Source organism: Candidatus Kurthia intestinigallinarum, from assembly GCF_003991225.1.
GTDB lineage: Bacteria > Bacillota > Bacilli > Bacillales_A > Planococcaceae > Kurthia > Kurthia populi.
Window position 1 is genome coordinate 113,932 of record NZ_JTFC01000041.1, and the last position, 41,573, is coordinate 155,504.

Here is a 41,573-nt window from a genome sequence, read left to right on the forward strand (position 1 = left end):
GCAATTAATTGAGGAGTTTTGTACGAATACAACAACCTTTGCCCTTCTTTGGAAAATGTCAGACCGTACGCATTTTGAGCAATTACAGGGAAATGACTATTATTATGAGGTACATGATTTATATGCGCCCATGTCTGAAATTATCAAAATATTACAACAAATGAAATGGCAAGAACGTGGCTATGTACAAAATCTCGTAGAGTCACCAAGCGCGTATGAGGAGTTAATTCAATTAATTTTAAGCATGCTAGAATTTCGGGTAAACAATGCAGAGGCTGAAAAAGTACAACACCGTCTCCTCAAAGCGCATGTGCTCGAGCTCCAAGTAGAAGATGCCACCGTTAATGAATTACTAACACATGCCACAACGTCGATTAAATACGTTCTTTAAATTCTAACAATATAAAAAGCGCGTCTAACCATTTTATTCGTTAGACGTGCTTTTTTATACGGATTTATTAGCGATAGCTATTAATAAAATCAATTAAAGCTTCTTTTGGTTGATAGCCACCCGTTTTTGCAACTACTTCGCCGTCCTTCAATAACACTAATGTAGGTACAGACATTACTTCATATTCACCTGCAGTAGCAGAGTTTTCTTCGACTTCTAATTTTACAATCGGCACATCAATTTCTTGTGCTAGTTCTTCTAACACAGGTGCTAACATTTTACACGGTCCACACCAAGTTGCCCAAAAATCAACAAGTACAAGCCCTGATTTTGTCTCTTCATAAAATGTTTGATCCGACGCATTCACAATTGCCATCGTTATAGCCTCCTTTAATATTGTCTTTATTTTAGCACGATATGTGTTTAATTACTGAAAGATAGGTTAATTATTTTATAAGGGGGAATCGAGTATGATGAAATTATTATGGATACCCATTGTGCTATATTTAGTCGCATTAGGGGTTTTTATTACAAGAGCAACGAGCCGAGGCACAGATGAAGGTGTTGCAGCTCAAATTTTAGCGGGACAAGGACTTGCTTTACCAGTATTCTTCTTTGCATTTTTATTTATTTGGTTCTTTAATCGTCGCAAAAAACGTCAAGACCATAAAAATAATGTTTAAGGAGGTGTCAGCTTATGAGTGACCGAATGAACAAGGAAGATAAGAAAAAAGATACGGATTTTAAGCGTATGGATAGCCCAGATCAAGTGAATTCAGATACAGAAAGTCTTTTTGATAAGGATGAGGAAATGATGTTCGTTGACCCGATTCCTGTAGAAGAACTAAATGAAAAAGTGAAAGATGAAAAACTGGAAAATCGTGAGGATACGAAAAGCACGTCCTCAAGCTCAAAAAAATATAAGCATGATAAGTAAATTGTGCAAAAAAGCGTTCCCACTAAGGTGGGGCGCTTTTTTTTAGAAAAAATTGCCCTATTGATGATAATTTTATCCGTATAATGACTTATCTTTTGTATTTTTACGAGAAAAATCATTGACATTGATAATCATTTTCAATTATGATTCTTTTCGAGATAAAATGAAAATGATTATCAAAGGGAGTACATAGAAATGATGAAAAAAACACTTGCAACGGCGGCAACAGTTGCCCTAACAGCATCAACAAGTTTACCAACAACATTATCAGCACAGGCAGAAACAACAGTAGAAACGACACAATTACTTGTTCAACATAAAGAAAATGCAGAAATTTCAACAAAACAAGCGAAAGCATTGAACGCAGAAATTGTTTCTGAACATGATCAAACAACGGTTATCGACGTTGCCGTATCAGATGTAGATGAAGTAGTTGAAACATTAGAAGCAGATAAAGATATTGAGTTTGTAGAAGAAAACAAAATTTATACAATTGCTGATGATACAGCAATGAATGATGAATTTTATACAAATCAATGGAATTTAAAAGCGATTGATACAGAAAATGCTTGGAAACAAGCTGAAGACGCTTCAAAAGAAGGTGTAACAGTCGCAGTTTTAGATACTGGTGTGAAAGCAACACATACAGATTTAGCAGGTCGTGTACTTGAAGGTGCAACATTTGTTGACAGTGCAGCAGACAATAAAACAGGTAACGATGACCAAGGTCACGGAACATTTGTATCAGGTATTATTGCTGCCAATGCGAATAATGAAAAAGGGATTGCGGGTGTCGCTGGGAAAGAGGATGTCACAATTTTACCTGTAAAAGTGATGGCAAAAAATGGTGAAGGAACAGCAAATGATATCGCTGAGGGGATTCGTTATGCGATTGACCAAAAAGTAGACGTTATTAATATGAGTCTTTCAGGTGAATACAGTGAAGCAATCGATACAGCCGTACAGGAAGCTGCACAAGCAGGCATCGTTGTTGTAGCTGCTTCAGGTAATGGCGGTGGGAATGCAGATACAAATTACCCTGCAGCACTTGATAATGTACTTTCGGTTGGTTCTGTATCCAAATCAGACCAAGTTTATGCTGGCTCGAACACAGGTGAAACAGTCGATTTAGTTGCACCAGGTGTTGGGGTAGTGAGTACATCACTTGCTGGTGACCTAGGGGACGAAACGGGTTATTATACGACAGGCACTGGGACATCTTATGCGGCACCACACGTCGCAGCAGTTGCCGCTTTATACAAAGCACAGCATAAAGATGCCTCTGCAAATGAAGTGTCAGAAGTATTAACAAAAACAGCGACAGACCTAAATACAGAAGGCCATGATAGAGAAACAGGTTACGGTAAAGTAAATGCCGCAAAAGCATTAGAAAATAATGTCTCAATCGATGCCTTCACTGTAAACGCGCCGAAGAAAAACGCGGATGTTATTGGCGTGACACCTATCAGTGTGTCAACAGCAAATGATGCGGTACAAACAATGAGCGTATTTGTCGGTGATAAAGAAGTAGCAACAGGTACAGTAAAAGATCATCAATTCACAAGCTCATTTGATACAACGGCATTTGCAGACGGCGATTACACGGTAACAGTGAAAGCCTATGATAAAGATGGCGTAGAATTAGATGCATCAGAGCGTACAATTCATATTAAAAACGCGCCAGTTTCAGGCTATATGTTTAGTGTTCAATCACCAAACGGTAATGTAGCAAAAGGTGCGACAGTGAAGCTATACGAAAAAGACGATGAAGGTCATTATTCAGAGCTTTGGACAGGCGGTACGGATAATGCAGGCGCTGTACGTGTACCAAGCTATGTCGGCACAGATTTAAAAGATGTGCGTGTTGTTGTACAAGGTAAATTTGACGACGCAGAAGGCAAAAACTCATGGTTCATGTATTCTCGTGAATTAAATACAACAGGTGCAATTACATTAACAAGCGATGATACACAAAAAGTAGCACTTGAAACAACAGGTAAAGACGGCAAAGGCATCGACGGCGCGCAATACTTCATTACAATGAAAGATGATGAAGGAAATACAGTCGGTGAAATGACAGACATTAATAAACTAGGTGCTAGCGAAAGCCCAACCGTTTATTTAGATAAAGGCGCGTACAACATTTTTGCTTATGCAAAACAAGATGGCGATACGTATTTCTTATCTAAAACAGATGAAAAAATCACAGCACCCGGAAGTCTGACATTTGATACAGCACAAGCAGGCCAAATCACTGTGAATAACGATAATGGGAAATTAGAAAATGCGGTGTTATATGTTTATAACGATGCAATGAACGAAGCATTTGGTGAAGGAATCGCAACAGGCCGTAATTTCTATGTAACACCTGGTGACTACCAATACTTAATCGACGCTGAAGTGGCAGATGATACGAATGATGGTAAAGGAAACTGGATTTATTCATTCGCTGAAACAACAAAAGCAACCGTTAAAACAGGAGAAACAACAAAACTACAAGCTGGCGGTCAAGTCGATATGACATTAGAAGCAGACCAAGAAGCAGTCGCACGTTATGCTAAACAACGTAATGTAGCGTATATTGAGCGTGATAATGCCAATGATGCCTATAAAGCGGATCAAGCCTTCTATACAAAACAAATGTTTAGCGATGCATACGGGAACCAATTAGTAGGGATGAAACGTGGCTCATTAACAGAGGAAGATGCGCTTTACAAAAAAGATGTGGAAACAGGAAAAACCGAAATCAAAGCAGATGACGAAGAATGGAAAATCGAATCAAAAGATTTCGGTAATATTTATGCAAACTATAACATCAAGCGTAATAGTGACGGCAAAGTCTTATTAGATAGTGATACGAAAAATGCTACAAACCCTGCCAATCGTATGTATTATATGTATTCATTTATCGTTTTAACATCTGTAGAGTATACACAAGGTACGTATGATATTACGGTATCAGCGAAACCGAGCCCATTAACACGTCAGGCTGCAGATGCAACAAAAGGTCTTGAAAAAACCTTAACGATGAATTTAGTGGATTCTGGCGCAACATTAGCGCTAAAAGATGCAGAGGGTGCCAATGTCGCCACGTATACAACATTATTACGCGCTGAAAAAGATGAAAATGGCAATATTGAATGGAATCAATACTATAACCGTAACTCAGATAGCACGAAAGTATTAAATATTCCAGACAATTTAAAAACAAGTAGCTTAGAAGGCGGAAATATCGCCATCATCCGCTATAATGTACCAAATTCAGGCGGGAAATTCGGCTTTATCTATCGTCAATTTGACGAATTGTCAGATTTACAGCAAGATATTACAATTCCAGAAAATATGACAGAAGTGACGGTTGATCCAAAAGATGGCGACCAAGCGATGAATAATATTTCGACGAAGCTATTAATGATTAAGAAGAAGGTAACTGTAGACGGTCAAGAAGCGTATCCAACAGCGAATACACTACAAGTGTACAAACATAGCTCTGTCTTTTTAGAAGCAGAAAAAGATAATGGTTATGTTATCGAAGGGAATTATGTGACATTACCAGATGCAGAAGGGAAGCAAGATAACTACTATTTCTTAAATGATAAAGTGACTGTAGATGATACAGAAGGTGCGAATAACACCGTAACATTCAACAAACAAGATTTAGCACAAGTGAAAATTAAAGCAGATACAGAAGGATTTAAAGATTTCCGCGGGGCAATTTTATATCCTTATAATAAATATAGCGATTCATTCACGGCGACATTACGTACAGGTCATAACTTCTATGTACCAGCCGATTTAAAAATGAATATGCAAGTACGTCTTGGCTTTGGTGATACGGAAAACAACAATAAAATTTGGAATTACTACTTCTCAAAAGGAACGCAAAGCTTTACAACAGGCGATGTATCTACTTGGAAAGTTGGCGGTCAGTTAACAACAGAGGTTGAGTTACCAAAAACAACATATAAAGCAGGCGAAGAAGTAAGTGCTTCAGCGCATATTAATGATGCGTATGGCAACCAATTATCCTCTGTATTAGTTAATCAAACAAATGACTACACAATTGCAGATGAAGAAGAGCAAGGTTCATATGTTCTTCGTAATGGCCAAGTGTCGTATGAAGTAGCGCATGGTAGTGAAACACACGCCGCTGTATCTGGTAGCGTGAAACCAGTTGCTTCTATTATAGATGCAGAGGGGAATGTTGTATCAAAAGCTTCAGATGAAATGTTCTACAACCATATTCATGGTCTAAATGCACCAACACAAGCAGGCGATTATACATTACAGCTTGCGATTGCAGGTAGCCCATTAGGTGCTGTGAAATCAGCAACTAAATTCAAGGTAGCAGCATCCACTGTCATTGTGCCACCAGTAGCACCGACGCCAAATGCACAAGTTTCGGGTAAAACAGGTGTAATCACAGGTAAAACAACACCAGGTGCAACAGTAGTTGTGAAAGTCGGGAATAAAGTAATTGGTGAAGCGACGGCAAATGAAGCGGGTAACTTTACAATTAAGGTACCGAAACAAGCTGCGGATACAAAGCTAACACTTATTGCATCTAAAGACGGTAAAGAAACAGTAACAACAATTACAGTAATAGACAAAACAGCACCAAAAGTAACGTCTGTCAAAGCATCAAATAAAACCAATAAGATTGTTGTCAAAACAGAAAAAGGTGCCACAATTAAGCTAACAGTTGGCGGCAAAACATATACGAAAAAAGCCAATAAAGATGGTGAATACACGTTCACAATTAAAAACTTAAAAGGCAATGCAAAATGGCGTATGACTGTAACGGACACGGCGGGTAATGAAACGAAAAAAACAGGTAAAGTAGTCGATGCCGTAGCACCAGCAAAACCAAAAGTAACTACAAAGGTAAAATCATCGACAAAAACAATTAAAGGCACAGCAGAAGCAGGTTCACGCGTTTACTTATACAAACATAGTAAAGTCATCGCAACTGCGAAGACAGATAAAAAAGGAAACTACGTACTGCGTCTACCAAAACAAAAAGCAGCAACAACACTTTATGTAAAAGCGAAAGATTCATCAAGCAATTATTCAAAAGGTACAAAAATTATTGTAGCAAAATCAAAATAACTGATAAAAAAGCCGGAGTCACTGGATAAGTGATCCCGGCTTTTTTTAGTATTGTTTTTCAATCCAGTCAATCGCTTCCGTAATTACCGCATCTTTGTCTACCTCATTAAAAATTTCATGCATTAAATGGGCATAAATTTTAAGTGATTTATTTGTAGAATGAATATCACCAAAAAACATGCGTGAATCTTCTTCACTGACAAGGCCATCATCTGTACCATGTAGTAAAAACACAGGGTCTACAAATTGTGCGTGTGCTTCTTTTAACCAGTCCACCCCTTCGCCAAATACGTGATTAATAAGGTCAACGGAAATTTTTTTCTCAACAAGCGGGTCCTCCGTATAGGCTTTTGCAACAGCTGGGTCACTGCAGACGCCATCACCTAATTCATTCGCAAAATATGTGCCCATACCATCTAGTGGTAGCTCACCCACAAGCTTCGTATTATAACGAGTTAGCGCTCCAGAAAGCACAAAGCCATTTACCGTACCAGGATATTTTGTGCCATAGGCGGCTGAGGCAAAGCCACCCATACTATGACCAATAAGGAATAGCGGGAGTTGCGGGTTTTCTGATTTTGCTTTGTTGACGATCGTGCGCACATCCTCGATAATATCGTGGAAATCTTTATAAAAAACGCGCTGCCCTTCACTACGGCCATGACCTCGGTGGTCGAAGCGATAGACGACAAAATTCTTATCAAGTAATTTTTTGGTTACATAATCATAGCGACCCGCATGTTCACAAAGTCCATGAACAATTACAATGGTTGCTTGCGGGGTACTTGCTGGCTCATCCTTTCTAAAATAAAGATTGATGCCATCAAAAGTTGTAATTGTCGTTTCATGAAACATATCATCACTCCTATCTAGTTATCAGTACCCGAGCTAGCATAGGCTAAAGCATAAATGGTTTAATTTTTACATGAATTGGAAAGAGAACAGCAAGGAGCTGATAAACATGAAGGTAATTGGATTTGAGACGTATGGAGATGCATCGGTACTAGAGGAGCGCGATATCGAGGTACCTGTGCCAAAAGAAAAGCAAGTATTGGTTGAAACGCTTTATACAGCGGTGAATGTATATGATGTTGAGGTGCGTCGCGGCGATTTTGCGGATACGCCATTACCACAATTTTATGTGCTAGGAAATGAGGTTGTAGGGCGAATTGTTGCAGTAGGGCAAGCTGTCACAGCATTTTCAATAGGTGATGTCGTAATTGCGAAAACGGCACGCAATGGCTACGGTGAATATGTGGCAGCTGGCCAGAGCCATACGTTTTTAAAGCCTGAACATTTAACGACAGCACAGGCTGCGAGCTTTTCGCATACGGCTGTCACAGCTTACTGGGCACTGCATGGCTTTGCAAAAGCACAGCAGGGTGAAACGGTCGCTATTTTAGGCGCTTCGGGAAGCGTGGGTAGCTTCGCTATTCAATTAGCAAAGGAAATGGGTTTACATGTTATTGCGGTCGCGAGTGCGCGCAATGAGGCGTATGTGCGCGGGCTCGGTGCAGATGATTTTGTCGATTATCACCAGGATGAAGCTGCCTTTGACGGGATAGCGGATATTATTATTGATGCGTCCTTACTTGGTAAAGGAGGACAATCGGGTATTCGCTATGCAAAGGATGGTGCACGCTTTGTTGGTCTCACAGGCTTACCAGATACAATGCGCTCAGTTCAACTTATAGATGGACAGCGTACAAAAGATATGACCGACAAGGAAGCGATGGATGCACTTATCGATCTGCCGCTTCAAGTACGTGAGCCTGTAGTTTTACCATTTACAGCAACCGGTGCGCGTGAAGCACATGACATGTTGGTGGCAGGTAACCATGACGGCAAGGTGTTACTTCAGGTGCGCGAATCCTAAAAATTGTATGAATTATGACTTAATTTGCAACAAACACACACATCGCCTTGCACAAGCGACGTGACATCGTTAAACTTACGTCAGAAAAAAATGCAAGAAAGCTGTGTGAGAGATGGAGTTCGTTGTTTTTGGATTATTTGCATGTAGCTTATTGCTTTGTGTCGCATTCAATCAATCGATTTTGCTGGCACTTGCGTTTGGCTATATGCTCTTTTTTATGTATGGCTTAAAAAAAGGACATGCTGTACATGAGATGCTGCGCTTTTCATGGCAAGGCATTCGTCAAATTAAAGGCATGTTATTTATTTTTATCCTTATCGGCATGATGACCGGTATTTGGCGTGCAGCCGGTACCATTCCAATGATTATTGATGTTGCAACGGGATTCCTTGTGCCGGCTATTTTTATTATTGTCGTCTTTTTACTCAATTGCCTTGTATCCGTTTTAACGGGTACTGCCTTCGGTACTGTGGCAACGATTGGTGTTATTTGTATGACAATCGGCAATGTAATGGGGGAAAACCCCTTATTTGTTGCGGGTGCGATTTTATCAGGTATTTACTTTGGCGACCGTTGTTCACCGATGTCGACAAGTGCGCTGCTTGTCTGCGAATTGACGCATATGAAATTATTTGAGCATATTCGCCAAATGATTAAAACAGCAGCCATTCCATTTGCGCTAACGAGTGTGATTTATATCGTATTAGGCTTCATTCATACGCCAGAGGCAAAAACTACGCATGTTACAGCTATTTTCGATGATAGCTTTGTGTTAAATGGCTATACGTTAATACCAGCTGCCCTTATTTTTGTGTTGCTGCTATTGAAAATAAAAATTAAACAAACAATGCTCATTAGTATTCTGTCAGGAATTATTATTTGTTTTGTTGTTCAGAAAATGTCGTTCACTGATATTGCAGCAACACTTTGGAGTGGCTATATCGCAGATAATCTACAATTAGGTGCGATGCTTGATGGTGGAGGCATTCTATCGATGGTGAATGTTATCGCTATCATTTGCCTATCATCGTCCTACTTTGGAATTTTCAATGGCACAAATATGCTAGAGAGCATTCAGCATAGTGTAGAGGCATTGGCACATAAAACGACCAATTTCTTTACGGGAACGATTGTAGCGATTGTAGCGGTCATGATTTCATGTAATCAGACGCTCGCCGTTATGTTAACCTATCAATTAAATAAAGACATTTATCATGATGATAAAAAAACAGCGAGTATGCTAGCGGATACGGCAATTGTCATCCCACCACTTGTACCGTGGTCTATTGCCTGTGCAGTGCCATTAGCGGCTGTTGATGCACCAGTAACAAGTATTTTATTTGCATGTTATTTATACTTATTACCGCTTGCTGGAATCATTCGTTCATTTTATATGAAAAAGCATGCAATACCCGCATTGAAGCCACTGTAAATCGTTTGTCATTTTCATTATCTTTAGTACAATAGAAAACGATGAGGTGACAACATGAAGAACAAGAAATTTTTAAATTCACTTGGCCTAATTATGCTTATTATTTTTGGTGGTAATTTTGTTGTGAATTATATCCGCCACGATCAATTTGGTACGGTAGAATTAATCGGTGGTATTATCGGCATCGTTTTATTATTAATTGGAGGCATTGTTATTAAAAATGATGCACCGAATAAGGAACGATAGCACAAAAAAGAGGCTGGGATATACGTATAAAAACGACCGTTCATATGAGCATAAGAAAAACCGGAATCGCGCTGTAGCGTGGTTCCGGTTTTTCGTTGCGAACACTAAAAAAGGAAGATGACGTGTTTTGTCCCAGCCTCTTTTTGTATTTTAACGCCAAACATAATATTCCCCGTGCCCATCAATTTCTCTTAAAATTTTCTCCGAGATGATTTCACCTTGATAGATAGAATCTACATGCAAATGTGTATCAAATAGATTATTGTAGACGTGATATAGAGGCTGTTCCATACTATTAGTCTGCAATAAGTGAAGCAGTTCTTCTTTTAGGGCGGGCGGAAATTGATTCGCTACATGCGTATGGAAAATGATAATTTGAGTGTTTTCCTGCAGTGCCTTTTTTAGAAGGAGAGGCAATAGTGGTCTGAAGTCTCCTTCTATTAATTGACTCTTAACATGCCTATTTAATTGAATCGCTGTTTTTAGATTTTCTTTGCGCTGCGTTAATTCAGGCCATATTAGACATTCAAGCCATAAAGCTTGTTCCTCATCCTGTGTATCGACAATGGAAAGAGGAGGTAGTGTGCTTAATGGATTACCTAAATTTTTTGCATAGATTTTTAGAGGACTATTAAATTGTCCAAACTGAATGGGTGGTTGCTGTTCAATATGATAATGAAAGTGTTCGAGATTCAATAAGAGTCCGGCACTTGTTCCAATTTCAATGATTGCTAAAGGCTTTAGAGATTTTGCAGCGATTCCACAAAAAGAACCGATCGTGATTGCATTGTCATCATCGCTAGCATCGACATTTATTTTATCGATATTACATCGTTTCACATTGGAAGCACGAAATTATAAGCTTGAAATTTTGATGCTTAATCAGCATGATGGAGCTGAGCTGTTACAATCTAAAAAAGCGGATATTGTCATAGATTTAAACCCTACAAAGCAAAAAGAGTATCATGCAGAAAAACTTATTAGTGCACCATTAAAATTAATTTATTCACCCAAGCTATTAATGGCTGGAGATACAAAAGATGCGCGCTTACATCATTTATTTACAAATAATGAGCTTGCCATCGGTTATTTAAATGAGCATGTCCCAGTGTTGCAATGGCTAGAAAATGAGTATCCAATCCATTCCTTTACAGGGGGGAAAGATAGTGTTTTTGCTATTCAATTAATGCAAGACCAATTAGTCCTTGGCTTATTAACAGAATTTTTAGTAGAAAAAGAATTAATGAAGAATGAATTAAATGCATTAACTATAGGAGATATTGCAAATTTTTACGAGGTAAATATATTTGCTTCCTACAACCGTAATCAGCAAAATATTCAATCTTTTTTACATAGTTTGCGAAGTTCTTTAACATAAATCGATGGTTATTTTATATTTACCGTTGACAAACAAAAAATAGAAGCGTAAAATCATAAAACGTAATCATTACTATTTAAAAAAGAGGTGTCTAGTATGCGTGTAAACATTACATTAGCTTGTACAGAAACAGGAGATCGCAATTATATAACGACAAAGAACAAACGAACGAATCCAGAACGTCTAGAATTACGAAAATATTCTCCGAGATTAGGGCGCGTCACATTACATCGTGAAACAAAGTAGCGATAAAAAATTTTACAAAAAAATAAATCGTAATAATTACGATTAAGGAGTGGCGACAACATGACAAAAATTCCGGTGACGGTACTGAGTGGGTATTTAGGTGCGGGGAAAACAACGATGTTAAACTATATTTTACAAAATGAACAAGGCTTACGTGTCGCAGTTATCGTGAATGATATGAGCGAAATTAACATTGATGCAGCATTAGTCGCACAAGGAAGTGGGATTTCGCGTACCGATGAAACATTCGTAGAATTATCAAATGGCTGTATTTGCTGCACACTGCGTGAAGATTTATTACTGGAAGTACAGCGTCTCGTAGATAAAGGAAATATCGATTATATTGTTATCGAATCGACGGGTATTAGCGAGCCAATTCCAGTTGCACAAACATTTTCATACAATGATGAACAATTAAATATCGATTTAACGAAAAGTTGTGTGCTTGATACGATGGTAACCGTTGTCGATGCCAATCGTTTTTGGACAGACTTTCAATCGGGAGAGAGCTTACTTGCACGTCAACAAGCGGCTGGGAATAAGGATGACCGTGATGTGGCCGATTTATTAATCGATCAAATTGAATTTTGTGATGTGCTCGTCATTAATAAATGTGATTTAGTTACGCCACAGCAATTAGCGCAATTAGAGCGTATATTAAAATCTTTACAACCAGAAGCCAAAGTCATTCGTACTACATATGGCGAAATTGATCCGAGTGCTATTTTACATACTGGTCGATTTGACTTTGAAAAAGCCTCAGCAGCGGCGGGATGGTTACAAGAGCTAAATAATACCCATCATACACCGGAAACAGAGGAATACGGCATTGGTTCGTTTGTGTATACACGTACTTTACCATTCCATCCGGCGCGCTTTAAAAAATGGGCAGATCATTTACCACTATCGATTGTCCGTTCAAAGGGCTTTATTTGGAGCGCTGGGCATCCTAATATGGCGCTATTATTTTCACAGGCAGGCTCGTCTGCAACATTGTCACCATTAACGTATTGGGTAGCATCTCTACCGAAAGCTGAGCAGCAACAATTAATGGCGCAGGAGCCTGAAGTGTTAGCAGAATGGGACCCGGAGTTTGGAGATAGAAAGACGCAATTAGTATTCATTGGTATGGATTTAGAGCAAGAAGCCATTACGAAACAACTAGATGCATGCTTGCTAACGGCGAAGGAAATGGATGCGGATTGGTCCACATTTGAAAATCCATTTGATTGGCATGTTGCACATGAATAAAACACGCATTGTGCTACTGAGCGGTTTTTTAGGAAGCGGAAAGACAACGTTATTAAAGCATCTATTAGCACAAGAAGATCAACAGCATGTTGCGGTCGTCATGAATGAGGTAGGTGAAGTATCGATTGATGGTAAGCTATTGCCTCCGGATACACATCTTTCAGAGATTACGGATGGCTGTATTTGCTGCACAGGACGGGATGAATTAGAGCGCGCAATTTTAACCCTATATCAACAGCAAAAACCTGATGTAATTTATATCGAAAGTTCTGGAATCGCACATCCACTTGAAGTTATTGATGCTTGTTTATCCCCCGTTATTGCCGAATATATGACAATTCAAAAAGTCATTACAATAGTAGATAGTGAACGCTGGAGTAAAAAACATCTTTATCGTAAACCGCTTCAAAAATTAATGGATGAACAAATTAAATATGCAGACCAAGTATTAATTAACAAAGCGGATTTAATTACGCAACAACAATTTGAAACAATCGTACAAGATATTAAAATGATTCAGCCAAATGCACAGTGGCGCATGACAACACATGGTCGTATGCCTCTTGATACACACTATTTTACACATGCAAATGGACGTGCAACGGAGGCGCATATGAAGCATCATTTACATGTGCATCACTTTGTTTATACATTTAAAAAAGTTATCTCAAAGCGGGCCCTTGATGCATTTGTAAGAGCGTTACCCGCTACTGTATTTCGTATAAAGGGCTTTGTGTCAGTAGATGAGTATCCGGAAAAAACAACCTTATTTCAGTATTCATTTGGTGTTCCCCTATATTTTCCACAGGAAGTCAAGTTCCCAACAACACTCGTTTTTATCGGAGAAGATTTAGAAATTGAGCAATTAAAACAACAATTGGAGGCTACATAATGGCAAAAAAATCAAAAATCATACGCAATGAAAAACGTCGAGCTATAGTTGAAAAATATACAGCACTGCGTCAACAATTAAAAGAAGAGCATAATTACGAGGCATTGCAAAAATTACCGCGTGATGCATCGCCAGTAAGACTTACAAGACGTTGTGAATTAACGGGGCGCCCACGTGGTAATATGCGCAAATTTAACCTATCACGCATTCAATTCAGAGAGCTTGCTTACAAAGGTCAAATTCCAGGGGTTAAAAAAGCAAGCTGGTAATAGAACGTAAAACACTTCTAAAGAATTTTCTTAGAAGTGTTTTTTAATTAGTAGCTCCCTTATAGCAACTACACGATATGATACACTGCTAATGAATAAATGTTAACAGGGGGATATATGCAAATTTTTAGCTATTTAAATCGATTACACTACGATATTGAGAAGGTGCGTATGTCCATAACCTTAGCAATTGGCATTCTTTTAATTGGTGTGTTATTTGATGCCTTTATCGTGCGCATGATGATTGTCCCCACATTGATGCTTTTAATGGGCAAAGCGGCTTGGTATATGGCGAAATGGTTAGATAAAATATTACCAAATGTTGATATTGAAGGCGAAACAATCATGAGCGAAATTGAAAAAGAAAAAGAGCAGAAATATTAATTTCTGCCCTAAAAAAACGTACATCGTAAAAAATGTACGTTTTTTTTATGCGATTTTTAAAAAATTACGTACGTAACATATATTTTCGCTCAGGGCGCCCGACCGTTCCATAGAGAAGGGCAGTTTCGAGCACTTTTTCAGCAACTAAATGCTCTAAATACCGGCGCGCAGTTGAGCGACTAATACCCATTTTTTCGCTCAGTTCATTGGCAGTCACCTTATCCAGCTGTTTCGCGATAAAAAGCTCCTTTATCGTATCAAGGGTATGTGTGTCGATACCCTTTGTTGAAGTAGTTGCTTGTTCTTCAACAACTGTATGTAAAAAGAGCAAATCTAATTGTTTTTGTTTGAAATATTCGTTTGTAGCAAACATTTTTTGCTCTTTTTGTAATTGTTGAATCGGCGCTTGTAACCGCTCCTCATTAAAAGGTTTGACAATATAATCATAAACTCCGAGCGCTTTTAGTGCATGAATATGCGTCGCTTCAGCCGCTGCTGTGACCATTACAATGGCGACTTTTGGATGTCTTTGACGAATATGCATCACAAGTTCGTAGCCCTCAACATCTGGGATATAGAGGTCAAGAAATAGCATATGTGGAACCTGTTTTGAAGCGAGTGCTTCTTTTACTTCCTGTCCATTACGAAAGCTGCCAGTTACTTTACAGCGTTCTAATTGCTCAATATACTCTTGGTGGATATTCGCAATACGAAAATCATCTTCTACAATCCAAATATTCATTATGAATTCCTCCTCAATACTAATAAGAAGCAGGCACCTGATAAATCACCAGCATCTAAGAAAATATCGCCATCTACTGCCTGCATTGCTTGTTTTGACAATGCTAAGCCATGACCGCGATCATAGCCCTCATTTGTTGAAAAGCCACGTTCAAAAATTTTCGTGGCGAGCTTATCATCGACGCCATCACCACTATCTTGCACTTCCATTAATAATTCATGCTCATATTGTTGGATGCTCACACGTACTTCTTTTAATGAATTCTTTGATTTTAGTACCGCTTCAATCGCATTCTGTATTAAATTTCCAAGAGCCATTGTGACGGCATTAAGCTGTTCATCGGTACAAGGCATGAGCGTATCATCCAGCTCAATCTGTAAGATAATATTTTTTTCCTGCGCTTCAATCATTTTACCGACAAGTAAAGCATTTAAAATCGTGTAGGGCTGTTGATTAGTAAATGAATATTGTTGATGTTTGTTTATTTGGTCTTGTTCTATGAATTCAACGGCTTCTTTGACTTGATGACGCTTTAAAAGACCAAGCAATAAATGCATTTTATTTGAGAATTCATGTGTTTGTGCACGCTGCATTTTGGCTTGCTGTTTGACGTGTTGTAGTTCATTAATAACTTGCTCATATTCATCTTTTTTCCGCAACGTATAAAGCGCACCTTCACGGTCTTTTTTTACATACAATGGCTTCTTTGATAAAATAACGGTTTCCTCTCCAAGTGCCATTTCTACTGCTTGAAATTCAGATTTTTCGGTTAAGCGTAGAGGAATGATATCACTAATGTCCCGTTCCATTAGAATCTTTTCTTTATTAAAAAAATGATAAGCACTTGGGTTTGCAGAAGTGATAGTATGATTTTTGGTTGTGGTAATGATGCCGTCGCTCGTCGTTTCTAAAATGGTTTGATTGAGCTGATAAAGCCTTGCAATCTGCTTAGGCTCCATATCGAAAAGCTGTTTCTTCATATAAATAGATAATAATATGGCACAGAGTACCCCAATCAAGCCGACTAAAATCGAAATACGTAGCCAATGAAAGAATACGCTATCAATATTTTCTTGGACGGTTGAGGTCATAAAGCCAACAGAAACAATACCAATAATTTTACCATCCTTTTTGACAGGGACCTTTCCGCGAATTGATTTTCCTAAGGAGCCTACGCGTTCTGTAATAATTGATTCACCTTTTTCAAGCACAGGAGTGTTATCACCGCCAACCATATGAAAGCCAATTTTATCTGGCTCCGTATGAGAATAACGAATGCCGTCCATATTCCCTACAACGACATAAGCAGCACCGATATTTTTCCGAATGCTTTCCGCTATCGGTTGGATGGCTTTACTCGGATCTTTATCATCAAATGCGTCAATAATATCATCCGTATCTGCTACGAGATGAGCTGCTTGGAGTGCTTGCTTCGCAATTTGTTTATTTGTCGTTTCTTCGATATGATGTTCAAGTAAGACAAGGAAAATGCCACAAATAAGGAAAATGATTGTACTGAAGTAAAGAATCATTTTTGTTTGAAATTTCATATAAATCACCACGCAATCGCCTTCGTTCCTTCTATTATAAGCGGTTTTGGTCATTTAGCGAAGGGTATAGAATTACAGAAAAAAGATTTTTATGCATTATAGGAGGAATTAGATGAAAATTTTTAGAAGTAGTGAATCATATGATAAAGTAGGGCAACGTATTGAGTTTCGTTCACAGTGGCCAGGGATTGCTGAGGGGGATAAAGAGCAAGAAGATTATGCTTTTGGCCCATTACAATCTTTTGATCATGCCATTATTCGAAAAGGAACATTAATTAAAATGCATGAGCATAAAAATGATGAGATTGTTAGCTATCTTGTAAAGGGTGAATTTGTCCATGAAGATTCGCATGGCTCATATGAAACAATTCGTGAAAATCGTTATATGCTAATGAGTGCGGGAGAAAGCTTCTTCCATCAAGAAGGTACGCCACATATGGACGCGGAAATGCTACAAATTTTTGTGCGTCCGCGTGAAGTTGATTTGCCACCAGAAGTTCATTTTGCAAAATATGAGCCACAACAAGGCTTTCGTTTAATTGCAGCTCCTAGCGATGCCCCATTATTGATTCGCCAAAATGTCCATATTTATGATCTTCATGGTAAGGCTGGTGAAAGCTATGCGATTCCAGCATATGAAGATTATGCAACGTGTATTTATGTGTTTGATGGAGCAATTCGAGTAAATGCAGAAATATTAACGAAACGTGATGGTGCTACCGGAAATGATTTAACAGAATTGACGTTTACAGAAGATGGGCTAGTGCTGGCATTTTTAGTTGATTTAGAGGCACCAATGACGAAAGAAGGGCCGTTTAGTGGACGTAATCGACCAACTGATAAAATTGTAAGTCGCATGTGGTCAGATGTGAAAAAGGATGTTGACTGATTATTCAAAATACGATAGAGTGAAGGTAACTACATAAAGCATTAGGTGCTCTAGTAATAGAGAGAATAGGGAATAAAGTGCAAAACTTTAGCGGTCCCGCCACTGTAACAGCGAATGGTCGTAAAGGATGCCACTGATTTTTTCGGGAAGGCTTACGACTATCTTGACCTGAAGCCAGGAGACCTGCCTAACGCTGTATACGTACGTATAGACGATGGAAAAGTCTGTAGTTTATTTGTAATGCAAATAAACTACAGGCTTTTTGTTTTGTGTAGACAACGAGGAGGAAGAACAGATGTCATTATTACAACAAACAATTGAACAAATTACCGCAACAACAAAGGCGAATTACGATAAAGCGGAGAACTATATCGATTCGCTTGCAAAACCACCAAAAAGTTTAGGAAAGCTAGAGCGTATTGCGGCAAAACTAGCGGCAATCCACGATGGAGAATTCCCAAAAATTCATAAAAAAGAGGTTATTGTCTGTGCAGGAGATCATGGAGTATGCGATGAGGGTGTTACAACCAATCCGCAATCTGTAACGGTTTTTCAAACATTAGGCTTTCCTAAAGGGACAACAGGGGTATGTGCTCTTGCAAAATCGGTAGGGGCAGAAGTTGTGGCCGTAGATGTTGGTGTGCTAGAAGATTTACCAGCAGATTCAGGTGTGATCTTGAAAAAAGTTAAATATGGTACAGATAATATGGCGAAGGGCCCTGCGATGAGTCGAGATGAAGCCATTCGTTCGATAGAAGTTGGAATTGAAGTAGCAACACAGCAAATTAAGAATGGGGTAAACTTGTTAGCAACTGGGGAAATGGGTATTGGTAACACGACACCAAGTGCAGCAATTTTATCCGTGTTAGAGGATTGTGACCCGCTTGAAGTAACAGGTTTTGGTGCAGGTGTTGGAGAAGGTGGTATCGCTTATAAAGCGGAAGTTATTCGCAAAGCAATTGCACTAAATCAACCTAATCGTGACGATATTATTGATGTGTTGGCCAAAGTAGGTGGTCTTGAAATTGGTGCAATGGCAGGAGTTACATTAGCTGCAGCGGCAAATCGAGTACCACTTGTCGTGGATGGCTATATTTCAACCGTAGCTGCATTAATCGCAGCAGAACTAAATCCACATGTACAAGACTATGTGTTAGCATCACATGCCTCTGAAGAACCGGGGGCTAAAATTGCAGCAGCGCGTCTCGATATTGAACCAATGTTACATATGAATATGCGCTTAGGTGAAGGATCCGGTGCTGTTTTAGCATTCCCAATTATTGAAGCGGCATTATCGATGGCGACAACTATGGTTACATTAGAGCAAGCTGCATCAATTATTCAACCAAAGGTCTAGAGTTTGAGTGAAAAGTCTCGTTTTATACGAGGCTTTTTTTATTACCTTAATTCCTAATGTACGAACAAGTTATGGGTTTCTTTTTTCATTCTATTATTTTTAGAATTTTCTGACTTATTACACAATTGAGCTAATTTAACTAAGTTTTTGAACTCAAATTTTATTTTTTACGTTTCGTTATAAAAATAAGAGGAAAATATGACTATACGAGAAAAGCTTTTTTGTATTAAATGAAATTAAATAAACCTTTTTTCGTGGTAGAAAGCTTATTTTTATTTTTTTGATGAATTTAATAACAGAAAGGAGAAAGGCTGATGAGGAAACCGCTAGTAGAAAGATTTTTAATTGCACTTGCAGCAACATTTGTATTTGTGTCTCCAACGATGAATTCAATTGCTGTAGCAGAAGGCACGACAACAGATGGTGGACAGTCTACGGTTACAGATCAAGGTTCTAGCGAGCAACCAAAAGTTTCAGAAGACAAGGGTCAAACAAAAGAGCAACCTACAACACAAACACCCGATTCAAAGGGAACAACCAGTTCATCAGGTGATGCTACACAGCAACCTGCAACACAAACACCACCTGCATCGAATGATTCGTCAACGAAAGATAATAGTCAAAAGGGTAATCCTGAGCAACCAAGAGCCCCAACAACAGGAAAAGAGGATAATCAAGGAAATAACGGAAAAGACAATCAAGGAACGAAGCCTCAGACAACAAAGTCAAATTTAGCAATTACAAAATATGACAAAGATACAGGTGCAAAATTAGCCGGAGCTGTCTTTACTGTAAAGGCTCAAGATGGTAGCTCAGATGTGACAGTAACAACGAATAATTCTGGTTTTGTAAATGTAAATAGTTTAATTGTTGGCAAAACGTATATCGTTACAGAAATTAAAGCACCAATAGGTTATAAGGCTTTGAATACATCAAAGGTTCACACAGTGCATCAAAGTCATAATACACTTGCTTTCTATAATGAAAAAGAAAAGCCGGTTGAGCAATTTACGACATTAACAATTATTAAAAAAGCATCAGATACACAAAAACCATTAGCAGGGGCTACTTTTAGTGTGAAAGCACAAGATGGTAGTGGGAAGGCTAAAGTCGTGACAACAAATGCGAATGGAACAGTCACTGCAACAGATTTAATTATCGGTAAAAAATATATAGTGACAGAAACAAACCCACCACAGGGCTATACAGTTAGTGAGGGTGCAAAAGTAATTACAGCTGGTACAGAAAAATACGTACAGTTCTTTAATAGTCCTAAGACGCCAATACCAACGAAAAAAGGTTCAGTAACAATTTATAAAAAAGATAGTGACACAGGCAAGCTATTAGAAGGGGCAACATTTGCATTAAAGCAAAATGGCCATAAAATCCTAAGTAAAACAACGGGTGCAAATGGGATCGTAACATTTAGCGGGCTTGATACAACAGGCTCTTATACGGTAGAAGAAACAAACCCACCAGTAGGTTATCAGCCGGCAACTGGTGAGCAGAAGGTGACATTTGGCGCGCAAATGAAGACAGGTGGAGGCAGTCATGAAGTTACGACATCACTTGTTTTTTATAACAAAAAAATAGTGACGCCACCAACGAAAAAAGGTTCAGTAACAATTTATAAAAAAGATAGTGACACAGGCAAGCTATTAGAAGGGGCAACATTTGCATTAAAGCAAAATGGCCATAAAATTCTAAGCAAAACAACGAGTGCAAATGGGATCGTAACATTTAGCGGGCTTGATACAACAGGCTCTTATACGGTAGAAGAAACAAACCCACCAGTAGGTTATCAGCCGGCAACTGGTGAGCAAAAGGTGACATTTGACGCGCAAATGAAGACAGGTGGAGGCAGTCATGAAGTTACGACATCACTTGTTTTTTATAACAAAAAAATAGTGACGCCACCAGAGGGGAAGCATCGTATTACGATTTACAAAAAAGATGCAGCTGATAAGAAGACACCACTAGCAGGGGCAGAATTCACGCTGAAGCTAGGTGATCAAGTTATGGGAACAAAAATAACGGGTGCAAATGGTGTTGTTCAATTCGCTGGTCTTGCAGCGGGAACGTATACAATTGTAGAGACAAAAGCGCCAGCAGGCTATAAAGCATTAACGACTAGCCAATCTGTAACAATTGGCGGCGCATATGCATCAACGTATAGCGGAGACAAAGGCTCGAATAAAGATGTTGTATTCTATAACGAAAAAGAAAAACCTGCAAAAACAGGCGAATTAACAATTGTGAAGAAAGACAAAGATTCAAATGCTTTATTAGCAGGGGCAGAATTTAAAGCGACAAATAAAGCAACGGGTGAAGTAGTTGGCTCAGGAATTACAAATGAGCAAGGCGTTCTTGTCATTAAAAATTTACCAGTTGATGCAACTTATACTGTAGAAGAGGTTGCGGCACCAGCTGGATATGAAAAAATTACAGGCACCCAAACAGTAACGATTGATTCAGATAAGAATAAGGTAAAAGGAAAAGATAAATGCGCCGTATCACTTGTCTTCTTTAATAAAAAGAAAACGACAGATGAAAAAGGTAGCGTAACGCTGAAGAAGATTGATAACGATACAGGTAAAGCGTTAGAAGGTGCAACATTTGCTTTATTCAATGAAGCAGGAGAAAAAGTCGCAGAAAAAACAACAGGTGCAGATGGTTATATTGAAGTGACCGACCTGAAGCCAGGAACATATTACTTCCAAGAAACAAAAGCACCAACAGGCTACAAAAAAATAGATACGAAGTTTACCGTAACCGTAAAGGATACGAAAAAAGGTGAGCATCATAATGGAAATAGTGTAACCGTTAAAAATGAGCTAGAGAAAAATGGTCTAGGTGTTGTTAAACTACAAAAGACTGAAAAAGGAACGGACAAGCTATTAACAGGTGTTCAATTTAAATTATATGATGCAGACTATAAGCTAGTATCGGATACGGTGTATACAACACAAAATGGGTTCATTACAGTAACGGGTCTGACACTTGGAGAAACATATTACTTCCAGGAAACAAAAGCATTAGATGGCTATGAACCAAATACAAGTTTCCAAAAAGTTGTAGCAGGTGCTGAAGTGACTCCTGGTGTGGTGACGATGGAAAATGAAAAAACAACACCGAAAGTGGGCGCAGTTGGTTTGACGAAAACAGATGCGGTCACAGGAAATACACTAGCGGGTGTTAAATTTAATATCGTCAATAAGGATACGGGAGACATCATTCCAGTCGTGACAAATGAATGGGGTCAAATAAATCGTGGTGACCTTCCAATGGGTAACTATTATATTGAAGAAACGGGACCACTACCTGGCTATGAAAAGAACACAGAAAAAATTGAATTTAGTCTTCCGAATGAAAAAGGTTCAACAGACGAAGAAAAATATTACCCAAGATTTACGATGACGAATATGCCAATCTCAACACCAACCTTATATGATGCAACGCTATTAAAAATTGATAGTGCAGATCATAAGCTTGTATTAGAAGGAGCGGTGTTTGGGGTGTACAAAGCAGGTAGCGACGAGCCAGTTACAAAAGTAACAACGGGGGCGGACGGTACGGCTACGGCTACAGGACTTGAAGCGGGTAGCTATTACTTTAAAGAGCTTGTCCCACCAGCAGGGTATGACAAAAATGAGCAAAGCTATCCATTTACAGTAGGGGAAGATAAAGCAAAAGGTGGCGACCATCATTCGAAAAAAATTGTCGTGAAAAATAACAAATCGACAGTAGAAGAGGACAATGGTTCGGCATCCATTCGAAAAGTAGATGAAAAAGGCAAGGTACTACAAGGTGCGACGTTCCAATTGTATAAAGGTGATGAAAAAGTAGGCGAACCAATTGTCACAGACAATAATGGTGTCGCAGGCGTAGCGAAATTAGCTTATGGTGATTATTATTTTGTTGAAACGAAAGCACCAGAGGGCTATAAGCTAGATTCAACACCAATTAAGTTTACGATTTCAAAAGAGCATAAAGAGTTTACAAAAACAGTTAAAAATGAAAGAGAGAAACCGGAGCCGCATAAAGGAAAAGCTTCAATTAAGAAAGTGGATGAAGATGGCAAGCCACTTGCAGGCGCCGTATTCCATTTATTCACAAGCGATAAAACCTTTGTGAAGGAAGTAACATCTGGATCAGACGGCTATGCGATTGTTGATAATCTTGAAGTAGGTAACTACTACTTTGTTGAAACAAAGGCACCAGCTGGCTACGAAGCTGATTTAACAAAAATGTACTCAGTTGAAGTCACAAAGCATGGTGGCCATTCTAAAGTTTATGCGGTAAATAAATTGTTGCCAGTTGAAACAGGCAGCGCGACATTAGTTAAGGTAGGCGAAAATAAGCAACCATTAGCAGGCGCGGTCTTCCAACTTTATAAAGATGGCGAGCCATACGGCGACCCGATGACAACAACAACAGACGGCGTTATTAAAGTAAGTGACTTAGCATTCGGTCACTACTACTTTAAAGAAGTAACGGCACCGGCAGGCTATGTGCTAAATGACAAACCGATTCATTTCACATTAAGTAAAAAAGATATGACATTTGAGCGTGAAGTACTCAACGAAAAAGAAGTAACACCACCAGTACTTGGCTCTGCAACTTTAATGAAAGTAGATAGCGATACGAAGGAACCACTTGCGAATGCCACATTTGAATTGTATAAAGACGGTGCATTATACGGCACATACACCTCTGATGCTACAGGTTTAGTGAAAGCAAGTGAGTTACCACTCGGAAGCTACTACTTCAAAGAAACTGTACAACCAACAGGTTACAATTTAAATAGTGAAATTGTGAATTTCACATTAACAAAAGATCAACTATCATTCCACCGAGAATTTGCAAACACAAAAACGGTTGTCGTACCACCAATCTTAAAAGGTAATGTTGTGTTGATGAAGACAGATGTCGATACGAAAGAGGGATTACAAGGAGCAATCTTTGAGTTACGCAATGCACAAAATGTAGTGGTACAGTCGGGTCTGACAACCGACGCGACAGGACAAATTATCGTGAAAGATCTTGATGCAGGCACTTACAGCTTCATTGAGACAGTCGCACCAGCAGGCTATAAACTGAATACAGATCCTGTAACCTTCACTGTGAAAACAGGGGATACGGTTTATGTATCAAAAACAAACAAACTAGATACGGGTAGTGTCGTACTGACGAAAATAGATAAAAAATCAGGCCATGTATTAATGGGTGCGACATTCAAAGTAGTAGATGCGACAGGTAAAACGGTAAAAGAAGGCTTAACAACAAATGCAACAGGTCAAATTATGGTCGATCAATTAGCGCCAGGTGCTTATAGCTTTATCGAAACAAAAGCACCAGCAGGCTATAAACTAGATGCGACACCAGTTGCATTTACAATAACAGCAGACCAAACAGCTGCAGTTCAGGTAACGAAAACAAATGACTTAGAACGAGGTAGTGTTGTTCTAACAAAAGTAGATGAAGATTCAAATGTTGTATTAGCAGGTGCAACATTCAAGCTACAAGATAGCGGTGGGAATGTTGTAAAAACAAACCTTGTTACAAACGCAGCAGGTCAAATTGTTGTCAATGATTTAGAGCCGGGCGATTATTACTTTATCGAAACAAAAGCACCAGCAGGCTACAAGCTGGATGCAACACCAACAAAAGTAACAGTTGCTAAAGGATCAAACCAACTAAATTACGTGACGAAAACGAATAAAATGTTAGCAGGTACGGTTATGTTGACAAAAGTTGACGGTAAAACAGGTAAAACGCTTGTAGGTGTTGTATTTAATCTAAAACGTAGTGACGGCACGATGCTACAGCAAAATCTAGTAACAGATAGCAACGGTCGTATTACGGTTAGTAATTTAAAACCTGGTACGTATGCATTTGTTGAAACAAAAACATTAAAAGGTTATAAATTGAATAAAACACCAATGACCTTCACGATTACAGAAGATGTCACATACCCAGTGTTGATTTCATTTATTAACTGGAAAGCATACGAAGCACCAACTGAGGAACCAGAAGAACCATCAAACCCAGGTACACCAGGAAAACCAACGAAACCAACAACACCAGTGACACCAACAACACCAAGCACATCGACGGGAACGAATACGCCAAATAACGCGTCAGCACCAACTGTGAAGGCGACAACAACGTATACAAATCCGCCACAAGCATCAGCTACTCCAACAACGACTGCAGGAACGAAGAGTCTATTACCACAAACAGGTGTAGGCTATGCAACAACTGCAGCAGCCGGAATGGCCATTGTATTGTTCGCATGGTGGTTAATCCGTCGCTCACGTAGAGCACATTAAGAGCTAATCTAAAAAGAGGCTAGGATAGAAGCCTACCTCAACACGCACAATAAAAAGAAGGAATCGCACAGTCAAAGTGCGATTCCTTCTTTTCTTTTTGTGTGAGGGCTATCTTGGTTTCTTTAAAACGCTACCGAGACTTTTTAAAATGACGAGTAAAAAGGTTACGGCCCGCCATGTATCAGGGTCCTTCATCAGCTTTAAGACGCGTAAAAGGGGATGACTTTTCTTGAAAGCAGGAGCTTCTTGTTGCTGTTGTTTTATATCTGATAAGAAGGCCTTCGTTCGTTCACCGTCAATGGAGGCGCCAATTCCTGCTAATGCCTGTACAAGTAAAATTAAATTTTGTGCAGGTTGCTTTTGTACTTGGTCTACGACAACATGGGTTACTTCAGTGCGTGCTTTTAGTAAACTATCAACAGCATCGAGGCCACCCATTTTTTCGAGTTGTTGAACAATGGATAAGACTTTTTTGAGTGCTTCTTCATTATGTGCGAGCTCATGTAGTAGATTGGCTATTTGTGCATCTTCAATTTGTTGTAGCGTAGGTTGTTTTAATTCGATTTTTTGAATTGGTTTTGCCATTAATGATCACCTCCAAGGTCTGTTAGGGACTCATAATCACTACGTCGCCATTTTCGTTCGACTTCAACACCCATTTGTGGATGACGTTTGCGATTGCGTTGATTATTTTTAGGTAGTGGATTTTCATGTTTATCATGCAAAACTTCCATACGTACTTTTGTTTGTTTAAAGGCAGGTGTGTTCGTAAATTTATCAAACCCAGCGCCTGTTAACATATTAACCGCATGCTCGTTATTGCGTGTATGCATTGGTAAGAAAATTTCATTTTGCTGTACGCGTGTTGTCACTAGCGCGGGTACTTTTACGCTACCAAATGGTGAAACGAGTCTTACCATCGTGCCGCTTTCGATATGGCGTTCTTTTGCTAATTCTGGTGATACTTCAACAAATGTCACTGGAAGACGTGTATTAAGACCATTTGATTTTCGCGTCATATTCCCTTCATGAAATTGTTCGAGTAAGCGACCATTATTTAAATGTAAATCATACTGTGCGTCATATTTCACAGGTTCAATCCATTCGTGAATAGCCAGGCGTGCTTTTTTATCCGGGAAATTAAAGCCGTCTGTATAAAGAAGTGGTGTACTTGCACCATCATTACTACCCCAGAAGAAGCTACCCCAATTTGCGAGTACATCATAATTGGCCTGTGCAAATAATGGCGTAAGCGAAGCCATTTCCGCAAAAATTTGGCTTGGATGAGTATAGTACCAATCCCCACCAAGCGCATTGGCAAGCTGTTGTGTAATCCACCAGTCATATTTTGCATTGCCCATTTCAGGAAGTGCTTGATATAAACGTTGCACACGGCGTTCTGTATTTGTGAAGGTTCCTTCTTTTTCAAGGGAAGGGACCCCTGGTAAAATGACATCTGCATAGCTAGCTGTTTTAGAAAAGGTAATGTCTTGCACAATTAAAAATGGTAATTTACTTAGTAACTCATGTGCTTGATTTAAATTGGCATCAACAAGTGCCATTTCTTCCCCGACAACATATAAGGCTTGAATCGTTCCTTTTTCAATCCCTTCCACCATTTCAATATGATTGAGGCCTGGCTGTGGTGAAATCTCAACACCATAGGCCGCTTCAAATTTTTTACGTGCCTCGTCATCCGCTACTTTTTGATAACCAGGGAGCTGATTTGGTAATGTGCCCATATCAGATGCGCCCTGTACATTATTGTGTCCGCGTAGTGGGTAGGCACCAGCACCATGGCGACGATAATTTCCTGTCACAAGTAATAAGTTAGAAATCGCTGCGCTCGACATACTGCCGCCGACATTTTGTGTAATACCCATCCCCCATAAAATACATGTGCCATCCGCTTCATGAATCATGCGTGCAGTTTCGATTAATTGAGCTTTAGAAATGCCCGTTACTTCTTCTACATACTCGAGTGTATAAGGTGTCAGGCTTTCGTAATAGGCCTCAAAATCATTTACATTTTCTGTAATAAAGGCTTCATCATGCCATCCTTGGTCGATGATATATTTTGTGACGCCCATCAGCCACGCTTGGTCTGTGCCTTGTTTTGGATGTAAATAGACATCTGCACGCTCGGCCATTTCATTTTTTCGTAAATCAGCTACAATGAGTTTTTGACCAAAGAATTTATGTGCTCGTTTTACGCGAGAAGCAAGAACGGGGTGCGCTTCGGCTGAATTCGCACCAATAATGATGACAAGTCCTGCGGATGCAATATCATCAATTGTTCCCGCATCGCCGCCCATACCTACTGTTCGGAATAACCCCTCCGTTGCAGGTGTTTGACAATATCGTGAGCAGTTGTCAACATTATTTGTTTCGAGAATTTGACGTGTGAACTTTTGAATCACATAATTTTCTTCATTTGTAATCTTCGAAGATGAAATAACCCCGATTGCATCGCTACCAAATTGCTCTTTTGTACGACGTAGCCCTTCTGCCGTAAAAGCAATTGCTTCTTCCCAGCTCGCTTCAACAAAGTGGTCGCCTTTTCGAATAAGTGGGGTTTTTAAGCGTCCTTGATCATTAACGAAGTCATAGCCGAATTTGCCTTTGACACAAGTCGAAATTTGATTCACTGGTCCGTGCTTTGGCTCGATTTTTAAAATTTTACGGTCCTTCGTCCATACTTCAAATGAGCAACCAACCCCGCAAAATGTACACACTGTTTTAGTACGCTTAATTTGATTTTTACGCATATTGGATTCAATATCAGAAAGTGCAAAAATTAAGCTATAAGGTGGCTCGATATCTTTTATGACATCAATCATTTTATTTAGTAACGGACGTTCAATGCTTGTTAAGTAACCTGCTTCATCAAGCATTGACTTCTCTTGTAACGCATTGCAAGGGCACACAGTGACACATTGTCCACAGCCAACACATGAGGAATCATTAATTTTCACACCTTCATCCCAAATAACAAGTGGCCGGCTACGCTCCCAATTAATCGACAACGTTTCGTTTACTTGCACGGTTTGACAGGCTTCTACACATTGTCCACAAGCAATGCATTGATTGGGGTCATAACGGTAAAATGGGTGAGAATTATCGACAACCCGTCCATCAATTTTTGGCTCGAACGGATATTTTTGTTCCTCAATGCCCATCATTTCAACCGTATTGTGTAGTTTACAATTGCCATTATTATTTTCACAAACTGTACAATACAGCTCATGATTACGGAGTAGACGATTCATCGCTTCTACACGTGCTTCTTCAGCTTTTTCTGATGTGCGCTCAATCACCATATTTGCCTCCACAGGTGTAGAGCAAGTTCGTACAAGCTGTCCATTTACCTCTGCAATACATGTATCACAAGTTTGCGGTGTACTAAGTGGAGGTGTGTAACAAACTTGTGGGTGTTCAAGTGCTAAATCATTCAATGTATCGACAATTGTTTTATCAATCGGTACAGTATAGTGCTCGCTATCTACTACAATTTGAATCTTCTCTAGCATAAAATCCCCCCCTCAAAAAGTCGTATGGTTTTTAATTCCCTTTAGAATAACGACGTAAACGATGGTTTTGAGCACATAAAAAAGAACTTCTTGCTTTTTTCTGCGAGAAGTTCTTTTTGGTGAATATTAGTTTGTAACACCAACTGCATTCCAAGCTTCTGTCACTGCAGCTGCTTCGGTTGCACCGTATAAATCAGTAGCTGATTGGACAAGTGCTTTTTTCGCATCTACAAATTGAGAGTTTGTTGTTAAGTACTGTGTAAGCGCGCGGTAGTAAATTTTTTCGGCTTTTGCTTTACCAATTTTTTGAATGGTATTGTAGGCTGCTTTGTTTGGAATCCCACTATTGATATGAACGCCACCCCAGTCGCCAGCTTTTGTATTCGGTAAGTTTTGATAGTTATTCATATGCGCTGGTTGATCATATTTCGCTGGGTCTGATAAGCTACGAAGCGCATCTCCTGCAATTTTAGGTGTGTAGATATCCTCGCCCATTAACCAGTCATCTGGATCTACAAAATAACCAAATACATCAGAGAACGATTCATTTAAAGCGCCCGGCTGATTTTCATAAACAAGATTTGACGATGTTTCGGTTACCGCATGTGTTAATTCATGTGCGATAACATCTTTTGCACCAGAAAGTTCAGAGAATGTGACACCATCACCATCACCGTAAATCATATACTGACCCGTCCACGCAGCATTATTATAATTTTTATCAAAATGAACTACAGATTCTACTGCAGCACCCTTGCCATTATAACTATCACGATTATGTGTATTTAAGTAATAATCATATACTACATCTGCATAATAGTGCGCGTCCACTGCTGCACGTTGTGTTGTCGTGTTAAATAATGTTGACGTGCTTGTTACCACATTTCCACGAGTTTGTGTTGTTTTTGCATCATATGTGATAATTTTTCCGGTGTGTGTTGTATCTGTTAAACTATAGCCACCACTAATTGCTGAAATATTAATTGTTTTAGTGTCACCTTTTGTTCCGATTCCAGTACCTGTCGCTTCGTGTAAAATATTTTTCTTAGCGAGCACTTTGCCTGTTTGTGCATCGACTTGAATTTGCCAACGTGAAGGTGTTGGTTGTAAATAAATAAGTTCAACATTATAAACTAATTTATTTTTGTCTGCATTAATACCTAACTCTACTTTATTGACAATGTCATGTCCTTCTAAATTTTTAACAGATTTTTTTGTTTGGCCAATTGCTTTAAAAGCCTTGTTAACTGCTTTGGATTGAGAAATTTTTTTGCTGTTATTAAATGAGACTTTAGGTGCGTTAATGTCGCCGTTAACAAGTATTACTTTTTCATTGTCATCCACATGTACTTTGACCACTTGATTGTCTGCATATACCGAGTCCACTTTCGGTTTTAGCGTATAATGCTTGTAGTTTAATTCATCTTTTTCTACATCGACTACTTGATATTGCTCATAATTTTCACTTGCTTTGTTGTTACCTGGTAACTGCTGCAGTAACGCTTTAGCATCGGCTTTACTCGTAACTTCCATTTTTGAAAAAGCCTTGTGCTCAGATGCATCAATCGTTTTTGTTGTTTGTGCTTGTGCAATTGTCCCCGTTCCTAGAAGCATAAGAAGGGAAGCAGCAACACCGGTTTTTACGAACTGTTTGTACGTCATTTAAACAACTCCTCGAAAATTATTAGAATATTAAGAAAATGATATTCTTGAAAATAAATACTAAATATTTATTAAGGGTTTGTCTAGTGTATTTTTACATTTTACTAAAAATAATCCAATTTACTTGGTTGGAATTAATAAGCTAATATACATAATTTTGTTCTGAATACCTATTCATTTCGAGTCAATAGTATGGAAAAATGTATAAAAAAAGAAAGGATACTAAAAATGAAATTAGAGAAGTAAAGGGGGCGTATTTTCATGGGAATATGTTGATTATTATGGAATGGAGTATATAAAAAAGGCGAGGGAATAAATCCCTCGCCTTTTTATATACAGTTGTTATCGCTAACCAAAGAGAATCATAACATATTTTTGATTTTTAATACGTAAAATGGTTGTTTTACCTCAAAAAAATATCTAAAACAGCGAATTTATGACATTACGCAATAGGGATTGTACCGTCCTCATCATCGTGCATATCTCCAACGATTTCACTTAAAATGTCCTCCATTGTCACAAGGCCAACTGTTTTATTTTGTTCGTCCGATACGAGTGCCATATGTGTACGTGTCTTTTGCATTTTAACAAAAACATCTTTAATCGACGTCGTATTTTTAAAACGAGGAATTTTATGAATAAAGTTATCGATTGGACTTGTGCGTCCCGCAGCAATGTCCGTCATCATTTCTTTTGTATTGATAAAGCCGATAAAAGTACTTTGTTTGCTATCACGGTCCGTTATCGGGTAGCGTGTATAGTCATATTCCTCAATTACTTTCACCATTTCTTCAAGTGATTGATGCTTTTCAAGCGTGACAATATTTGCACGTGGAATCATAATCTCTTGTAGTTGTCGCCCATCAAATGCGAAAATATTTTCTAAATAGGCAAGCTCTGTTTGATTGATTTCGCCACCTTCATAACTTTGTGTGACGATTAATTTTAATTCTTCCTCTGAATAAACCGTATCATGACCTGCAGGCTTCACACCAAATGATTTTAATAGTAAGCGAGATGAACCATTTAATACTTTGATAAATGGGCTCGAAACTTTACCAAACCAATACAATGGTGGAGCAAGTAACAAGGTCATGCGCTCTGCATATTGAATTGCGAGTGTTTTCGGTGCTAGTTCACCGAATACAACGTGCAGGAATGTAACAACACTTAATGCGATAACATATGACAGTGTTGTTGCAAGCGCAGCAGGAACTTCAAAGTGTACAAATAGCGGGTGAAGCATTTTTTCAACGGCTGGTTCACCAAGCGCCCCTAAAATTAACGCTGTTAACGTAATACCGAGTTGACACGCAGATAAATAATAATCTAAATCCTGCGCTACTTTTTTTGCAGTAATGGCTTTTTTATTGCCTTCTGAAATTAACTGATCGAGTCGTGAAATTCGCACTTTTAAAATCGCAAACTCTGCGCCTACGAAAAATGCGGTTAAGATGATAAATACGACAATCAGTATTAAGCTAATGATAATTGAACTGTCCAATTAGTCGGCTAGTCAAACTAGCCTTTTCACCTCCGAGATGATTAAGATTGTTCGTCTGTTTGTTCTAATTTATATTGGTGGAATGTGACTTCACGAATTTGATAATTGTCCATTTCAGAAACTGTCCAAATATGGTTTCCTTGCTTGAACTGATCTCCAACGTGCAGGACATCAACGTTTTTATGCTGAAGCCAACCGCCAATTGTATCAATATCTTCGCTATCGTCAAACTCTAGGCCAAAACGTTCTTCTAGTTCGACCAGTAGTACACGACCATTAATTAAATAATCTTGTGCACCTAATGGACGGATATCATCGACTTCATCATCATCAAACTCATCGCGAATTTCGCCGACAAGTTCTTCTAAAATATCCTCCATTGTTAAAATACCAGCTGTACCACCATATTCGTCAATGACAATGGTCATATGCACTTTTTGCTTTTGCATTTTTAATAAGGCATCTTGTAGCGGGGTAGTTTCAACAATAAAAGGAACATCACGTACATATTGTTCAAGCGCTTCTTCACGATTTGTGACGATATGATTTAGCATTTTCTTGGCATTTACAACCCCAATAATCAAGTCTTTATCGCCATCTTTCGTGATTGGATAGCGCGTATAATTATGTTCATCTAAAATTTGGATAATCTCAGCGTAGCCCATTTCTTTATCGATTGTGATTAAATCTGTACGCGGTACCATAATATCGCTTGCGACGCGTTCATCAAATGAAAATACGTTCTCCAAGTATTGAAGTTCTGTCTGATCAATTTGGCCGCCCTGGAAGCTTTGTGCCATAATAATTTTAAGCTCTTCTTCTGAATAAGCTTGCTCATGACCAGCAGGTTGAACCCCAAACATACGTAAAATCAAGCGAGATGCGCCATTTAATGCTTTAATAAATGGTTTCATAATTTTACCGAACCAATAAAGTGGTCCAGAAAGTTTTAATGAAAGTTTTTCAGCAAATTGAATTGCTAATGTTTTTGGTGCCATTTCACCAATTACGACGTGCAAGTAACTGACAATCGCTAATGCTAAAATATACGAAATTACATAAATTAAAACGTCTGGCACATGGACCCATTTTAAAAAAGGTTTCATCAATTCCTGCACGTAAGGCTTTGTAAAAGCACCTAGTCCGATTGATGTGACCGTAATCCCTAGTTGACAGGCGGATAAGTAATAGTCGAGGTCTGTTACAACTTTTTTTGCCACGATGGCCTGTTTATTACCATCTGCAATGAGTTGATCTAGTCTCGATGTTCGAATTTTTACAACAGCAAACTCCGACGCTACGAAGAATGCTGTAGCAGCAAGTAAAACGATTAATAAAATAATATTGGCTATTCCGGTTATGTCCAATCAGTTCCCTCAGCAATGAGGGATTCACCTCCAAATAATTTGAATTTTTAAAAAATAGTGAACAGCTCACATGTCGCTTTTATGGAAAGCGTGGCAGTGAATACAGTCACAATAATTGGGCTATAAGAAAATTATACGGAAAAGGTTATTTTGTCGCAATTATTTCATGTGAAATAGCAAAAAAATGTTTAAGAAAGTCTGAGGATATCGCCATATTTACAAAGAAAATATATGCTTTTAAAGCAAAATAGTTGCAAAATGACACTTTTTTTTCGTGACAGTAAAGGAGTTTCTTTATAAGATGCCGAACAACATAAGAAAAGGAGGTATGCATGATGACAAATCCATTTCAGTGGGAGCATCCAAAAGCTATGGATTACAATGACACAATTCGCCGTCGAATTATCGGCTACGATTTGATTTTTGAGCTAATGAAGGACTTAATTGATGCATCAATAGAGCAGCCAGAGCATATTACGATTGTTGGTGCAGGAGGAGGGCAGGAGTTAAGTACGTTATTGCCCTTATTACCAGCCGCGCATTTCAAAGCAATTGACCCGTCGAGTACAATGCTCGCGCTAGCTGAACAGCGACTGGTTGCCGAGGAATTGAGTGGGGATGTTGCGTATATTGAAGAGGAGTTAATAGCGGTGAAGCTTGAGCCTGCTGATTTGGTGACATGTCATCTTGTCCTTCATTTTTTACCGACAGTGGCATTAAAAAAAGCATTACTTCATGAGATTGCCATGCATGTTAAAGTAGGTGGGACAGTTTATTTATCAAGTATCAATGGCGATTTAGAGGATGCAGCATTCCAACAAACGCTAACAGCTTGGGGGAAGGCGATGATTCGTAATGGGGTGAAAGAACACCAATGGCAGGCCTTTCGCGCATCGTTTGGTGATACACTAATGCCTATTTCAACAACGGAGTTACTTAAATTATGCGATGAGGTGGGCTTGCAGATTCGTCATGCATATTTTCGTGCCTATCATATTGAAGCATTTTGTTTAGAGAGGGTGAAGTAAGTGGGACGTTTAAGCAAATGGCGAGATGATTATATTGTCTGGCATGCCAATAGAGCACAATTACCGCCATATTTTGAAGGGGAGCATTGTACGCAAAAAATTCGCTTTAGTGGACGCGTTCAAAATGTAGGCTTTCGTCTGGAACTTGCGACGCTTGCGAAGCGGTTACCACTCACTGGTACGGTGTATAATTTAGAAAATGGTGATGTAGAAGCGATTTTACAAGGGCCATCAACAGCGATTCATTATGTGATTGCACATATGCATCAGCTGAAACGTGCAAAAGTAAAAAAAATTACTTCTTACGAATTGTCACCGATTGCTGCTACTAAATTTGATATCACTCCCTCATAAAAGAGAGGGAGTTTTTTTCTGTTTAAAACAGGGAAAAATGATAAAAATATGATGAATGGAGGGTGCATGATGGAAATTCTAGTACAACGAAAATCATTAGGGCGTTCGCGGAAACTAGAGCAGATGACATATGAATTACCTGAAAAACCGCATACCTTACGCGAGCTTTTAACGATGCTCGTTCAAATAGAAGTATCAGCCTATAATGAAGGAACACCACTACTTACCTTTATTACAGAGGACCAGCAACAAGACCTTAAAGCGACGGGATATGTTAAGTTTTTACCAGTTGCTGAACGCCCAGATGTAGACAACGCTCAAGCAATTGATACCATGCTACAAGCTTTTGAGGATGGCCTATTTAAAGTTTTACAAGGTAGTGATGTGTATAGTTCATTGGAGGAAGAAATTCAGTGGAGCACAGAGCCCTGGACATTTATAAAATTAACTTTTTTAGCGGGAAGGTAGGAGCTGTATGGACAAGTGGCTAGTGATGGAGGAACAACTAAGAGATAGTGGGAATGTACAGTATTATGAGCTAGAAACTAGTTTTCGTAAGCTTGAAATTGAATCATTTGATGAATTACTCACTGGACGATTTTCGAAAATGCTAGAAGGTATGTTAGATAAAGCACGTTTTACAATCTGGCAGCAAATCATGCAGCTATTACAAAAGTTACCGTATCAAAAAGGGCATATGCGTAGATCTTTCCGCGCGCCGAATAATCCGATGCTACATAATCATGCCATTATCGAAGTGATTCGGCTATTACTAGCAGGCTATGCCGTCAATATGAAAGGTGTCTATGAATCAACAGCGCGTATGACGTATGATAATGGGGCGAAATGTTATGTTAATGCGGATAATGAAATTTTAGCGCCAGCTGGAATATATAAGTATGCCCTTGCGTTACTTTTAGATGAAGAAGATGAGGAGACGATTGCCTTTGTCGAGGATGTTTTATGGAAAAACGGGGCACATCTTTTATTTGACTATGCGTTGATTCAGGCGATTATGATGTCTGAGAATGAGGAAATGTACAAGCTTCTGGCGAATGTATTCAAGGCTGCTCAAAATCAAGAAGGTGTACGTCAAGCAATCGTTGAAAATATTGATTCAGGCACATTTAAAGCACAATGCTTTTTCACAAAATTACTAGTAGAGAATGATTTTGTACGTTTTTCATCGGTTATCCGTGCAGTAGATGTGTGGTTTGGCTTTGGCTATGAGGCAAAAGATAAGAAAAAGGTACAACATATTTTAGAGCTGGTATTAAAAGGGCTTAAAGAAGGGGAAGAAGCATTGCTTGAAAGTGATAATGCGCAGGAAGTGTATGTCGGACTATGGCTGATGGCTAGTCAGGATGTAGAGCTCGTTTTAAAACGTCTACCTTCATTATTAAAGCAGGCACCTCATATCCAGCATGTCACACTTTATGCGCTAAGTCAGTTAGGGATGCACCATGAGCTTGGTGAGCGTTTATATGATTATTCACTTGAAGCGGACACACTGCAAGCGTTTGCTCTTGCTTACCCGATGGTGGTAGGGGAATTACCGTATTTTAGTCGCTACTACAATTTTGACGCTACCAACCGATTAACAAGCTATCATGAAAATCATCCATGGCTCATGCGCCGCTCAAAAGAGCTTTTAGCAAAACTAGAATCAGTAGAACAACAAATTAATGGAGAAGATTGGGTGAGTGACCATGCACCGTTTCCATTTTTAACTGTCCAATTAAATAAAGGAAAGCTCCGTCGTTTAAAGACTGCACTCTTTATTACGTTGAAAGATGATGTGGCGCTTGAAGAAGTTGCGGCGCAGGTTCCTAAATGGGCCGTAGATGACCGTGCTTATTTTTATCATATTGTTACAGTCTACAAGCCAAACCTTTCGTTTATTTTACAAGCTTTAAAAGACCGTAGCAGTGCAACGCGTGAAGATGCGCTTGATATGCTCGATGCATATGCCTTTCCACTTGTGGAATTTGCAGATGCAGCGGAAACGCTTTTAAAACAAAAGTCTGGCACGATGCGTCAGGCAGTGATTAAGCTACTCAAAAAACAGCCACTTGAAGACATTAAGCGCTATGCAAGTCATTTATTAACGAATAAAAATGAAATGATTCGTTTAGGCGCACTGGAGTTACTTGTTGAAGTAAAGGAGGATATACAAGTAGGGCCATTTATTGCACAGCTACCAGAGCCAACCGAAAAGGAGCAACATTTCCTGTCACTACTTGAAGAGGAGGCTGTAGAAGAAGCTGAGCTACCACCAATTGTCTTTAGCCTTGAATTTGATAAGTCCGTTCCATTTACATTAAAGCAGTTTGCTCACTATGATCTTAAAAAATTACGCGAAAAATTTGGTCACCTACAACAAGTGATTGAGCAGTATGCAAATGAGACGTATGAGGTAGAAATGTATACAGGAACTACTGAAACGAGGCTCATTGGCAATAATTTAACGCGTGAACACGGGCAGGATTATGATTTTTATTCTATCGATGGCTTACCGCTTGCAGAAGTTTGGACGACAGCGCTAAAGGATAGTCAATTGACATCAACAGATTTATATATTTATTACACATTCCAAGCGATTGCACGTAACTTCCACTTTGCCCGAAATACGGAAGATATCGCCTTTAATGAACAATTTTTAGCTGGCTTAGACCCTGAGAGTGCTTTTCGTGAGCTACGACAAGGACTTTATATGCAGCAAATTAGTACGCTACTAGAATTTAGTGTGCAGCGTGGTGAGGGACCACTTCAAAAAGAGCTACGGGCACATTTTGATGCACCGATTCCGTTTTCGACATTTGCCAATGGCTTAGTGCTAGATTATATTACACAGGCAAAAGGTAGCGATTTTGTTAATACCTATTATGAGGGAAGTTTGTCAAAGAGCCGAAAAGTGACCTTTATTCGAAGTCTTATTGTTGCGGTTGATCGACAACTTTATTATGGAAGAGAGCTTGCACAGTTACTTTATACAAATCAGCAGTTAGACGAAGCACCAGAAATGGCATTTGAACATCTCTCGCAGCATAATTTCCTTTTCGCGCATGAGTTGGATATGGTTCTTCCCGCACATTTACGCTATTTTATCGAGCACAAGTATTACCGTCTGTTGGACCTCGAGTATTCTAAAAAGGAAATTGCTGTGAGTAAAAAAGCGGATGAGGTGCGCGCTTGTGTACATGAGATAAGCGCGGATGTAATCGCTGGGGAAATTGCACGCGGTGATTTGGAAGCGCCTTTAACAGGGTTAGTGTCATCTCTTGGCAGGATTTATGGTATCGATTACTTTGTAGCTATTCTAACGGCATTAGGTGATGAAAAGTTAAGTCGTAACTATGTTTATTCAGCAAGTGTTCGAAAGGATAGCTTGTCGATGTTACTAGAGAAGACACAACCAGATACAGAAGAGGCAAAGGAATATGTTTTTAAAGCACTGGAAAAAGCGCAGTTTACAGATGAACGATTAATTGAGGCAATGCTTTATAATACGACATGGCTTCCACTCCTTAGTGAATTTGTCGGCTGGAAAGGGCTCGCGAATGTTGCCTGGTATTTTGTGGCGCATACATCAGAGTATTCGGATGAATTTGAAAAGGCTCACATGAAAGAATATAGTGCCATTGAGGCGGATGAATTTGAAGATGGCGCATTTGATCGGCATTGGTTTTTAACAGCTTATGATGAAATTGGACCTGAGCGCTTTGCGATTGTTTATGAGGCCGCAAAATATAGTGCATCTGGTGGGAATCATCGTCGAGCACAAATGTATGCGAAAGCGACACTTGGTGAATTAGGTGGTGAAGAACTACGTAGTGAAATTGAAGCGAAGCGTAATAAAGATAAACTACGTGCCTATAGTCTGTTACCGGTTGATAAAGAACAGGCGACAGAACGTTATATGTATTTCCAAAAATTTGCGAAGGAAAGTAAAAAATTTGGTGCACAGCGTCGTGCAAGCGAGACGAAAGCTGCACAAATGGCTATTGCTAATTTAGCACAGCAAGTTGGTAGGGGGAATGTGAAGCAATTCATGTGGGAGATGGAGCTGTCTCAGTGGTTAACAAAAATTCAACCGTACTTCGAGCCAGTGGAAGTAGAAGATGTGACGCTACAGCTTGTACGAGAGGGCGAAAAAGTGGTGCTACAAATTAGTAAACAAGATAAATTACTCAAAAATGTACCAGCGAGACTTAAAAAGCATCCGATTGTAATGGAAATTCAGGAAGCAAAAAAGGAAGCAACGGAGCAATATCGACGTGCGCGTAGCGAGCTAGAAGAAGCAATGTGTGAGGAAGCGGTCTTTGATAGTGACATCGTGAAGAAATTACTTCAGCATTCTTTATTACGGGAATTATTGACGCAACTTGTTTGGAAACAGGGGGAGCAGTTCTTCTATTTGACGGATGATTTTTATTCTGTCGAGCATAAGCAACTCCCAATTAGCGGACAAATCATGATTGCGCATCCAGCCCATTTTTACGCGGCTAAAAACTGGAGACAGTGGCAACATTTCGTTTATAACGAAGAATGGCAACAACCATTTAAACAGCTATTCCGTGAGTTTTATGTAGCGACTGCAGATGAGCTTGAGCAGATGAAAACAACACGTTTTGAAGGCCATCAAATCCAGCCGAAAAAAGCTGTTGCGCTTCTCCGTGAACGTAAATGGGAAATAGGGTACTATGAGCCGGTTCGTCAAATTTCTTATGCGTATAATGTAGTAACTTATTTGGATTTCACATATGATGACTATACGCCAGCAGATGTTGAAGCCCCGACAATTGGCACGGTTTATTTTGCAGAGCGTATGACAGGTAATGGTAAGAAAATCGAGTCGCTTTCGCCGGTTTATTTCAGTGAAATGATGCGTGATTTGGATTTAGTAGCGAGTGTAGCACATGTGGGTGAAGTGGACCCTGAGGCAAGTCATTCAACGGTTGAAATGCGTGCAGTAATTGCAGAGGAGGTTGCTTTATTATTTGGCTTTGACCATATTACAGTAAAATCGCCACATGTATTGATTGATGGCCAACTAGGTAGCTATAGTCTCCATCTTGGAAGTGGTCATGTACATCAGCAGGGTGGCACGATGATTCCAATTGCGACCATTCCATCGCAGCATCGCGGACGTGTCTTTTTACCGTTTGTTGATGAGGACCCGAAAACAGCAGAGATTATGGCGAAGCTTTTACTTTTTGCACAAGATGATCAAATCAATGACCCAAAAATTAGACAGTATATCACACAGTGAATATGTAAAAAATAGGGTATAATGTAAATAATACTATTTTTTCGCTAAGTAGAGGTGACAGACGTGTTGCATCATATTGAAATAAATGTCTCAAATTTAAAAGAAGCCTTATCTTTTTGGCAATGGTTTTTAGCAGATTTAGGCTATGAGCTGTATCAAACATGGGAAGATGGCCAAAGTTGGAAATACGGGGAAACCTACCTCGTAATTGCGCAAACGCAGCCACAATTTCTAGATGCACCTTATCACCGAGGTCAAGTGGGGCTTAATCATTTAGCATTTCATGCAAAATCTCGAGCGCATGTAGATGATATGACAATAAAATTGCGTGCAAGAGGCGCGACAATTTTATATGAAGATCGTCATCCATATGCTGGAGGACCAGCTTATTATGCAGTGTTTTTTGAGGGACCTGATCGTATGAAATTGGAGCTCGTCGCACCAGAAGGGGAGTTGTTAGAGTATGATTAATACATTAATAGAGCATCAACGCCTATCAATAACATTTGCAGAAACATTACAGCGTTTATCAGATGATGATTGGCGCAGGAAGATTGCACTTAATAAATGGAGCATTGCAGAGATTATGGGTCATTTTCGTTTTTGGGATGCATTTTTATTAACGAAGCGTCTACCATTCTTTTTCACGACACAGCAGTTTGAGCCGTCGCCAAATGTAGATTTAATCAATGAACAATCAGCGGCATATGCGCGTGTAACGGAAAAAGATAAAGTACTGGCAGAATTTATTATTCATCGTCAACAAATTGTCGAGCAGTTACTTCAATTTTCACCACAGCAGTGGGAAAAGATGCTTAAAATCGGTGATACAGAATTAACGGTTTTACACTATTTTATCATTTCTTCGCAGAATCCCCCTCCCTCAAGGAACGTAGTGAGGAGGGAGGGGATGAATGCGAACCCAATGATTCTGCCAGTACTAATTTGTTGAAAAGAACATCTGTTCCTATTATACTGTTCAAAAAAAGGAGGTGTCTGTCATGCCACATCAAGCGTATAAATTCCGTATCTACCCAACTAAAGACCAACAAGCGTTCATCCATCAAACCCATGGGCATTGTCGTTTTGTTTACAACCATTTTCTTGCGTTATGGAATACTTCTTATAAAGAAGAAGGAAAAGGGTTGAATCGTTCCATTATGTCCAAAATGCTCACGAAAATGAAGAAACAAGATGATACCGCTTGGCTACGCAACGTAGATAGTGTGGCATTACAAGCCTCTTATGAAAATTTAATAGACGCTTTTCAACGTTTCTTTCAAAAGCAAAATAACTATCCTCGCTTCAAAAGTAAAAAGAATCCAGTTCAAAGTTATACTACGAAGAATACGAATAACAATATTGCGATTATCGGTAATCAAATGAAGCTACCAAAACTAGGACTCGTAAAATTTGCGAAGTCACGTAATATTGAAGGTCGCATTATGCGCGCAACCATTAAATACAATGCGAGTGGTACGTTTTACGTGTCTGTCCAATGCGAAGTACCAGACTTTAAGCCATTGCCTCAAACAAATGAAGCTGTAGGAATTGATTTAGGTATCACCGATTTTG

32 protein-coding genes, 1 pseudogene and 1 riboswitch (1 of these 34 running past the window's edge) are annotated in these 41,573 nt (G+C 39.1%); of the genes and pseudogenes, 23 read left to right on the forward strand and 10 right to left on the reverse strand.

Translation table 11 applies throughout. The features are described from left to right. Positions 1–391 carry the 3' portion of a hypothetical protein gene (locus tag QI30_RS16285; protein WP_126991640.1) on the forward strand. The gene continues 80 nt to the left of window position 1, outside the view, so the window shows 391 of its 471 coding nt (coding positions 81–471); its start codon lies off the left edge, out of view; its stop codon occupies positions 389–391. Between the two features lie 67 nt (positions 392–458). Here QI30_RS16285 and trxA read toward each other — a convergent pair whose 3' ends face one another. Continuing rightward, positions 459–767, reverse strand: coding sequence for a thioredoxin (gene trxA / locus QI30_RS16290; protein WP_126991641.1), 309 nt, complete (start codon positions 765–767; stop codon positions 459–461). A gap of 94 nt (positions 768–861) precedes the next feature. Between trxA and QI30_RS16295 the strand changes: the two genes are divergently transcribed. The 3 genes from QI30_RS16295 to QI30_RS16305 all read left to right on the forward strand — a co-directional run bounded on the left by QI30_RS16295 (position 862) and on the right by QI30_RS16305 (position 6,437). Continuing rightward, positions 862–1,074 carry a DUF4017 family protein gene (locus QI30_RS16295; RefSeq protein WP_126991642.1) on the forward strand — a complete coding sequence of 71 codons (213 nt, stop codon included), beginning with the start codon at positions 862–864 and terminating at the stop codon, positions 1,072–1,074. Positions 1,075–1,088: 14 nt separating this feature from the next. After that, positions 1,089–1,328: a hypothetical protein gene (locus tag QI30_RS16300; RefSeq protein ID WP_233600620.1), complete on the forward strand. Its 240-nt coding sequence runs from the start codon at positions 1,089–1,091 to the stop codon at positions 1,326–1,328. Positions 1,329–1,523: 195 nt separating this feature from the next. Further along, on the forward strand, positions 1,524–6,437 hold the full coding sequence (locus QI30_RS16305; protein WP_233600621.1) for a S8 family serine peptidase: 4,914 nt from the start codon (positions 1,524–1,526) through the stop codon (positions 6,435–6,437). A 45-nt stretch (positions 6,438–6,482) separates the two neighbouring features. Here the strand turns inward: QI30_RS16305 and QI30_RS16310 are convergent, their stop codons facing one another. Then, positions 6,483–7,292 carry an alpha/beta hydrolase gene (locus QI30_RS16310; protein ID WP_126991643.1) on the reverse strand — a complete coding sequence of 270 codons (810 nt, stop codon included), beginning with the start codon at positions 7,290–7,292 and terminating at the stop codon, positions 6,483–6,485. A 106-nt stretch (positions 7,293–7,398) separates the two neighbouring features. Here QI30_RS16310 and QI30_RS16315 point away from each other — a divergent pair, with 106 nt between their 5' ends. The 3 genes from QI30_RS16315 (at position 7,399) to QI30_RS16325 (ending at position 9,991) form a co-directional block, all read left to right on the forward strand. Next, positions 7,399–8,313, forward strand: coding sequence for an NADP-dependent oxidoreductase (locus tag QI30_RS16315; RefSeq protein WP_158621051.1), 915 nt, complete (start codon positions 7,399–7,401; stop codon positions 8,311–8,313). A gap of 112 nt (positions 8,314–8,425) precedes the next feature. Then, positions 8,426–9,745 (forward strand): Na+/H+ antiporter NhaC family protein, encoded by a 1,320-nt coding sequence (locus tag QI30_RS16320; protein WP_126991645.1) that lies wholly within the window; start codon positions 8,426–8,428, stop codon positions 9,743–9,745. Between the two features lie 54 nt (positions 9,746–9,799). Then, complete coding sequence (locus QI30_RS16325) at positions 9,800–9,991, forward strand: hypothetical protein (protein ID WP_029498889.1); 192 nt, start codon at positions 9,800–9,802, stop codon at positions 9,989–9,991. A 150-nt stretch (positions 9,992–10,141) separates the two neighbouring features. On the opposite strand, the gene QI30_RS16330 is transcribed toward QI30_RS16325, so the two are convergent. Continuing rightward, on the reverse strand, positions 10,142–10,831 hold the full coding sequence (locus QI30_RS16330; protein ID WP_126991646.1) for a DUF2332 family protein: 690 nt from the start codon (positions 10,829–10,831) through the stop codon (positions 10,142–10,144). Between QI30_RS16330 and QI30_RS16335 the strand changes: the two genes are divergently transcribed. From QI30_RS16335 to QI30_RS16360, 6 genes and pseudogenes are all read left to right on the forward strand, one after another. Further along, entirely contained in the window at positions 10,716–11,369 is a 654-nt protein-coding gene (locus QI30_RS16335; protein ID WP_126991647.1) for a LysR substrate-binding domain-containing protein, read from the forward strand. The genes QI30_RS16330 and QI30_RS16335 overlap by 116 nt on opposite strands. A 96-nt stretch (positions 11,370–11,465) precedes the next feature. Beyond that, positions 11,466–11,615: a 50S ribosomal protein L33 gene (rpmG, locus tag QI30_RS16340; RefSeq protein WP_029498883.1), complete on the forward strand. Its 150-nt coding sequence runs from the start codon at positions 11,466–11,468 to the stop codon at positions 11,613–11,615. Between the two features lie 60 nt (positions 11,616–11,675). Further along, entirely contained in the window at positions 11,676–12,866 is a 1,191-nt protein-coding gene (locus tag QI30_RS16345; RefSeq protein ID WP_126991648.1) for a GTP-binding protein, read from the forward strand. After that, entirely contained in the window at positions 12,859–13,758 is a 900-nt protein-coding gene (locus QI30_RS16350; protein WP_158621053.1) for a CobW family GTP-binding protein, read from the forward strand. The genes QI30_RS16345 and QI30_RS16350 overlap by 8 nt, the downstream gene beginning before the upstream one ends. After that, positions 13,758–14,027 carry a 30S ribosomal protein S14 gene (gene rpsN, locus QI30_RS16355; RefSeq protein WP_029498879.1) on the forward strand — a complete coding sequence of 90 codons (270 nt, stop codon included), beginning with the start codon at positions 13,758–13,760 and terminating at the stop codon, positions 14,025–14,027. The genes QI30_RS16350 and rpsN overlap by 1 nt, the downstream gene beginning before the upstream one ends. 198 nt (positions 14,028–14,225) lie before the next feature. Beyond that, positions 14,226–14,411: pseudogene (locus QI30_RS16360) on the forward strand (hypothetical protein); the annotation flags it as partial. A gap of 64 nt (positions 14,412–14,475) precedes the next feature. On the opposite strand, the gene QI30_RS16365 reads toward QI30_RS16360, so the two are convergent. Both QI30_RS16365 and QI30_RS16370 read right to left on the reverse strand, forming a co-directional pair. Continuing rightward, the gene (locus QI30_RS16365; protein WP_126991650.1) at positions 14,476–15,153 is read right to left on the reverse strand and encodes a response regulator; all 678 of its coding nucleotides are present in this window, start codon (positions 15,151–15,153) and stop codon (positions 14,476–14,478) included. Further along, positions 15,153–16,703, reverse strand: a complete 1,551-nt coding sequence (locus QI30_RS16370; RefSeq protein ID WP_158621054.1) for an ATP-binding protein — start codon at positions 16,701–16,703, stop codon at positions 15,153–15,155. Before QI30_RS16370 ends, QI30_RS16365 begins: the two co-directional genes overlap by 1 nt. A 112-nt stretch (positions 16,704–16,815) precedes the next feature. Between QI30_RS16370 and QI30_RS16375 the strand changes: the two genes are divergently transcribed. From QI30_RS16375 to QI30_RS16385, 3 genes are all read left to right on the forward strand, one after another. Then, the gene (locus tag QI30_RS16375) at positions 16,816–17,592 is read left to right on the forward strand and encodes a pirin family protein (protein ID WP_126991652.1); all 777 of its coding nucleotides are present in this window, start codon (positions 16,816–16,818) and stop codon (positions 17,590–17,592) included. 26 nt (positions 17,593–17,618) lie between these two features. Beyond that, positions 17,619–17,797, forward strand: a riboswitch (cobalamin riboswitch). Between the two features lie 90 nt (positions 17,798–17,887). Beyond that, positions 17,888–18,949, forward strand: coding sequence for a nicotinate-nucleotide--dimethylbenzimidazole phosphoribosyltransferase (cobT, locus tag QI30_RS16380; protein ID WP_126991653.1), 1,062 nt, complete (start codon positions 17,888–17,890; stop codon positions 18,947–18,949). 314 nt (positions 18,950–19,263) lie between these two features. Then, positions 19,264–25,281, forward strand: a complete 6,018-nt coding sequence (locus QI30_RS16385; RefSeq protein WP_126991654.1) for a SpaA isopeptide-forming pilin-related protein — start codon at positions 19,264–19,266, stop codon at positions 25,279–25,281. A 108-nt stretch (positions 25,282–25,389) separates the two neighbouring features. Here the strand turns inward: QI30_RS16385 and QI30_RS16390 are convergent, their stop codons facing one another. From QI30_RS16390 to QI30_RS16410, 5 genes are all read right to left on the reverse strand, one after another. After that, complete coding sequence (locus QI30_RS16390; RefSeq protein WP_126991655.1) at positions 25,390–25,866, reverse strand: DUF1641 domain-containing protein; 477 nt, start codon at positions 25,864–25,866, stop codon at positions 25,390–25,392. Further along, complete coding sequence (gene fdhF, locus QI30_RS16395; RefSeq protein ID WP_126991656.1) at positions 25,866–28,811, reverse strand: formate dehydrogenase subunit alpha; 2,946 nt, start codon at positions 28,809–28,811, stop codon at positions 25,866–25,868. The genes QI30_RS16390 and fdhF overlap by 1 nt, the downstream gene beginning before the upstream one ends. Positions 28,812–28,937: 126 nt before the next feature. Then, complete coding sequence (locus tag QI30_RS16400; RefSeq protein WP_126991657.1) at positions 28,938–30,473, reverse strand: M4 family metallopeptidase; 1,536 nt, start codon at positions 30,471–30,473, stop codon at positions 28,938–28,940. A gap of 442 nt (positions 30,474–30,915) precedes the next feature. Continuing rightward, positions 30,916–31,977 carry a hemolysin family protein gene (locus QI30_RS16405; RefSeq protein ID WP_126991658.1) on the reverse strand — a complete coding sequence of 354 codons (1,062 nt, stop codon included), beginning with the start codon at positions 31,975–31,977 and terminating at the stop codon, positions 30,916–30,918. Positions 31,978–32,018: 41 nt separating this feature from the next. Beyond that, complete coding sequence (locus tag QI30_RS16410; RefSeq protein ID WP_126991659.1) at positions 32,019–33,344, reverse strand: hemolysin family protein; 1,326 nt, start codon at positions 33,342–33,344, stop codon at positions 32,019–32,021. Positions 33,345–33,679: 335 nt separating this feature from the next. Here QI30_RS16410 and QI30_RS16415 point away from each other — a divergent pair, with 335 nt between their 5' ends. The 7 genes from QI30_RS16415 to QI30_RS16445 form a co-directional block, all read left to right on the forward strand. After that, positions 33,680–34,372, forward strand: coding sequence for a class I SAM-dependent methyltransferase (locus QI30_RS16415; protein ID WP_158621055.1), 693 nt, complete (start codon positions 33,680–33,682; stop codon positions 34,370–34,372). Beyond that, entirely contained in the window at positions 34,373–34,726 is a 354-nt protein-coding gene (locus tag QI30_RS16420) for an acylphosphatase (RefSeq protein WP_126991661.1), read from the forward strand. A 66-nt stretch (positions 34,727–34,792) separates the two neighbouring features. After that, a complete protein-coding gene (locus QI30_RS16425) occupies positions 34,793–35,194 on the forward strand; it encodes a hypothetical protein (protein WP_148113870.1) in 402 nt (133 codons plus the stop codon). 7 nt (positions 35,195–35,201) lie between these two features. Then, positions 35,202–39,998 carry a DUF4132 domain-containing protein gene (locus tag QI30_RS16430; RefSeq protein ID WP_126991663.1) on the forward strand — a complete coding sequence of 1,599 codons (4,797 nt, stop codon included), beginning with the start codon at positions 35,202–35,204 and terminating at the stop codon, positions 39,996–39,998. Between the two features lie 63 nt (positions 39,999–40,061). Beyond that, positions 40,062–40,469, forward strand: coding sequence for a VOC family protein (locus QI30_RS16435; RefSeq protein ID WP_199754707.1), 408 nt, complete (start codon positions 40,062–40,064; stop codon positions 40,467–40,469). Then, positions 40,462–40,950: a DinB family protein gene (locus QI30_RS16440; protein ID WP_126991665.1), complete on the forward strand. Its 489-nt coding sequence runs from the start codon at positions 40,462–40,464 to the stop codon at positions 40,948–40,950. Before QI30_RS16435 ends, QI30_RS16440 begins: the two co-directional genes overlap by 8 nt. 49 nt (positions 40,951–40,999) lie before the next feature. Beyond that, positions 41,000–41,573, forward strand: a 574-nt coding sequence (locus tag QI30_RS16445) for an RNA-guided endonuclease TnpB family protein (RefSeq protein ID WP_148113871.1), incomplete at its 3' end; no start/stop codon positions are given.

Bases quoted from the DNA above. Each gene is read 5' to 3' on its own strand.
- trxA (WP_126991641.1), bottom strand. From the start codon at position 767: ATGGCAATTGTGAATGCGTCGGATCAAACATTTTATGAAGAGACAAAA.
- QI30_RS16295 (WP_126991642.1), top strand. From the start codon at position 862: ATGATGAAATTATTATGGATACCCATTGTGCTATATTTAGTCGCATTA.
- QI30_RS16300 (WP_233600620.1), top strand. From the start codon at position 1,089: ATGAGTGACCGAATGAACAAGGAAGATAAGAAAAAAGATACGGATTTT.
- QI30_RS16305 (WP_233600621.1), top strand. From the start codon at position 1,524: ATGATGAAAAAAACACTTGCAACGGCGGCAACAGTTGCCCTAACAGCA.
- QI30_RS16310 (WP_126991643.1), bottom strand. From the start codon at position 7,292: ATGTTTCATGAAACGACAATTACAACTTTTGATGGCATCAATCTTTAT.
- QI30_RS16315 (WP_158621051.1), top strand. From the start codon at position 7,399: ATGAAGGTAATTGGATTTGAGACGTATGGAGATGCATCGGTACTAGAG.
- QI30_RS16320 (WP_126991645.1), top strand. From the start codon at position 8,426: ATGGAGTTCGTTGTTTTTGGATTATTTGCATGTAGCTTATTGCTTTGT.
- QI30_RS16325 (WP_029498889.1), top strand. From the start codon at position 9,800: ATGAAGAACAAGAAATTTTTAAATTCACTTGGCCTAATTATGCTTATT.
- QI30_RS16335 (WP_126991647.1), top strand. From the start codon at position 10,716: ATGATTGCTAAAGGCTTTAGAGATTTTGCAGCGATTCCACAAAAAGAA.
- rpmG (WP_029498883.1), top strand. From the start codon at position 11,466: ATGCGTGTAAACATTACATTAGCTTGTACAGAAACAGGAGATCGCAAT.
- QI30_RS16345 (WP_126991648.1), top strand. From the start codon at position 11,676: ATGACAAAAATTCCGGTGACGGTACTGAGTGGGTATTTAGGTGCGGGG.
- QI30_RS16350 (WP_158621053.1), top strand. From the start codon at position 12,859: ATGAATAAAACACGCATTGTGCTACTGAGCGGTTTTTTAGGAAGCGGA.
- rpsN (WP_029498879.1), top strand. From the start codon at position 13,758: ATGGCAAAAAAATCAAAAATCATACGCAATGAAAAACGTCGAGCTATA.
- QI30_RS16365 (WP_126991650.1), bottom strand. From the start codon at position 15,153: ATGAATATTTGGATTGTAGAAGATGATTTTCGTATTGCGAATATCCAC.
- QI30_RS16370 (WP_158621054.1), bottom strand. From the start codon at position 16,703: ATGAAATTTCAAACAAAAATGATTCTTTACTTCAGTACAATCATTTTC.
- QI30_RS16375 (WP_126991652.1), top strand. From the start codon at position 16,816: ATGAAAATTTTTAGAAGTAGTGAATCATATGATAAAGTAGGGCAACGT.
- cobT (WP_126991653.1), top strand. From the start codon at position 17,888: ATGTCATTATTACAACAAACAATTGAACAAATTACCGCAACAACAAAG.
- QI30_RS16385 (WP_126991654.1), top strand. From the start codon at position 19,264: ATGAGGAAACCGCTAGTAGAAAGATTTTTAATTGCACTTGCAGCAACA.
- QI30_RS16390 (WP_126991655.1), bottom strand. From the start codon at position 25,866: ATGGCAAAACCAATTCAAAAAATCGAATTAAAACAACCTACGCTACAA.
- fdhF (WP_126991656.1), bottom strand. From the start codon at position 28,811: ATGCTAGAGAAGATTCAAATTGTAGTAGATAGCGAGCACTATACTGTA.
- QI30_RS16400 (WP_126991657.1), bottom strand. From the start codon at position 30,473: ATGACGTACAAACAGTTCGTAAAAACCGGTGTTGCTGCTTCCCTTCTT.
- QI30_RS16415 (WP_158621055.1), top strand. From the start codon at position 33,680: ATGACAAATCCATTTCAGTGGGAGCATCCAAAAGCTATGGATTACAAT.
- QI30_RS16425 (WP_148113870.1), top strand. From the start codon at position 34,793: ATGATGGAAATTCTAGTACAACGAAAATCATTAGGGCGTTCGCGGAAA.
- QI30_RS16430 (WP_126991663.1), top strand. From the start codon at position 35,202: ATGGACAAGTGGCTAGTGATGGAGGAACAACTAAGAGATAGTGGGAAT.
- QI30_RS16440 (WP_126991665.1), top strand. From the start codon at position 40,462: ATGATTAATACATTAATAGAGCATCAACGCCTATCAATAACATTTGCA.